The following is a 56,408-nucleotide window of genomic DNA, read 5'->3' as shown; positions in this document are numbered from 1 at the left end:
TGATGCTGGTGCACGTGCTGCCGGCGTCGGTGGCCGAGGGCGAGACGGCGGACTTCGCCGCCTTCGAGCGGGCGTGCGAGGACTACGCGCGGGGACTGCTGGAGGAGATGCGCCTGCACACCGGCCACGGCGGAGCGCTCCCGCGAATCGCCGTGCTGCACGGAGAGCCCGCGAGGGCCATCTGCGAGGCGGCCGAGGCGGAGGACGTGGACCTGGTCATCGTGGGGACGAGGACGCGCGGGACGCTCGCGCGCACGCTGCTGGGGAGCATGGCGGACGAGCTGCTGCGCACCTGCCCCAAGCCGGTGATGGTGGTGCCCGAGGCGGGCCGCAAGGTGCACATCGGCCAGGAGGACGAGGAACCGGAGGCTAGCCCCGGGCTCGCCGCCCTGAAGCCGAATGGAGTCCCGGGATGAGCGGTCCCCCCGCCTCCACGCCCCGGGAGGAGTCCTTTCGAGCCCCCCCTGCCCCACCCCAGCCGGCGAACACCCTCGTCCCGGGCCTGAGCGGGGCCGAGGCCGCGCGGCGTCTGGCCGGGCACGGGCGCAACGAAATCCAGCGTGAACAGACGCGCTCGCCGTGGGGGGTGCTGCTGGGACAGTTCCGCTCGCCGATGATTGCCCTGCTGCTCGGGGCGGGCGCGGTGTCGGCGCTGCTGGCGGAGTACGCGGACGCCGTGGCCATCGGCGCCATCGTGGTGCTCAACGCGCTCATCGGCTTCCTGCAGGAGTACAAGGCCGAGCAGGCGCTGCTGGCGCTGCGCTCGATGACGGCGCCACGGGCGCGGGTGATGCGGGACGGGTACGCGGTGCAACTGCCCTCGGCGGAGGTGGTGCCCGGGGACGTGCTGCTGCTGGAGGCGGGGGACGTGGTGGCCGCGGACGCGCGCCTGCTGGAGGCACACGCGCTGGCCACCAACGAGGCGGCGCTGACGGGCGAGAGCGTGCCAGTGGACAAGGCGGCGCGGGCGGTGGCGGCGGACGCGCCGTTGGCGCAGCGCTCGGACACGGTGTTCCTGGGCACGGCGGTGACGCGCGGCACGGGGATGGCCGAGGTGACGGCCACGGGCATGGGCACGGAGCTGGGGAAGATCGCCCACCTGCTGGCCTCGACGAGCGACACGGAGACGCCGCTGGAGCAGCGGCTGGCGAAGGTGACGCGGACGTTGCTGGTGGCGTGCCTGGCCATCGTGGTGCTGGTGGCGGCGCTGGGCCTGTGGCGCGGCAACGGGTGGATGACGGTGCTGCTCTCCTCCATCTCGCTGGCGGTGGCGGCGGTGCCCGAGGGCCTGCCGGCGGTGGTGACGATCGCCCTGGCGCTGGGGGTGCGGCGCATGGCGGCGAGACACGCGCTGGTGCGCCGGCTGCAGGCGGTGGAGACGCTGGGCTCGACGACGGTGGTGTGCACGGACAAGACGGGCACGCTCACCACGGGCACCATGGAGGTGCGCGAGGTGTGGGGCGACAACTCGCACGCCATCCTCTTCGCGTCGGCGGCGTGCTGTGACGCCTCGCTGGGGCCGGACGGGAAGGAGGGCACGGGAGACCCGACGGAGCTGGCGCTGCTGCGCGCGGCGCTGACGCGGGGTATACGCCGCGAGGAGCTCGAACGGGAGCGGCCGCGCGTGGCGGTGCGGCCCTTCGATTCGGAGACGAAGCGCATGTCCATCCTGCGCGCGGATGGAGTGCTCTACGTGAAGGGGGCGCTGGAGGTGTTGCTGCCGCGCTGCCGCTCGGCCACGGTGAGCGCGTCCCGGGCGGCCCATGAGCTGGCGAGCCGGGGCCTGCGCGTGCTGGCGATAGCGCGGGGCGAGGGGCCCGAGGAGGAGAACCTGGAGTTGTTGGGGCTGGTGGGCATGGCGGACCCGCCGAGGCCCGAGGCGGTGGAAGCGGTGGCGGCGGCGCGCGCGGCGGGGGTGCGCACGGTGATGATTACCGGGGACAGCGCGGAGACGGCCCAGGCCATCGGGCGCGAGCTGGGAATCATCCAGCCGGGGGAGGACGTGGCGGAGCGCATCCACGCGAGGGCGACGGCGGCGGACAAGCTGCGCATCGTCCGGAGCTGGAAGGAACGGGGCGAGGTGGTGGCGATGACGGGGGATGGGGTGAACGACGCGCCGGCGCTGAGAGAGGCGCACATCGGCATCGCCATGGGTCGCACGGGCACGGAGGTGACGCGCGAGGCGGCGGACCTGGTGCTCACGGACGACAACTTCGCCACCATCGTCACGGCCATCCGCGAGGGCCGTGCCATCTACGAGAACATCCGCAAGACGCTGGTGTACCTGCTGGTGGGCAACGTGGGCGAGCTGACGCTGATGCTCGCGGCCTCGCTGGTGGGGCTGCCGCTGCCGCTGGTGCCCTTGCAGTTGTTGTGGATCAACCTGGTGACGGACAGCCTGCCGGCATTGGCGCTGGTGATGGACCCGGCGCGAGCGGAGCTGCTGGCACGGCCGCCGAGAAAACCAGACGAGCCGATGTTGGGCCGGGCGCAGTGGCGCTACATCCTGATGGTGGGGACGTTGGAGGCGCTGCTGGTATTGGGCGTGTTCATCTGGGCGGACCCGGCGAGGGACCTGGAGCGGGCGAGGGCGCTGGCCTTCTGCACGCTCGTGTTCGCCGAGTTGCTGCGAGCCTTCGCGGCGCGCAGCACCACGCGGCTCTACTGGGAGGTGGGGCCGCTCACCAACAAGCCGCTGCTGGGCATCGTGGTCTTCTCGGTGGTGCTACAGGGGGTGCTCTACCTGCTGCCACCGGCGCGGGAGCTGTTCGGACTGGGGGGGATGCGCCCCTGGGAATGGGGGCTGACGTTCGCGCTGGGATTCCTGCCGGTGACAGTGCTGGAGATGTCGAAGCGGGTGAGGCGCAGGAAGGCATTGCACTCCCAGTGCGAGGCGTGTTGATTGCGCCGCCCAACGGGGGCCCTTTGGCGTCCGTGAGGAGACAACACAATGTCGAGCTTCATTCGTGGAACGATGCTGTCTGGCGTGGTCGCGGGACTGCTGCTGGCGCCGGCGGTGGGGGTGGCGCAGGGCGGCGGGTCCGTGAAGGTGGGCAAGGACGGCAGCGTGCAGGTGAGGGGGGGCAACGCCTCGGTGAACACGCAGAAGGACGGCAGCGTGCAGGTGAGGGGTGGCAACACCTCGGTGAACACGCAGGCGGAGGGGGCCGAGGAGCTGGGCGGTGCCGACGTGGAGGTGAATGACGAGGGCGCCACCATGAAGCAGCAGGCTGGCGCGGAGCTGGAGATTTCCGGCTCGGGCAGCCAGGAGTCGCACCGCTGCTCGCCGAAGACGGAGGTGAACATCCAGGGGAGCGATAACGAGGTCACGCTGACCGGGGAGTGCAAGAAGGTGAGCGTGAGCGGCTCCACGAACAAGGTGAAGGTGGAGGCGGCGGGGGCCATCGAGGTGATGGGCTCGGACAACCAGGTCACCTGGAAGCGGGAAGTGGGGGGCAAGAAGCCCAAGGTGACGCGCACCGGGCACAACAACAAGGTGACGCAGGCGCGCTGAGCGCGGTTGACGAAGAACGGCACCGGGCGCGACGAAAAACGTCAGTCCGGTGCCCAAATGCGTTGGGGGTTCCCCACACGTCGAGGGGCGCTCTCCTCTGAAGACGAGGCGCCCGGCCGTGGGGCGGGCAGGCGAGCATGGCCGTTGCACTGGGCCGCGCGCATGCCACTTCCATCCCGACACCGCTCCCGCCGTCTGCCGTTCCTGCTGCTCTCGGCGGCCATCGGATGCACCAGCTCCGCGCCAGAGCAGGACGTCTCGCCGAGCCTCGCCTCGCAGGCCTCGCGCGCACTGCCTCCCGGGCTCGTCCCTTCCCTCGTGAAAGACATCCAGGTGGGCACCAATACCCAGACGCCCCCCTGGGACAAGGGCTCCTGGCTGGAGATGGACGGAGTCCCCGAGCCCGTCAGCCTCGGCCCGGTGCTCTATTTCACGGCCATCGACGAGAGCACGGGCCAGGAGCCGTGGCGGACGGATGGAACGGCCGAGGGGACACGGCTCGTCCGGGAGCTCATCCCCGGCTACAACCAGGGCGACATCACCGGCCTGGCCACCGCGGGAGGCTCGCTGTTCATCAGTACGGAGGCCTCCAGCTCCGATGGAGCCCTCTGGAAGAGCGACGGCACCGCCGCGGGCACCGTCCGCTTCGGCTCTCGGGAGGATTGGACGAATCCCGGTCACCTCATCAGCTGCAATGGACAGCTGTTCTTCCAGGACCATGTGGGGGGGCCCAGCTTCTCGGGTCTTTGGAAGAGCGATGGGACACTCGAGGGCACCGTGAAGCTCTCCTCGCAGGAGTGGGTCTTCCCGTCGCTCCACACGTCGAGTTCCTTCACGTGTGCGGGCGGAACGCTGTTCTTCGTGACCTTCGGTCCATCCTGGGACAATGAGCTGTGGAAGAGCGATGGGACTCCCGAGGGCACGATGCGCCTCGCGACGCTCACGCCCCTGATGATTCCCCTAGGCGACGACCCCTTCCTGTCCGCCGCCGGCTCGCGCGTGTTCCTCGCCGCCGCAACTGGAATCTGGACGAGCGACGGCACCCCCGAGGGCACCACGCTTCTGCACGGTGAGGGCTCGGCGGAGCCCCTGTACTACGCCGGCCAGTTCACCACCGTGGGAGGGCGGCTCTACTTCACCGCCTTCGACGCCACGTTCCAGCACGGGTTGTGGACGAGCGACGGCACCGATGCGGGCACCCGGATGCTCCTGCCCATCTTCTGGGGCCCTCCGCCAGGACTCGTGAGCCTGGGAGACACGCTGCTCGCCTCGGTGGGAACCGAGGTCTACCGGAGCAACGGCACGCCCGAGAGCACCGCGCGCCTCGACGGCCTCTCCCTGCATCTGGCCTGGCGGGAGAGCGCCCGGTTGCCGGATGGCCGGTGGCTCATCTCCACATCGAACGACACGGGCGCGCCCTCGCTCTGGGTGACGGATGGGACGAGTGCCGGCACCACGCCGCTCCTGCCCGCCCAGGAGCAGGGCTTCCTGCGGATTCGAGGCCTGAAGCGGCACGGAGACTTCGTGCAGTTCTGGGCCGAGGACGGGCGCCATGGCATGGAGCCCTGGGTGACGGATGGGACGCCCGCGGGCACGCGGCTGCTGCGTGACATCCACCGCGCCGACTCCTCCAACCCCCGGGAGCTCGTGGACCTGGGAGGCACGCTCCTCTTCACCGCCCAGGACGCCGAGCATGACCGCGAGCTGTGGAAGAGCGACGGCACCGCCGAGGGCACCGTCCGCCTCACGGAGTTCTCCATCGCTGGGGTGGGGACCTCCCCGGAGCCCCTCGCGCTGACGCGAGTGGGAGAGCGGGTGTTCTTCTTCTGGGGGGGCCAGCTCTGGAAGACGGATGGCACCGCCGCTGGCACGCAGCGGGTCCACAGCGGCCTGGGCACCGTGTACACCGCCGGCACCCAGGGGACGGCCCTCTTCTTCAACGTCTTCAGCTCCACCCGGGGCTGGGAGCTGTGGACGAGCGATGGCACCACCGAGGGCACCCTGCTCCTGAAGGACATCTACCCCGGCTCGAGGAGCGCCAACCCCGGGAATCTGACGCGGCTGGGCAGCACGCTCTTCTTCTCCGCCGAGGATGGAGTGCATGGCACCGAGCTGTGGAAGACGGATGGCACGCCCGGGGGGACGGTGCTCGTCAAGGACATCCGGCCGGGCCCTCAGGGCAGTGCGTTGGGCGGATTCGTGAGCGTGGGAAGCACGCTGTACTTCTTCGCGAACGACGGCGTGCACGGCCAGGAGCTGTGGAAGAGCGACGGCACCGCCGAGGGCACCGTGCTCGTGGCGGACATCCACCCCGGCACCACCCATTACCCGAGGGGACTGGTGGCGCGGGACGGGACGGTGTTCTTCCTCGCCGATGACGGCGTGCACGGCCAGGAGCTGTGGAAGAGCGACGGCACGGCGGCGGGCACGCGGCTCGTGGCCGACATCGTCCCGGGCCCCGGCACGGCGTTTCCTCCGCACTACAGCTTCACCGAGGAGGCGGGTCCGCTGCATGTCATCCATGGGGCGCTCTACTTCACGGCGGATGACGGGATTCACGGGGCCGAGCTGTGGAAGAGCGACGGCACGGCGGCGGGCACGCACCTGCTGCGCGACATCACCCCCGGTGCGGCGGGCAGCTTCCTGTGGGACGCGCCGCTGGTCGCCATCGGGCCGCACGGCACCTTCGCCTTCCCGGCACCGGACGCCGCGGGAGGCCTGGAGCTGTGGCGGTCGGATGGGACCTCGGCGGGCACGAGGCCGCTGCATGACCTCGCCCCCGGAGCGCATGGCTCCTCGCCGGCGAGGCTCACCGTCTCCGGCCCGCGGCTCTTCTTCGTCGCCGACGAGGGCGAGCACGGCCGGGAGCTGTGGAGCGTGAAGCAGGCGGCCTTCCACCAACGGCCGTAGCTAGTGCACGGTATCGGCCGGGCTCGGGGTGACGTCCTCGGGCCTGGCCGGTTGCGCTGCGGAGCGGGCATGGGGCAGCCGGACGCGGAAGGTGGAGCCCACGCCGGGGCGGCTCTCCACCTCGATGCGGCCCCCATGGGCCTCCACGATGCGCCGGGCCACCGACAGTCCAAGCCCCACGCCCGGTGCCTTCTCCCGGGCCCGCCCCGTGCGCCGGAACGGAGTGAAGAGCATGCGCAGCTCCTCGCTGGAGATGCCGATGCCCCGGTCCACCACGCTCAGCACGGCCTCGTCGCTCTCGCGGCCGACGATGACGTCCACGCGGCTGCCACCCTGCGAGTACTTCAGCGCGTTGCTCACCAGGTTGTGCAGCACCTGCTCCACACGCGTGGCGTCACAACACAGGAGAACAGGCTCCTCGGGGAGATGGAGCCTCAAGTCATGCGAGGAGCCGCCGGCCTGATACAGCTCCACCACGGAGCTGGCGAGCTCGCGCGCATCACGCTCCTCGAGGCTCAGCTCGAATCTGCCGGCCTCGATGCGGGTGGCGTCGAGCAGGTCTCCCACCATCCGGTCCAGGCGGGCCACCTGGCGGCGCACGAGGGCCATGGTCTTCTGCATGCGCTCCTCGGGGATGGGCCGGCCGGAGGTGACGAGGGCGGCGGACATCTTCAGCGCGGAGAGGGGGTTGCGCAGGTCATGCGCCACACCGGCGAGGAAGGTGAGCTGCTCCTCCTGCTGACGGGCGAGGGAGTTGGCCATCTCGTTGAAGGTACGGGCCATGTCGCGCAGCTCGACGGGGCCGGCCACGGGGGCGCGGGTGCGCTTGCGGCCGGCGCCGAAGCGGCGCATGGCGCGGCTCATGTCGAGCAGGGGGCGGAAGACGAAGCGGCGCAACCACCACAGCAGCACGCCGCCGCCGAGCACCAGGAGCGCGGCCACGCAGATGCCGCCGATGTTGGCGAGCTGGTCCCACCGGTCGGCCTGGAGCTGGACGGTCCGGGCCTCGTTGACGTTGAAGGTGACGAGCTGATCCAACGCGGCGAGCGCGGCCTCCAGGGGAGGAACGAGCTCGCGAGCGGCCTGCTCGGTGGGGAGGTTCGCGACGCGCTCCCGGGCGAGCAGGTAGTTGGAGATGGTGCGCTCGGCCTCGTCGAGGAGCACCAGTTCCTGGGGCGACCAGGCGTTGGCGCGGGCCTCGGTGAGGTGGACCCGGAGATTGGACTCGATGGCGGCGAAGGAGCGGGGCGAGTCAGCGGGGATGTGCAGGAGCGAATCGGACAGACGGTAGAGGGAGAGCAGATCCACCTGGAGGGCCTCGGCCAGGCGGACGCCCTCCACGGCACTGCCCATGCTCGCGGTGGTGCGATGGAGGTAGGTGGTCAGGACGATGAGGGAGGCCGCGCCTGCCAGGGCGAGGGCCGCGAGCATGGCGATGGCCGCGGTCATGATGCGCCTGAGACTCATGACGCCTCCAGGCGGAGGAAGCGGCCGCGATGCGGGACGTAGCGGGGGCTGCGAGGGTCCACGCGATTCCTCCCGGAGAGACGGAGGGCCCGCGCCCTCCCCTCTCTGCAACACGAAGATGTGTCCGGAAGAAGCGGGAGCCCCATGCCCGGCAGGAGGGAAGCCGAGGGAGCGGGCGGACCCCTCCTGCGTGAGCCGGGAATCAGGCGCCGAAGCCGCCGAGGGCGGTGCGGCTGAAGCTGGCGGCGCCCTGGCTGACGCGGACGGCGGACTGGCTGAAGACCTGGAAGGCCTTGCGGATGTCCTGGGCGCTCTGGCCGGGAGTGAGGATCCACTTGTCCTCGATGCCCATCTCGCGGAAGACCTTGCGGAAGTCGGTGCTGCCGTCGTCGATGCCCATGCCGGCGACGATGTGGTTCTCGGCGCGGCGCAGGTCGTTCACGAGCGCGGCGACATCCCGGGGACGGGAGCTCTGCGAGTGGCAGTCGGCACCATCGGTGATGAGGAGGGTGACGGTGCGGGCGGAGACGCCGTTGCGGGTGAACTCCTGGGCCTTGGCGAGCACGGTGCCGAGCAGGACGACGGCCTGGTCATAGAGGGGCGTGCCCTTGTCGGGGTCGTAGTTCTTGGAGTGCATGCGGACGACGTCCTCGAGGGGCCGGAAGGGGTTGAGGACGAAGCCATTGAGGTAGCGGGTGTGGAAGAGGATGCCGTCCTTCTGTTGGGAGGAGAGGAGGGCATCGAGGACGAGGTTGTGGCCGTCGCAGACGGTGCGGGCGTGGCCGGCGTGCTGGATGGAGCCGGAGTCATCGGGCATGACGGTGACGAGGACGACCTCGGAGGCCTGGACGTCATCGACGCTGATGCCGAGGCCGGCCTGTATCTGAGCGCCGAGGTCCACGACGGTGAGGGCCTGAAGCGCCTGGGGGCTGAGAACGCCTTCGGCGTGAGCGGCCTGGAAGAGCTGAGAGACATTGGCGCTGGAGCTGTTGCCATTGTTGGACGAGGAACTCATCTGAGCCTCCGTGAAGACAGTGAGGAAATAGGAGTCCCACTCCCTCTCCCATCGGGAGAGGGTCGGGGTGAGGGTGCCGAGCAACCGTGTGCGGCCTACGAGATCCGGAGATCCGGCCACGAGGCGAGCGGATCCGTGGACTTCACGAGGTGCATGCCGGCATTGGCGAAGCGCTGGAGAGCGGCATCGGCCTGCGGAGTGAAGTCAGCGGCGAACCCGCCCTTGCCATCGGGGACGGTCACAGCGGACATACAATCCGTGAGCAGATACACCTTGCGAGCGAGCGCCGCGTCCTGGGCGAGGATCTCCCCGAGCAGGTCATCGATGGAGCTCTTGACGCAGTGGCTGGCGGCCTGGCCGGCGATGACGACGGCATCTGCGGTGAGGAGGGTCTTGAGGAACTGGGTATTGCGCTGGGCGAGGGGCTGGCCGTCGTGGCGGGAGAGGACCTCGGGGCGGAGGACGGAGTAGTTCTCGGTGAGGGGGTTACCGCCCTTGACCTCGGCCCAGGACTGGGCGCCGCGGGCGAAGGAGTGGAACAAGCGGGCCTCCTGGACGACCCCGGCGAGGGCATGACCATCGCCGCCGAGGAGGCAGTGAGGAGGCCAGAGGTAGAGGGTATACTTCCCGGCGCGCTCGAGCTCCTCGCAGTAGTACTTCACCTGCTTGAGGAGCCAGGGGTAGTTGCCGCCGCAGAGCCATTTGGCCATGGCGGGATTGGGGCGGACCTGGCCGCGTTCGATCTGCTCGCGGGTGATTTCGCGGTAGGCGGTGAGTGGCTGGTCATTCTGGTCGACCCAGAAGGACGGGAAGAAGATCTGGTAGGCGAAGTGGGTATCGAGCGTGGTGGTGACGTGGGTGAGGGCGCCGAGGTTCTTGTAGACGAACTCGGCGATGCGGCGGCTGTCGTCGATGGCGCCGCGGCCGGAGCGGCCGGCGACGTAGAGGGAGCCCTCGGGGAAGCAGAAGTCCTTCTGGACGTCGATGAGGAGCAGGTGGAGGTTGAACGAGTCCGTGGCGGAAGCGGAGAGGCCGTGAGCGCCGCGCCAGGTCTGGGCCTCGGCCTGGAGGGCCATGGCGTTGGGGCCGTAGGCGTAGGAGGCGGCGTTGGCGGACTTGTAGAACGACGGAAGCGGCAGCTCCTTCAGCTTCGACTGGGTCTTCATGGTGCAACCCTCCTGGGTGGAGCGGCTTACCGCGCCACCCTTCGTGTATCGACAACACCAACATAGTGTCCGAATTACACGTAGTCAAGCCAGGGTGGACCGAATCGAGGCTGGCCTACGGGTAAGGCGAGGTGTCAGGCCCTGCGCGAACCTGGGCGCTGAACGAAGAGAAGGGAGAGCGCCGGCCATGGCAGGCAGGAGGAGCCCGCCGGGCGCGACGTTCACGAACTTGTCCAACAGTTGGACAAGTTCGTGAAGAGCGAGCCCGGAGGGCGGGTCTCAGGAGCCGAGGCTGGAGCACTCGGCCACATGGGGCCTGGGAATCAGGTCATCCGCAGGGCGGTGATGTCCTGGCGGCGGACGACGGTGAGCCCGTTCCGCGTGAGGAACAGGCGGCTGTCGGCATCGACGAAGGGCTCGGTGTCGGGGAATTCGCGAACCACCTCGAGACGGCCCTGCCGCAACTCCACGCGGACGAGTCCCGAGTCGGTGGGAGCGAACAAGGCCTCGCCCGAGGCGCACCTGCCCCTTACCGAGCCGAGCCACGAGCCATCGCCCGCCTCGCCCTTCGCGCTGGCCTTCACGGTGCCATCCGCGCCCACCACGACACAGTGGTTCACCGTCCGGCCGCCGGTCTCCTCGGCGAGGAAGAGCCAGCAGTTCGCACCATCGAACACGGCCTCCGCGTCCACCAACCGGCCCGAGGGCCACGGCAGCGCCAGTCCATCCCGGAGTCCCGGGCGCTCGGCGTCGAAGACGAACGCGCCGCGCAGCGAGCCCGCACGGTGGAAGCCGAGCCCGAAGCGCGGCCCCACGAAGAGGCGTGTCTGCCCATCGAGCACCTCGCCCAGCCGCTCGGGAGCGAACGCCCCATCGCGCCACAACGCTCCCGCGTGCGCCCAGTAACGGTGGCGCGCATTCGCAGCGAAGGCCGGGCGCTGCTCGGGCGCATCCACGCCGAGCCGCTCGGGGCGCTGGCCCGGGGCGAGCACCGCGAACTCCCCGCCCTTCCCCACCAGCGTGACGGCGCCCTGCAACGCCCAGAGCAGCGAAGGATCCAACCCACCCTGGAGCACCGCCGAGCCATCCTCGCGCCGGTATGCCCCATTCGCGTAGAAGAGCCAGCGCAATGCCCCATCCTCGACGCTGGCGTGGAGGATGACGCCCTCGGTGGTGAAGAGGCGGGTGGCCACCACCTGGCCGCGCACGGTGGTGACGGGCGTGGTCGACAAGGCCGCGCTCGGGCGGCACGTGGGGCACGAGGCCCGCGCATGCTCCACACCACACGAGGCACAGACCGTGAAGCGCAGTGAATCCAGCAGCGGCAGCGGGAACGGCCCGCGGAGATCCTCGACGAACACCCGGTGCAGGCAGTGCAGCAGGTCATCCGGAAGCACACCGAAGGGCGTGGCCGGCTTGGGGTACTGGACGTCCGGGTGGAAGACGGTGATTCGCTGGAGGACGCGAGCGGTGGGCGTGGCCTTGGGCGTGGGAGGCTTCGGGCGGTGGATGCCGCCATGGGGCCCCACGCACAGCAGGCTCTGCATCAGCGCGACGGTGAAGGCATACCAGTCACTGTCCGGAGACGCCGGGCGCGAGGGCATCAGCCCCTGCGTCGAGCCGCCCAGGCGCAGCGGGTCCAGGAACTTCTCGGTGAAGACGGGGGAGAGATAGGACCCGAACTGGAAACTGTCCGCGTCGATGAGCCAGGCATCGTTGCCGGTGACGAGGATGTTGAGGTCGTTGAAGTCCCCCACCACCACGCCGCTGCCATGGAGCGCGGAGAGCGTGCGGTGCAGGCCGCGGAAGAGCTCGGCGACGCGGGAGGACGGCACACCGGCGCGGCGGAAGGCCGGGTCACCGAAGCGGCGCAGGGGCTCGGAGCCCTCGAGCTTGCGCATGGCGTAGCCGAGCAGCGTCGTGCCCTTCTTGTCGGTGGCGAGCGTCTCGGGAGACACCACCCGCGCGGGCAGCGGCTTCGGGAAGGCGGGCAGCTTGCGCTGGTGCTCGGCGATGCGGGCCCGTGCGGCGGCCTGCTCCTGGGGGAGGTTGTCGTAGTCGGGGTGCTCGGGAGGCTTGAAGAGCTTGAGGACGCGCCCGTCCCCGAGGTCGAAGACATCCGCCTCGCCGCCCTTGCCGAGCGCCTTCCTCGGGTCCAACCGGAGCCTCTTGCCCTCGAGATAGACGTCCATGGTGTCAGGCCCTCCCCTGCCGGCGGCGCAGGACGACGAGCGTGGTGTCATCGGAGAGCAGTCCGGGCACGCGCTCGAGTCTGCGGGCGGGAAAGTCGGCGCGGACGGACTCGCGGTTGAGCAGCGCGAGGCGCCGGCGCAGTGCGTCCGGGTTCGAGAAGTACCGGCCCTCACTCCAGAACTGGGAGAGTGGACCCACGGGCTCCTCGCGCTCGGGCACCCGGGCCTCGGCGAGGCCCGCGAGGTCCGACACCCCATCCGTGCCGAGCAGCAGCGAGTCCACCTCGGCGGTGGGCCGCAGGGTGTGGGCCTTCAAGGACACGGCGCCCGGCTTCAGCAGCCCATAGGCCAGGTACGGCGGCGCATTGTTGGGAAAGGGCCCGAGCCGGTGCACATCCCCATTGAGGGCCCAGAGCCCATCGCCCGCGGAGAAGACGAGCGTGTGCTCGGGGGTGACGACGGCGCCCACGACGGTGAAGAGGAGCGCCTCACCGATGGCCCGCTCGCCCAGTTCCCCGGAGATGGCCTGGAGGAAGCACAGCACGTCCGCGCCCAGGCGCTGGAGGAACTCGGGGGACTCGACGGGCACCTGCCTGCCCAGCAGCGAGAGCGCTCCCTCCACGACCCGCCGGGCGCCCAGTTGCGCCCCCAGCTCGCTCTGCGCGCCACTGCCGCACCCATCCGTGACGACGGCCGCCAGACCGTGCTCGCTCGCCCGGGCCCAGAAGGAGTCCTGGTTGTTGCGTCCGGCTCGGGCGTGCTCCCGGCCCTGCACGGTGGCGGCGGCGAGCTCGAAGGGCAGCGCGGACATGACTCTCCTCTCCCAGGTGGCCTGGGCAGACGTCGTGTTCTACCGACACCAAGTTAGTGTCTAAAGAACACGAAGTCAACCCGATGGCCCGGGTGGGGAGGAGGACTACAGCTCGAAGTTGAAGCCGGCCTTCTCCAGTTGCTTGTACTTCTTGTGGTCGAAGCGGTAGAGGCGCGCGGCGCGGTGGGAGACGTCCTGCTCCACCTCGTCGAGCTCCTCGAGCAGATCCATGGCAAGCAGCTTCTTGCGGAAGTTGCGCTTGTCGAGCTCGCGCTCGAGGATCTTCTCGTACATGCGCTGCAACTGGGTGAGGGTGAACTTGGGCGGCAGCAGCTCGAAGCCGATGGGCTGGTAGCGGACCTTGCCCTTCAACCGCTGGTGGGCCGTGGCGAGGATGTCCGCGTGGTCGAACGCCAGCTTGGGCACGTCATAGACCGAGAACCAGGCGGCCTCCCGGGCGTCGGTGGCGGCATGCACGCGGTGGTCCGACAGCTTCACCAGCGCGAAGTAGGTCACGCTCACCACCCGGCCCCGTGGGTCCCGCTCCGGGGCCCCGAAGGTGTAGAGCTGCTCCATCAGGTTGGGGCGGATACCGGCCTCTTCCTGGAGTTCGCGGCGCGCGGCGTCCTCGAGCGACTCCTCCATGCGGACGAAGCCACCCGGCAGCGCCCACCGGCCCTGGAAGGGCTCCACGCCGCGCTTGATGAGCAACACCTTCAGGTCCTCGTCGTCCAGGCCGAACACCACGCAGTCCACCGTCAACGACGGGCGCGGGTAGTCGTAGGTGTAGCTCACGGGGTTCCTTTCGTTCCGTTCGTGCCCACCGCATAGTGTTGAGTGAACACCACGTCAAGCGGTGGAAATCCGAGTGGATGCACGGGGCAGGAGGACGGGGCCGGGCACCCTCACCCCGGCCCTCTCCCGGGGGGAGAGGGAGTCTGGGGCGTGTGGGCACGGCGGAAGGCCTCGGGGCTCATCCCCCACCAACGCTTGAAGGCCCGGTGGAACGTGGCCGGCTCGCCATAGCCGAGCAGGAAGGACACTTCCGCGATGGACATCCTCCGCCGCAGGTAGTTCTCCGACAGCTCGCGCCTCACCGCCTCCAGGATGCCCGCGTAGCTCTGCCCCTCCTCGGCCAGCTTGCGCTGCAGCGTGCGCGGCGGCAGGTGCAGCGTCCTCGCCACCGCCTCGAAGGTGAAGTCCCCTCCCGACAGCGTGCGCCTCACCTGCTCGCGCACCCGCTCGGTGAGGCTCGCCGTCACCGGCAGCCGCGAGAGCTGCCGCTGCGCCTGTTTCTCGAACATGGTGTTGAGCAGCGCATCCGCGTGGACGAAGGGCAGCTCCGCGTCCGCGCGGGAGTACTCGATGTCGCTTTGCGGCGCGCCGAAGACGAGCGGACAGGCGAAGAGGGCCTCGTGCTCGCGGATGTCCGCGGGCGCGGCGTGGACGAAACGCACCTGGAGCGGCCGCACGTCCACCCCCGTGAAGTAGCGCATCCCCAGGGCCACCTGCACGAGCGCGACCTCGGCCATCTGCCGGTGCGCCGGCCGCCACGGCCCCACGGGGGTGAAGCGCATGCGCACTCCGCGCTCGGTGTCCTCCACCCCGAAGCGATCCCCGTCCCCCCAGACGCGCTGGTAGCGGCACCCGCGCACCATGGACTCCTTCAGCGTCGCGCTCGTGAGGATGACGAGCCCGGCCGCGTCATCCGGGTCCACCTCGCTCATGCGCGCCATGTGCAGGCCCAGGTTGTCGTCCCCCGTCACCTCCACCGCCCGCTCCAGGAGCGTATCGAGCACGGTGTAGGGGATGCGCAGCTCGGGGTCGTCCAGGTCCTCCAGGCGCAGGCCCACCTCACGGCAGAGCGCCTCGATGGGCACCTTGTGCTCGGCCGCGATGTCCAGCGCCTGCCGGACCAGCCGGGAAGAAAGGGCCGCAGGAGGAGAGGAGGACGCCATCGACAGCGGGGACGCTAGCGAGCGGTTGGCGCCCGGTGCAAGCCGTTCTGGCGCCAGCGGTCAGTGCAGGACGGCCATCCGGGTGGCACCTTCAGCCCATGAACGAGCCCACTTCCACCGCCCTCATCCCGCGCCTGCACCTCTTCGAGCTGCTCGATCAGGACTGGTACCCGCACACCTTGAGAGACCTGGGCACGGACTATCTCCACACCGTCAGCGAGAAGACGGGCGTCTTCGATGCCGCCACGGACGTGCTCGCCCGGGGCCTGCGCGCCTCGGAGAGCCAGGAGTTGCTGGACCTCGGCTCGGGAGGCAGCGGTCCCCTGCCCCGGCTGTGCCGCATGTTGGAGAAGGAGCAGGGACTGAAGCCGCGCGTGGTGCTCAGCGACCTGTACCCCACCGCCAACGCGGCCGAGCGGGCACGCGCCCATGGCGTCGACTACCTGGAGCGGCCCGTGGACGCCACGCGGGTGCCTCCGGAGCTGCGTGGCATGCGCACCCTCTTCAACGCCCTGCACCACTTCCGGCCCGAGCAGGCCCGTCAGGTGCTCGCGGACGCGCAGGAACGCAACGTCCCCTTCGCCGCCTTCGAAATCATGCAGCGCACGCCGGCCGGAATCCTCGGCATGCTGCCGGTGCCGCTGATGGTGTGGCTCTTCACCCCGCTCATCCGCCCGCTGACGCCGCTGCGCCTGCTGCTGACGTACGTGCTGCCAGTGGCGCCACTCGCCAGCCTCTGGGACGGTCTGGTGTCCGCCTTCCGGGCGCACCGCCCCGAGGAGCTGCGCGCCATGACGGCCTCCATCGCCCGCGAGGGCTACACCTGGGAGGTGGGCGAGTTGAAGCGGCCCGGCAAGCCCACCGTCACCTATGTGCTCGGTCTGCCCGCCGGCTCGCGCTCGGAGCGGTAGCCCGTCCTCCCTGGCCTTCCGTGTCAGGCCACGAGGCGCTGGAGTTGCCGCCAGTCCACCAACTGCACGGACTCCTCGGCCAGGTCGAACTCCAGCGAGCGGCGCAGGCCCATGATGTCGCCGCCCATCTGCAAGGGCACGTCGCGATCGAAATCCATGCGCAAGCGCTCGACGAAGAAGTCGTGCATGTGAGGCATCGGGTGATGGCCGCGCCACAGCCGGCGCATGTTGAGGGTGGCCTCGCTCACGCCGGCACCATAGACGCGCACGGACAACCGGTGCGGCACCGCCTGGGCGAAGGGGAAGGCCTTGAAACCGAAGCCCCACTCGGTGGTGGTGGCCGCTCCGGCGACGCCCGCGGGGCCCTCGTAGAGCAGCGCGCCCGTCTCCCCATTGGGCAGCGGCACCACGTTGCCACGCGCGTCCACGGTGAGCGCCGGCGCCCCCAGGTTGTACACCTTCACCTGCAGCTGGCCCTTGCCGAACAGGTGCCGGGGAATGGTGCGGGTGAACAGGGCGCTCATGTACCCGCGCAGGCCGGCGTTCGCCTCGCGCAGGGGCCCGGCCGGGAACTTGGACAGGTGGTCCTTGAAGTCCTGCAGCGTCTCCGAGTCCCAGCCCGTCCCGGCGAAGGGCGCCACCCGGTTCTCCAGCCGCACCAGGGAGAAGGGGCGCAAGGGAGGCAGGCGCTCGCCACACGCGGCCAGCTGGCGCAGGGCCACCGCGGGCTTGGGCGCCCCGGTGACGCGGGCCCACGCATTGCCCGTGCCCAGCGGCAGCACCCCAATGGCCGGCAGCGCCAGGCCCTGCAGGCGCAGCTCGTTGAGCAGCCCGGTGATGGTGCCGTCACCGCCTCCGGCCAGCAGCAGCTGGGGCGGGTTGGGGCGCAGCTGCTCGGAGATCCACGTCCGGGCCTCCTCCAGCGAGCGGGTGAGGGCCAGGCGGGCCCGGGGGAAGAAGCGCTGCACCATGCCGCCGACCCTCTCGGAGCCCCGGCGTGCGCGCAGATTGACCATCACGGCGATGTTCATGGCGGCGTCACTCTCCCCAAGCCATGTCATGGTTTTGTCATGGCGTCTCGACCTGGCGATCATCTTCCAGTGACGGACACATGAGGGGTTCTCCTCATCTCCCAGCCGGCGAGCACCACATGCTCCCAGGCTGTGGCCTGCCCGTGACAGGGGCAAGTCGGACGCCGCCCGCCGTCCAACCGCCAGCAAAAGGGGTGGGGTCCATTGTTGGGCCCTCCTCGCTGCCAAGATGGGATGACGCGGAGCGGCACGCAGAAGCCCCGGCCCGGCCCCCGGGAGAGCGGCCGAGGTGGCTCCAGACCGGAGGATGGACCGTCCATGATCGAGACGGGACAGGGGAAGCAGGGAGTCGCGAGCCCCGGGACCCCGCCTCGGGACACCGTGGTGGGTAGGGAGCCGGAGGCCCGCCCAAGGGCGCGGAATGACTGCGTTCTGGCGCACGGGGGATGGGTTGTGGGCGTGGCGTGACGGCTGGTATCTCGGCGGCGCGAGGACTGGCGGCCGGCGGAACGGGCCCTGCAATCGCGCTCGGACATCATGACCTTCCTCAAGAACTCGTACTCGATGGTGGTGCTCGCGCTCGTACTGGGTAGCGCGGCGGGAGCGGCCCCGCGCCGCGTGGTGGTCTCCAGTGGCGACTGCAAGGACGCGGAGCTCAGCGGCCAGGCCAGGGCGCTCTACGACCGGCTGGTGTCCCGCCCGGGAGAGAACGTCCTGGGAGCGGCGGACTTCGCCGAGCGGCTGTTCCCCCCACCCTCCGGCAGCTTCGAGGACATCAAGCGGCAGCTCGAGGCCGCGCAGGGCCAGTTCTACGAGGCGCGTCATGCCCGGGCGGCGCAGGGCATCGACGAGGTGCTCCGGCAGGTGACGCGCCTGCCGCCGGGCGAGGCCCGCTGGAAGCTGTACGTGGACACGCAGTTGCTGCTGGCGATGAACCAGCGTGCGCTGGGCAAGGTGAAGGAGAGCGACGACGCGTTCCGCAACGTGCTGCGGCTGGAGCCGGAGTACGCGTTGGATCCGGACTACTACACGCCGTCCACGCGGCAGGCCTTCGACAAGCTGCGTCGCGAGCTGGCGCGGGGCAGGAAGGTGAAGCTCTCGGTGAAGTCCAACCTGTCTCCCTCCGAGGTATTCCTGGATGGGCGGAGCGTGGGGCAGACGCCGCTGGTGCTGGAGGTGCCCGCGGGCACGTACGACCTGAGCGTGAAGAAGGGCGAGGCGCTCAGCTTCCCGCGCCAGTTGCCGGTGCAAGGCGCGGAGACGCCGGTGCTGGTGGACCTGGCGTATGAGGGGTCCATCTCGGCCAGTCCCTTCCCGTGCCTCGCGTCGGATGGGGATGGGGAGACGGAGCTGTCCCACGCCGTGCGCCTGGGAGGCACGCTGGGCGTGGAGGAGGTCATCGTGGTGAGGCTCGAGGGGGCGCACAACGGGCCGAAGTGGCTCGCCGCCACGGTGCTCAACGTGGAGGGGGGCCAGAAGCTGCGCGAGGGAGGCGTCAAGACGCAGGGGCTCGATGCGCCGTCCGAGTCGATCTCCGCGCTGGTGGACTTCGTCACCACGGGAAAGGATCAGCCGAGCCTCGTGGTCGCGACGCCCAACCACCAGCCGCCCTGGGAGCAGCCCCCGGCGATGCTCACCCCGGCGGTGACGGAGAAGTCTGGTGGCTCCGTGAAGCCGCTGCGCGTGCTGTCGTACGTGACGCTCGGCGTGGGCGTGGCGGCGCTGGCGGGCGCGGGCTACATGCGGCTCTCCCTGGAGCCCGAGTGGCAGGAGCTGACGAATCCGGCGAACGGGCACATGGTGGACGGGAAGATCAACGCCGAGGACACCCGGGGCGTGCAGTTGCTGCGCGACGTGGCGCGGAAGCACAACACCATGGTGGGACTGCTCGTCGGCTCGGGCGCGGCGGTGGTGACGGGCACCGTGCTCTTCTTCCTGTCGCCCAACGAGGCGCCTCCGCCCGTGTCGGTGGGGGTGACGGCGGGCCCGGATGGGGCGGGCGCCACGCTGTCGGGGACGTTCTAGTGACACAGGCACCCACACTCCAAGTGAAACCATTTCCTTGACCTGCTCTCCCGGCTATTCCAGTTTCCCGGGTTGAACCCCCAACGAGGAGAGTCGGGATGAAGAAGCTGACGCTGATCGCCGGAGTGCTGACGCTGGTGCTGGTGGGCTGTGGCCCGGTCGAGAGCGAGACGGCGGACCTGGGCGCGGAGCCCACGGGCACGGACACCGCCGCGCTGACCATGTACCCGGAGTGTTGCGCCGCCATCCCGAACTCCGGGTACACGGAGGCGTTCTGTGACTCGGTGGCGTACTCGCCGGGGCGCTGCAACCAGGTGTGGGGCGGCTCGGCGTGCCAGTGGAACAACACCAACTGCCCCGTGACGTGCTGCCAGCCCAAGAGCGGCAGCACCGTGTCCTGGAACTACTGCAACTCGTTCACGATGTCCGCCGACCGCTGCAACGCGGTCAACGGCGGCACCACCTGCAACTGGACCTGCTGAGCGCCACGGGCACTCCCGTTCCACGGGCTTGGGAGGCACAGCGCCTCTGGTACGTTCCCGCGCATGAACGTCCTCCTGGCCCTGCTGTTGGCCGCGAGCGCCTCGAGCGCTCCGGCCCCCCGCACCTTCCGCGTCGACTACTTCCACACCGGCAACGCCACCGAGGAGCGTTTCAGCCTCGATCGGCTCGTGGTGGAGCCCCTGCCCTGGCCCGGCCACCCCGCTCGCGGCGTGGATGAGACCAACCTCGGCAAGTACCTCTTCGAGGTGCGCGACCGCGCCACCAACCGGCTGCTGTACTCGCGCGGCTTCGCCTCCATCTACGGCGAGTGGGAGACGACTCCCGAGGCCCGCGAGATGAACCGCACCTTCCACGAGTCCCTGCGCTTCCCCTCCCCGGAGAAGCCCGTGCAGGTGATGCTCAAGAAGCGCGCGAAGGACAACTCCTTCCGCGAGCTGTGGAGCTTCACCGTCGACCCCCAGGACATGTTCGTCGACCCGTCCACGCCCGCCTCGCCCGGCCCGCTGTTGAAGCTGGTGGACAACGGCCCGTCCGCGGACAAGGTGGACTTCCTCATCCTCGGCGATGGCTACACCGAGAAGGAGCGCGCCAAGTTCGAGAAGGACGCGCGGCGCCTGGTGGACATCCTCTTCGGCTTCTCGCCCTTCAAGGAGCGCAAGCAGGACTTCAACGTGTGGGGCCTCATGCCCGCCTCCCGCGAGTCCGGCATCTCCCGGCCCTCCACCGGCATCCACCGCGACTCGCCCGTGGGCTCCACCTATGACGCCTTCGGCAGCGAGCGCTACGTCCTCACCTTCGAGAACCGCCGCTTCCGCGACATCGCCGCCTTCGCGCCCTACGAGTTCGTGGAAATCCTCGTCAACGGCAACACCTACGGCGGCGGAGGCATCTTCGGCCTCTACAGCACCGTGGCCGCCGACAGCCTCTGGGCCCCCTATGTCTTCGTCCACGAGTTCGGCCACCACTTCGCCGGGCTCGCGGACGAGTACTACACCTCGGAGTCGGCCTACGCCCCCGCCGAGGAGCGCGTGGAGCCGTGGGAGAAGAACGTCACCGCGCTCAACGACTCTGCCCGGCTCAAGTGGAAGCACCTGATGACGCCCGGCACGCCGCTGCCCACGCCCTGGCAGAAGGACGAGTACGAGAAGCACGCGCGCGAGGTGCAGCAGCAGCGCCGCCGCATCCGCGCCGAGCGCCGCCCCGAGTCGGAGATGGACGCGCTCTTCACCTCCCAGCGTGACTGGGAGGAGAAGTTCCTCGGCCAGCAGCAGTACGCCGGCAAGGTGGGGGCCTTCGAGGGCGCCATGTACGAGGCTCGCGGCTACTACCGGCCCCAGGCGGATTGCGTGATGTTCACCCGCGACCGCGTGCCCTTCTGCTCCGTCTGCCAGCACGCCCTCACCGAGGTCATCGACCTGTATGCGGGCCCTCGAAGTGGCAAGGCCCCGAAGACGGCGCCCTGAGCCTGGCCGCCCAGGTCCGCGAGCCGAGACCCCGGCGGGCAGGGCCTCCGTCCCCTGCCTGCTGCCGTCCGGGTTGTACGTCTCCAACCTGACAGGGAAAGGAGGCGGACACACCCATGGCCATGATGCAAAACATGGATACGACGGAGTCCTGGTCTGGTGAGGGCGTAGGGACGAGCGTGGAGTCGTTCCTCGCGCACATCAACCGCGAGGTTCCCGAGTACTCCCCAACGGAAGTGGCGGACGCGGTGATGAGCGCGCTGTGCGAGCGGCTCCCCGGTGGGCTGGTGCAGGAGCTCCGCGAGCAGTTCCCCGAGGGCTTGCGCAAGCTCTTCGAGCGCAGTTGGAAGGACCGGACTGCTCCCGCGCAGAAGTTCGAGAAGGACGACTTCTACCTGGACATCGCCGAGCGGTTGCAGGTCGAGCCCGAGAACGTCCGCCTCGTGCTCCATGTCTTCTTCGGCTCCCTGCATTCTCAAATCACCGAGAAGCTGGCGCAGAAGATCCGCGCCGAGATGCCGCCCAACATCGCCGGCACCTTCGACGCCGCCCGCCGCGACGCGGACCTGCCGCGCTAGGCGTTGAAACGGAAGCCCCGGAAGGCCCAGGCCCTCCGGGGTTTCCTCCTACCTGCCCTCGATGGCGAAGATGAGCGTCACCCGCGCCGTCACCGTCTGCTCCTCCGGCTGGATGGGCGTCGTCACGTCCGCCGCGCTTCCCGCTCGCGCCATCTCGAAGCGCGCCACCATGGGGAGTGGACGCGGAGGCTCGGACACCGTGCTCGCGTCCAGCACCGGCCCCAGCTTCACGCCCAGCGCCGCGGCCAGCACCTGCGCGGATTGCCTCGCCCGCTCCACCGCGTTGCGCAGCGCATCGCCCTGCACCACCTCCGGCTTGCTCAGGCCGAAGCGCACCGAGTCCACCCGGTTGGCCCCCGCCCCCAGCGCCGTGTCCAGCAGCGTCCCCACCCGCGACAGCTCGCGCACGTGCACTTCCACCTGGTTGCTCACCCGGTAGCCCCTCAGCTTCGGCGCCTCCTCCGGCCTCGGCTGCGGGTGGTACTCGGGGAACACCGAGTAGTTGCGCGTCTCGATCTGCTTGCGCGGAATCCCCGCCTGCACCAGCGCGGCGATGACCTTGTCCATCTTCCGCGCGTTCTCCTCCGCCGCCGCCTTCGCCGTGGGCGCCAGCGTCTCCATCGCCAGGTCGATGAAGGCCTCGTCCGGTGCCACCTTCACCTCGCCCATCCCCTCCACCCGGATGGTCCGATCCAAAGGACTCACGGCGGGCTGGGGCGCGGGTTGTGGAACGACGCGGGGCTGCGCTTGCGCTCCGAAGGTCAGGGCGCCGCTCATCAGCAGGACGACAAGCGGGGCAGTGCGCACAACCGACATCATGGCCTCCTCGTGAGGCGGGCTCCGCCTCAAGGTGTGTTCGTGGCAAGGGGGTGGCATCACCCCGGTGCAGCCGACATGGACTGGCTGCATGGAGAGTAGCGGGGAGGGCAGTGCGAATGCGTGGGAAACGGGCCGTGAAGCAGGCGCTCCTCGGGATCGCCGGCGTGGCGCTGATCCAGGGGACACGTTTCAACCCGTTTGCGAGACTTTGAGACACGGGCACCAGGAGCGCTATTCTCGTGCCCGCTTGCCCTGGCTCGCGTGGTTCGCGGCCCCGGCGCTGAGGAGCTCCATGCGGATACTGCTGTTCCTGGTCGCGCTGCTCTCGGGTGGCTACGCCGGTTACCTCTCCACCGTCGCCAAGACGTCCTATTCGTCGTTCTCGCCCGCCCAGCTCGATCAAATCGAGGCCGAGCAGACCCGCCAGCTCGACAGGACCTCGGGCGACGAGCGCGACAACCACCTCATCTCCCTCTCCATCATCCGCGACGAGCGCACCCGCCTCTTCCACATCCAGTTGGCCGGCGGCGCCGCGGCGCTCTCCCTCCTCTCCGCGCTCGTCCTCACGCTCGTGGGCAAGCGCGGCAAGAACTCGGGGCAGGAGGAGGATCCATACGGGTCTCCGGCCGAGTCCGGCGGCTCCCGGCAGATGGATCGCAACCGGGCCGCGGCCATCCTCGGCGTCCGCCCCGATGCGCCCCGCGCCGTCATCGAGGCCGCCCTCCAGGCCCAGCTCGCAGAGAAGGATCCCTCGCAGCTCGGCGGGCACGACCCCAGCCTCCGTCAGAAAATCCACCAGCAGCGCGAGGAGCTCCAGGCGGCCGCCAATGTGTTGTTGGGCCGACGCGAGCTCGCCTTCGACCCCGACGGGACCCAGGGCTGAGCCCCTCCCGGCGGTCGCAGCTGTCCAGCTTCCATCGAACCATGTGCCCCCCGGTCCGTTGCTCCGGGGGGACGCGCTGTCCATCCTCCCGACGGCCCCGCCGGATTCTTTCAACCACCCGGTGAGGCCCTGATGTTCGAGGGGGGAACCACACCGTGGCCCAAGACAGCCTCAGCCTGCGCGTCCAGCGCATCACGCCCGAAGCCGAAGGCATCTGCTCCTACGAGCTCGTCCCCGTGAATGGGGGCCCGCTGCCTCCCTTCGAGGCCGGCTCCCACCTGGATGTCCACGTCCCGGGCGGCTTCCTGCGCCAGTACTCGCTCTGCGGCGACCCCGCCGAAACGCACCGCTACCTCATCGCCGTGCAGCGCGATGCCAACGGACGCGGCGGCTCCCGGGCCATGCACGAGCGCGTCCACGAGGGCGACGTGCTCACCACCAGCCTCCCCCGCTGCGACTTCCCCCTGCTCCACGCCCGCGGCTACGTGCTCGTGGCCGGTGGCATCGGCATCACCCCGATGCTCTCCATGGCGCACCAGCTCCAGCGCCAGGGCGCGCCCTGGCACCTGCACTACTGCACGCGCTCGCCCGAGCGCACCGCCTTCCGCGCGCTGCTCGCCTCACCGGCCTTCGCCAGCCACGTCACCTTCCACCATGATGGGGGAGACCCGGCCCGGGGACTCGACGTGCAGGCCCTGCTCACCACGCGCACCGGAGGCACCCGCATCTACTGCTGCGGCCCCGCGCCCCTCATGCGCGCCGTGCGCGAGGCCACCGTGCTCCACGACTGGCCCCGCGAGAAGGTCCACTTCGAGGCCTTCTCCGCCGAGGCCACCGGCGCCATCAGCGAAACCGCCGACACCGAGTTCCAGGTCGTCATCCGCAGCACCGGCGCCACCTACCCCGTTCCTCCCGGGCAGACGGTGCTCAACGTGCTGCGCAAGAATGGACTGCGCGTCCAAAGCGACTGCGAGGCCGGCTCCTGTGGCTCCTGCCTCACCCGTGTGCTCGACGGTGACCCGGATCACCGCGACACCTTTCTGCCCGAGACCCAACGCGCCACGCGCTGCAACATGCTCGTCTGCGTGTCGCGCGCCCGCTCGCGCAAGCTCGTGCTGGACCTGTAGGCCCGGGGCGCCTCACGCCGCCTGGCCCGGCCCTCCAGTGCGTGCCTTCACCACCCAGTCCCGCACCTGCTCGCGCAGCTGCTGCGGGTCGAAGGGCTTGTCCACCCGCGCGTTCTGCACCGTCTCCATGAAGGCGCGCGCCGCGGGCGTGAAGGCACCGCCGGTGACGAACACCATCCGCCGCGCCACCGCCGGCGCGGACGTCACCAGGTCCGCGTGCAGCTCCATGCCCGTCAGGTCCGGCATCATCAGGTCGCAGAGCACCACGTCTACCTCCGTGCCCTTCGGCCCCTTGAGCAGTTCCAGCGCCTGACGCGAGCTCGTCACCACCTCGACGTCATGCTCACGCGCCAGCGTCCGGCGCAGTGCCGAGCTCACCATCACATCGTCATCGACAATCATTACCCGGCCGCGCACTCGCGCACCCTCCTGCTCTTGTTGCATCGGACGCACTCCCTGGAACTGCCCCACGGGCGCCGCCGCGGCCCGTAGTGTCACACGAACCACTGTCCCCTTGCCCGCCTCGCTCTCCACGGCGATCTCCCCCCCCATGGCCGTGATGAACCGATGACACAGGGCCAGCCCCAATCCCGTACCTACACCCACGGGCTTTGTGGTGAAAAAGGGGTCGAAGATGCGACCTATCACCTCCGGGGGAATCCCACACCCGGTGTCGCGCACCTCGGCGATCACCCGCTCGCCCTGCACCCGCGTCGCCAGGCGCACCTCGTGGGAAGCCGCCTGCCCCTCGGGCAGCGCCTGGGCGGAGTTGATGATGAGGTTGAGGAAGACCTGGGCCAGGCGGGACTCGTTGCCGTCCACCCACGCGGAGTCCCCGTACTCCTTCACCAGCCGGGCCCGGGGCGTCAGCTCGTTGCCGGCCAGCTTCGCCGCCGAGTCCAGCACCGCGTGCAGGTCCACCGGCCCGCGCAGCTCCTCGTCGCCCCGGGAGAACGTCTTGAGATCCTGGACGATGCGCCGCACCCGGTCCGCGCCATGCCGGGCCTCGTTCAGCGCCCGCTCCATGTCCTCCAGGCGCCGGCGGCCCGGGGCGTTCAACGGCACGTCCTTCTTGAGCGCCGCCGTCTCCGAGCTGACGTGGTCCAGGTTGGAGACGATATAGGCCAGCGGGTTGTTGATTTCGTGGCCCACGCCCGCGGCCAGCGTGCCCACCGCCGCCATCTTCCCCGCCTGCACCAGTTGTGACTGGGCCTGGCGCAGGGCGCGCAGGTTCTCGTCCAGCTCGCGGTTGGCCCGGGCCAGCTCGCGCGTGCGCTCGTCCACGCGCGCCTCCAGCCAGCGCTCGCGCCGTTTGAGCCGGCCCACCCGCAGCGCGTACCCACCCATGGCCAGTGCCCCCACGCCCAGCACGCACAGCGCGAAGAACCACGGCGTCTCGTGGAAGCGGGAAATGACGGTCAGCTCCACCACCGGGCCCGGCTCCGTCCACACCGCGTCCCGGTTGGCCGCCGTCACCATGAAGCGGTAGTCACCCGGCGGCAGGTTCGTGTACGAGGCGGAGCGCCGGTCCTCGGCGTCCACCCAGTCCTCGTCATGGCCCACCAGCCGGTAGCGCAGCGGCGGCCGCGTGGAGTCCCCCAGCGACAACGCGGTGAAGCGGAACTCCACGTCCCGCTGCCCCGGCTCCAGCATCAGCTTGCCGGCGATGGGCACCGGCCGGCCCTGCACCCGCACCTCCTCCAGGCGTGGCTGGGCCAGGGGCCGGTGCACCACCATCTTCGCCGGGTCCACCGACACCAGGCCCCGCAGCGTGGGGAACCACAGCTTCCCATCGCGCGCGCGCCAGCCCGAGGGGAACATGCCCCCGCTGCACTCGGCGCTGCGCATGCCGTCGCGCCGGTCGAAGAGCAGCGGCCGCACCGTGGTGCGCTGGCCGCCGGCCACCTCCTCCAGCTCGCGCCGCGACACGCGGGAGATGCCCCGGTTGCAGCTCATCCACAGGTAGCCCTGGGCGTCCTCGAGGACGCGGAAGACGGCGTCGTCCACCAGGCCCTGCGCGGTGGTGAAGCGGGTGAAGCGTCCGCCGCGCACCAGCGTGAGGCCCGTGCTCGAGCCCACCCACACACCGCCGCGAGGGTCCGCGTACACGTCCACCACCCGGTTGCCGGCCAGCCCCTCGGCCGTCGTGTAGCGGGTGAAGGTGCCGCCGGCCGGCAGCCGGTACAGGCCCCCGAAGGAGCCGAACCAGAGCGTGCCCTCGGCGTCCTCGGTGATGGAGACGACGGGCGCCTCCGGGCCGCCCTGCTCCGGGCCGAAGTGCGTGAAGGTGCCCTCGTGCAGCCGGCTCAGCCCCGCGAGCGTGCCGAACCACACGTCCCCGCGCGAGTCGGCGAAGAGGGAGAAGAGCAGCTCGTCCCGCAGGCCCTGCTCGCGGCCCACGCGGGTGAAGCTCCGGCCGTCGTAGCGGTAGGCGCCCGCGGAGGTGCCCACCCACAAATGGCCATCCTGGCCCTCGGCGAGCGCGCGCAGGTTGCCCGGGGGCAGGCCCTCCGCCGGGCCGAAGCGCGTGAGCACCCCATCCTTCAGGCGCGTCAGCCCGCCCGCGTGAGCGCCCACCCACAGCGCGCCCTGTCTGTCCTCCAGCACCACCGAGACGAGGTCATCCCCCAGGCCCTCGGGCTGGCCGAAGGGGACGAAGGGCGCGTCGCGCAGCCGGTTGAGGCCACCCGACGCCGTGCCCACCCAGAGCGCGCCCTCCCGGTCCTCCAGCAGCGAGAGCACGCCCGTGCCGGACAGGCCCTCGCGCGGCCCGAGCACCGTGAAGGAGCCTTCCGACAGGCGCGTCAGTCCCCCCTCCTGCGTGCCCACCCACAAGTTGCCGTCCCGGTCCTCGGCGAGCGCCCGCACCTTGTCGTCCGGCAGCCCGTCGCGCGTGGTGTGGAGCCGGGCACGCTCCCCCTGGAGGCGCACCAGGCCCGCCTCGGTGCCCACCCACAGCGAGCCGTCATGGCCCTCCAGCAGCGCGCGCACCGCGGCCCGATCCGCCGCTCCCGGCAGACGCACCGGCTCCGCGCGCTCCCCGGACAGACGCGCCAGTCCCCGCTCGGTGCCCACCCACAGGACGCCCGCGTGGTCCCTCAGCAGCGCCCGCACCTTCACCGAGGGCAACCCCTGCTCGGTGCCGTAGCGCCGCGGCTGCCCGTCGCGCAGGAGGAAGAGGCCGTCATGGGTGCCCACCCACATGCCGCCCTCCGTGGCGGGAGTGAGCGCGCCCACCTCCACCTCGGCCGGCCCCGGCATCAGCTCCACGCGGTGGAAGCGGCCCTCGCGGTAGGAGACGAGCCCCCTCGCCGTGCCCACCCACAGCGCGCCCGTCACATCCTCGGCGAGCGCTTCGATGTACTCGTCATGCAGCTCGGGGGTGTTGCGCTGGTCGTAGACGGTGAAGTGCAGGCCGTCGAAGCGGACCAGTCCCTCCCAGGTGGCCACCCACAGGTAGCCGTCGCGCGTCTGGGCGAGCGCGTAGACGGAGTTCTGCGGCAACCCCTCCACGTCCTTCCAGGCGTCATGGCTGTATTGGGTGACACGGCGCGCCGGGTCGAGCGCGAGCGAGGAGGTGCCCAGACCCATCACCATCGCCAGGGCCAGCATCCGCGGGCCATGCATGCCGTATCGCCACAACATTCCCGGTAACTTGTGCCATGCCAGACAGCCCCGGGGCAAACCCGCCCCCCCCGGACAGGTGCGGAAAGCGCCGAGGAGCCGGGTGAGGGGTTGCCCTGATGGGTCCTCGCGCTGGAGGGAGATGCGATAGGGTCGGCCCTCCACCGCGATGAACTCCCCGAGTCTCCGGGCCCCGCCCGACCCCCTCCCCGAGCCGCCTCCGCCCCCGCCTCCCTTCGAGGAGCCCCGCCGCCGGCGGCCCCGGGCGGACTGGCCGCGCCGGATGAGCCTCGTATCGGTGGTGGCACTGGTGGCCTTCGAGTTCACCGTGCGTGGGACGGATGCGCCCTGGCGTGAAGCCGTGGCCGCGGTCCTGGCCGGTGCGGTGGTGGCCACCTTCGGCGGAGAGTTGCTGCGCGACGCGTGGGCCTTCCGCCTGCGCCTGTGGCGCCACCGGTGGCCGGAGCTGCTCTTCGCCCTGCCAGCGGTGTTGTCACTCGGCGCGGCCGGGCCCCGGGGAGCGGCGACCCTGCTCTCCCTGCGCCTGCTCGCCCGGGAGCTGATCGACCTGGTGGCCTGGCGCCCGGCCCGGCCCTTCCTCCAGGCCCTGCTGCGCCGCCCACTGCCGCTGCTGTGCCTGTCCTTCCTGCTCACCATCGCCCTGGGCACGCTGGCGCTGATGTTCCCCGCGGCCACACGCGACGGGCTGGGAGCGCCCTTCATGGTGGCCCTCTTCACCGCCACCAGTGCCTCGTGCGTGACGGGGCTGTCCGTGGTGGACACGGGCAGCTACTTCAGCTCCTTCGGACACTGGGTGATTCTGGGCCTCATCCAGGTGGGGGGCCTCGGCATCATGACGCTCACCACCACGCTGGCCCTGGCCTTCCGCAGCCAGTTGTCGGCGCGCACCCGTGGCGCCATGCAGGAGATTCTCGAGGAGGAGACGGTCCAGGGCTTCCAGGGGCTGCTCTACTCCATGTCGCTCATCACCGTGACGCTGGAGGTGCTGGGCGCGCTGGCCCTCTACCCCTCCCTGGAACTGGCCCCGGACGGGCGGGTGCTGTCCACCTCCGAGCGCGCCTTCTCCGCGCTGTTCCACTCGGTGAGCGCCTTCTGCAACGCGGGCTTCGGCCTGTACCCGGACAACTTCGTGCGCTTCGCCGGCAACCCCGGCGTCAACCTCACCGTCATGGCGCTCATCACCCTGGGCGGCCTGGGCTTCCCCGTCGTCACCTCGCTGCTGGACTGGGAGCTGTGGCGCGAGCGGGGTCCGCGCCGGGGCTGGCGCTTCCTGCCGGTGCACACGCGCGTGGTGCTGCTCACCAGCGCGGCGCTCGTGGTGGGCGGGGCGATGGCGTGGCTGGTGCTGGAGTGGAACCACTCGCTGGCGGGGCTGCCCTGGGGCGAGCGGCTGTGGGCCAGCTTCTTCCAGAGCGTCTCGCTGCGCACGGCGGGCTTCAACTCGGTGGACCTGGCGAAGCTGGGCACGCCCATGCTGCTGCTGAGCCTGGTGCTGATGTTCATCGGCGGCTCGCCGGGCGGCACGGCGGGCGGCGTGAAGACGACGACGGTGGCGGTGCTGGCGTTCACCTTCCGCGCCCTGCTGCACAACCGCTCCGAGGTGGACATCATGGGCCGCAGCGTGCCTCCGGCCACGGTGTACCGGGCGTGCGCGGTGGCGCTCATCTCCTTCGGGTTGCTCTTCGTGCTGGCCTTCCTGCTGTTCGCCGCCGAGCCGCACCTGCCCTTCCGGGACGTGCTCTTCGAGGCGGTGAGCGCGTTCGGTACGGTGGGGGTGACGACGGGGGTGACGCCGCAATTGTCGAGCGTGGGCCGGCTGGTGGTGTGCGCGCTGATGTTCGTGGGGCGGTTGGGCCCCTTCACCCTGGCGCTCGCGGTGGGTCTGTCCAAGGCGCGGGCGAGTTACAGCTATCCCTCGACGAAGATCGTCGTGGGCTGAGGAGCGAGGATGCGCACGTACGTGGTGGTGGGCCTGGGACAGTTCGGCGAGCACGTGGCCCGGCGTCTCACCGAGGCGGGGGGCGAGGTGCTGGCGGTGGACCTGTCGCTGGAGCGGGTGGAGGCCATCAAGGACGTGGTGGTGCAGGCGGTGAGGGCGGACTGCACGTCGGAGGAGGCGATGAAGGCGCTCGGGGTGGGGAAGGCGGAGACGGCCGTCATCGCGCTGGGCGAGGAGGACTTCGAGGCGGCGGTGCTGGGGACATCGGTGCTCAAGGGGCTGGGGGTGAAGACGGTGGTGGCGCGCTCCTCGAACCGGCAGCGGGGGAAGATTCTGGCGCTCGCGGGGGCCACGCGGGTGGTGTACCCGGAGGCGGAGATGGGGGACCAGCTGGCGCGGCTGCTGCTGCACACGAGCATGCAGTCGAGCACGGAGCTGCCCAACGGTTATGCGCTGGCGGAGCTGCGGGTGCCCGAGCACGCGGCGGGCAAGAGCCTGCAGGAGTTGAGGCTGAGGCAGACGCACGGGCTCAACGTGGTGGCCATCCAGCACCGGGGCGTGGTGAACGAGCCGATTCCCGAGGCGATGCTCAGCGTGGGGGATGTGCTGCTGGTGGCCGGCCGAGGCGAGCGGGTGGCCGCGCTCGCGCGCCTGTGGGACCCGGGGCGGTAGTTACGGCTCTCGAAATGGGCGACTGCGCAAAGCGGATACCGCGTCGTCGAAGACCTTGGCGAGCACCGGCTCCGCCGGGCGGTGAGCCAGAAGAAGGTGGGCGTCCTCGGGCTGCCCCACGTCTTGCAACAAGACGGCGGCGCGCAGGGATCCATCGTGAAGGGCGAAGGCCTCCACCCGCCTCCGGGCGACTTCTCGCAGCTCGGCGCGGCTTTCCGGAGGGAGCAGGGGAAACAGGCGCTCCCGATGCCGGAGGAGCAGGATGAACAGGCGTTCGCAGTAGTAGGAGGCTTCTCGATTCACCGCCTCACCGAGCAGAGCATGAGCGGTGGAGATGAAGGCGAGGACGGCCGGGACGAATGGATCTGGCACCTCTTCTTCGAGCACCGTGAGAACCTCCGTCTTGTGATCCACGGGCACCGCGCTGTCCGAGGCCCAGGACTGAAGTTCACCTGGAGACTTCTCGAGAAGCACGAGCAGACCGCCGAGAGAGCTCATCTCCGAAAGAGCCAGCGTCTCCAGGCTCCGCCGGACAACGGGGAGCAACTCCGGGTGGCGTTTGTGCCAGAGGGCCCGAGCGATCGTGTTCACATCACCCAGGTCAGGCTTGCCAGAGGCCAGCCGCTCGAGTCTGCGAATCAGGCTCGCCCGCGCGCTCGATTCCTCGAGCTCGCCCAGCGCTCGGGTAATTGCCTCCGCGACGGAGTCTCCATCACGGTCTCCGCGAGCTTCTTCGCGCACGAGCTGTTGCTCCAAACGCTTGGCACTGGCGGCACCACCCAGTTCCGCCAGGCCGAGGACCGCGGCCTGTCGCACGAGCCCCTCGTCTTCTTCCAACATGGACTCCAGCAAGGCTCGAGCCTTTCGCGGGCCGGGTTGCCGGATCAGGGCGCGGGCCCGTGCCTCCTCGCCGAACCTGCACGCGGCGACCAACTCCTCCCTCCATTGCTTCACGTCCCACTCTCGCGTCATGGCTCGGCAACACCTTTCAACTAAGCCATCGGAAGAAAGTCCGTGCTGGGGTCTGTCCTCAGCGTGAGAGCAGAAGGGACCTCTCCGGGCACGGTCTCGCAGAACTTGTCCAACAGTTGGACAAGTTCGTGAAGAGCGCGCCCGGGAGGCGGGCTGAACTCGATGTCGTGACTTGCGTAGATGGTGCGGACAGACCCACCCCTGAAAGAACTTTGTTCCGCTGGCACAGCGAAGGGAAGTGCGCGCTGCTGCACAACCGCACGGGCCTCACGAAACGAACCAGGACCAGAACCGGATGGGCCGGGCATGCTCTTCCTCTGGCCGCGGCGGGCCACCCGGGAGGTGGAACTCCTGACGGAGGTAATCCGCCAGATCAACCCCATAGAAGATGATGTCCGTCTGGTGAACCGAGAACACCGGGTTGCCCGCCAGCTGTGGCTCGTCGGGAATCATCCGGTGGCCAAAGATGGGGATGAGCTTCGGAGCGGCGGCAATCCGCTCACTCGCCACCCGGAGCGCGTCATCGAGCGTCCGGGGCTTCGGCCCCCACTCCTCCTTCAACCAGATGCCGTTGTGCTGGACGTCGAACAGCAGACCCTGTCGCGGCCGGTCCAACCAGTCACGCAGTGCGGATTCCCCGCCGGAACGCCAGTCGGGGAAGTTCTTGCCCCGGGGCAGGGCCGTCTGGAGAAACGCCCGCAGATCCGGAGGAAACCGGAACCCGAAACGGGCCTCGGTGGCGGCCACCTCCGCATCCGTCAACCCGGGCTCGAACCCAATCCGATGGACCGGAGCATCGGGTGAGATCACACCCGAGCGATACGGGGAGCCACGAAGCTGCTCGACCAGTTCCCGCCAGACACTGTCATCCATCCAGATTCCCCTCCGATATCGAGTCCCTCGAATACCAACTCACCCGCGCTTCCACCGGTCCCGTGCGGCCCACAGCGCCTCGCACGCGGCCACAGCGCCCATCTGGAGATGGACGTCCACCACGCGCGACAACTGCGTCTGCCCCGGGTTGATCTCCACCGTGGGCCGCTGGCGCGCCACCGCCTCCACCACCGGCGCCGTGATGTACGGGAACAGGCTCGACGTCCCGATCGAGAACACCAGATCGAATCCCAGGGCGAACTCCCGCTCCATCACCGCCACCTTCTCCGGCGGCAGCAACTCCTCGAAGAGCACCACCTCGGGGCGCACCACCGAGCCGCACTGCGGACACGACGGACAGGGCGCCAGGTGCACGTAGTCCCTGACGCGCTCCGTGAACTCACACCGCGTACAGCGCAAGTCGTGCACGTCCCCGTGGATGTCGATGACATTCCTCGAGCCCGCCGCCTTGTGGAAGCCATCCACGTTCTGCGTGAGCACCCAGCAGCGATCGAAGCGGCCCTCCATCAGCGCCAGCACCTCGTGGGCCCGGTTGAACTTCGCCCCGCGGCAGGCACGCTCGATTTCGTGCAGGTGCTTCCACGTCAGCTCGGGCCGGCGCCGGAACATGCTCCCCGAGAGCGCCACCTCGATGGGCACTCCCCCCTCCGTCGTCTTCCCGTCGTAGAGCCCCCCAATCCCCCGGTACGTGGGGACGCCCGACTCCGCGGAGATTCCCGCTCCCGTGACGAACAGCACGCTCCGGGCCCGGGACAGGTGCTCGATGACTCGCTCGAGGGCTTTTTCCATGGTGGGGAACGTCGCAGGCCCGGAGATGCTTCCGCAAGCCACTGCTCCACGAGGGCAACCCGGGGCCCGTATACCCTCACCCCGTCCCTCTCCCGAGGGGAGAGGGGTGATTACTGCTCGACCCGGGAGAAGATGCGCCGCAACAGCGCCTCCCCCTCCGAGCGCGGAGGCGCCGCCGACACGAACGCCGGCAACCCATGGCTCTCGGAGCGGACCTTCTGCCCCGGACTCACCGCTCGCGGAAGTCCCAGGCCCACCGGGTCCTGCTCGATCATCGAATGCTGTCCGGTCTGGCGGAACATGGGGGCCCCTCCTCGAAGGAACGCCGCACCTGACGCAGTATCCCCCACGGGTCTGACATGTCCGGTCAGCTGACTTCCCACGTGGCTCAATCCCGGTTGACTTCGCAGTAGGCGAAGTTGAGGGCGTTGGTGTCTCGCGGAACCACCAGGTGCTGCACCTTGGACACGAAGCAGGCGCTGGAGTCCGGATCCACCGTGTAGTTGGGCCGGCGGCAGTCCAGGTTGCTCCCGTTCTTCGTCGCCGGGTCCACCAGGAAGTACCCGCCGCACCAGGGCGGCACCACCGTGTCCCCATCGCTCACCACCGAGGCGTAGTGCACCGGCCCCAGGAAGGTGGCCCCCGGCGTCTCGTCGTTGGAGCCATCCCCCTCGGGCGCCACCCCGTTGAGCTTGCGCAGGAAGGCACTGTTGGCGCAGTCCTCCGGGTTCACCCCCGCGCAGCCAGAGACGAGCCCGCAGTTGGTGATGCCGTTGTGCGGCGAGGACATCACCACCAGGTCATCCACCACCCGGTTGGCCAGGAAGCGCGCGTAGTAGCGCGCCGTCACCGTCCCCTGCGAGTGGGCCACCAGGTCCACCGCCGGGCACGTGCCATTCACGCACGGCACCTTCTTGTCGATGAAGGCCGCCAGGCACTTCGCGTAGCTCTCGTTGACGTAGCTGGCCGCGTACCCCGGCAGCACCGCGCAGTAGTCCCTGGCGCCGCAATCGCGCGCCGCGTCGAAGCGGAAGAGGTTGACCCCCTCCGTGTAGCCCCGGGCGCTCCAGCTGGACACCAGCGTGTCCCAACGCGTCGCGTCGTCATTGCGGCCGTGGACGAGGATGACCGGGTGCTTCGGCGTGACGGTGGAGCAGGACGTGGCGCACTGCGCCTTCGCCTCCACGGCCACGAGACACGACACACCGGCGGCAAATGCCAGGAAACCCTTCATGAAATCCCTCCCTCCGTGGAGGGAGAGACCCCGCGAAGGCTCGAATGAGCACCGGGAAAACGGGACACCCCTGCCAAGGCCGGCGTCCCCCCTGCCAGGGGAGCGCGCGGGGATTTCACCTACCGTTGCAGTCCCCTTCCGCCCGACCACAGCTTGCCAGCGGACACTTGAAAGGAGTCCGAGTCATGAAGTCCGTCATCCGTTTGGGGTTGTGCGCGGCGGCGCTGTGGGGCGGCGCGGCCCTGGCAGGAGATGAGTGGAATCAGCCGGCCTACGGCGGCTCCGGTGTGGACGACCAGGTGGTGTACGTGCCGGTCCAGGAGACCGGCTCCGACAAGGGCCTCTATGTGCTCCTGGGTGGCGGCACCGAGGGCTACACCGGTGATCTCGCCCCGGATCTGAACGCGGGCTTCGCGTACGGCGCCACCGTCGGCTTCAAGCCCACCCGGGGTCTGGGTATCGAGCTGGGCTACAACGGCGGTCTGACCGACATCGACACGTTCGGGCCGGGCGGCGCGGCGGACGGCGCGGACATCATCCGCAACGGCGGCCAGGCGGCCATCACCGTCGGCCTCGTCCCGACGAAGCTCCAGCCCTACCTCATGGGCGGCATCGGCATCGAGAACCACAACGTGCGTGGCATCTCCCCGCTCGCCGGCTACCAGGACGACACCAGCGGGTACGTGCCCGCCGGCCTGGGCCTGCGCTACAACATCGGCTCGCTGCTCACCGCTGACGCCCGCGTGAGCTACAACATCCCGTTCGACCAGGACTTCGCCCCGGCCAGCAACGACGTCTGGAACGGGCGCTACCAGGCGCTGCTGCAGCTCGGTGGTACCTACTAGGTGAACATCCCTGGGCCGGGAAGACTCCGGGGGCTCCCAGGCCCTCGAGTCTTCCCGTGCGTGTCTCCCGGCTCAGGGGTAGCGCGCCACGAAAGCGCCCAGCTTCGCCCCCGCCTCCCGCGTCGCCGGATCCAATGGCTTCGCTCCGGCCGCGGGCAACTGCACCACCAGCTCCAACAGCGCCGGCTTCATCTCGTCCCAGGCGGCGTGGGCCTCGGCCTCGCTCCCGAAGAAGCGGCTGTGCACCAGCCAGCCCGCCACCCCACACGTCACCGCGTAGAAGGAGCGCGAGGGCTCCTCCTCCAGCGTGAGGCGCAACCCCGCAGGGTGCTCCTCGTCCCGGACGATGGTGCCCCCTTCCGCCCCGCCCAGCCCCCGCGTGCGCCCCTCCTCCACCGGCCTCCAGCTCTGCTCGTCGCTCATCGCCTCACGTGCCTCCCGCACTCGGGCTCCACCCTCCTCCACCCGGGGCCTCCACGGCAACCGCTCCGCGGCCCGCCCGGATGCCCACCCGCGGCCAGCCAGCCCCTGGTGCGCTCGCATTTTCCTTTCATTAATCCCGTCTGATGACCCGCACGGAAGGTATGGATTTCCTCCGTCCATACCCGGAATAGCCAGGAAGACGCAGGGGAATCCACACGAGCAGGTGTCCGGAATGAATGCACTGCGCATTTGTCCGAGTGGCGCCTCCCAGGCCGCCTGCATGCCGGGCGTTCACCCGTCTTCCCCAGAGGAGTCCAACTTCCATGAATCGCATCACCATCGCCGTCCTGGTGCTGTCCGCCGCCGCCACCGCGTGTGGCACGAGCCGTAGCGCGACCGGGGGCGCGCGCGAGGGCAGTGGCACCGTCACGGGCATCATCACGCTGGCCGACGAGGTGAGCCCGAAGACGGGAGACTTCTGCTCGGGCCTGAACGTGCGGGTGACGCCCACGGGCGCGCCCGAGGACGTGCTGGGCAACGGCTCGGTGCGCACGAGCCGCAATCGCTGCAGCTACCAGGTCTCCAACCTGCCCAGCGGGGGCGAGTCGCTGGCGTTCTCCGTGAAGCTGCCGGCGGCCTGGCAGTGCGGCAACGGCGGCACGCCCACCGTCACCCCGGAGCCCCAGACGCTGCAGCTGCGGGACTACCAGACGGAGACGCGCGACTTCCGCGTGAGCTGCACGGCGCCGTCGGCCGGGACGTCCACGGCCACTCCGTGAGGTAACCACCGTCCTACCGGGCCCCGGTTCGCGCGGCGGGCCGGGGCCCGCTCGCTACAGGCGGGAGTCCTCGCCCAGGTGGCACTTCTTGTACTTCACGCCACTGCCGCACCAGCAGGGCTCGTTGCGCCCGGGACGGGGAACGTGCCGGGCGGGGAGCGGAGACAGCGGCAACGTGTCGAGGACCATGCTCCGGAACAGCTCGCTCAGCCGCCGGCGCGAATTCCGGGCCCGGTCCACCTTGTCGAGCTGCGCCGCGTCGAGCGTCCCGCCGAGCTCCTCGATGGCGTGCTGCAACTCGATGATGTTCTGGTTGGCGAAGAGGTCCTCCGTGTCGTCGTCCACCTCGTGGGCCGAGAGAACGCGCGAGAGGGGCTCGATGGCGCGCGGGTCCCCATAGACGGACAGGTTGATGGCCCCACCGGTGGGATCCTCCTCGAGCTGCGCGAGGAGGGCCGCGTAGATGCGCTCGTCCTGGACGCCGCAGCGGGACAGCACGGAGAGCAGTCCCAAACGCTCGTCCGCGGTCCGCGCATGGGCCAGGGCCTCCAGGGCGGCGGGAGCCACCGCGGACCCGAGCTCCTCCAGGGCGTAGAGGAGCGCGTCGTAGAGCACATCGCCCGGCTCGCAGTGCACGAGCCGCCGCACCATGGCCGAGATGGCCTCGGAGGTCTTCAGCCGTGCCAGCAGCCGCAGCGCGTGGATGGGCGCATGGCCCTCTCCCGGTGCCGTGACGTAGGACAGGGGCTCGTCGAGCAGCAGCTCCACCAGGGGCTCCACCGCCTCGGCGCCACGCGCGAGGATGTGGGCTTGCAGGGACTCGGGGAGCGTCTCCGTGTGCTCCAGGAGCTGACGCACCAGGGCCCGGGTATCGCCGTCACCCATGGGGCCAACCTCCGCGAAGGAAGCGGTGGGCCTCCTCCACGAGCAGGGGATCATTCGCCGCGGCGAGCTGCTCGGGCAGGGCGGAGAGCAACTGCCACGCATGCTCCCACCACTCGGCCAGTTCCCCGTCCTCCACCAGCCCGAGCCGGTGCAGGTACTCGCCCCACGGACGCAGCGCGAGCGCCGTGGCGGCGTGCACGTGCGGGTGAAGGGCGCGCTCCTCGCCCAGGCCGCGCACCCAGTGCTCCAGGTCGGTGAGCACGGGCAGGAGCAGGTGCATGGGGCGCCGCACCACGCCGCCATGTCCCAGGGGCCCGGGCAGCAGGTGGAAGAGCTCCGGGTAGAGCAACTGGGTGCGGCCCCACGGCCAGCCCTGCCGCACCCGGAGCTCCGTCTCGAAGGTCATCACCAGCGCGCGCTGCTCGTCGAAGAACGCCTCCGGTGACAGGCCGAGCAGCGTGTGCCCCTCGCGGCGCGCCCAGGGCTTCCGGCCGGTGCGCAGCTCCAGCGCCTGGGCCGCCCAGTGCGGAACCGCCCGGTCGAAGAGGGAGAGCTGCTCGTTCAACCGCTCCAGGGACAGACCGGGCTCCTCGCGCAGCCCCGCGTCCATGCAGGTGAGCACCGCGCGCGTCACGTAGTCCACGCGTGTCCACTCGGCGAGCGTCTCGTCCTCACGCACCCGGGGCCACGCCTCCAACAGGCCCGCGCGCGCCTCGTGGAGCCGGCCCCGGTAGAGACACCACTCGGCCAGACGCGCGACCAGGGCGGCATCCCCCGTCTGCCTCGCCAGCGACACGAGTGCCTCCTTCACGTCCCGCCCGGGCAACCGCAGCGCCAGCTCCACGCGCCAGGTGCGCACCGCCGACTCGGCTTCGTACACGCGAGGGGCCCGCTCCTTCCAGGCGTCCAGGAGTGCCTCGAACTCCGCGTACCGGCCCGCCTGATTCAGGGCCTCCTCGACGTGACTGCCCACCTCGAAGGCGTCCTCCTCGTCGAAGCCCGGATGGCCCGCCGCCTCGCGCGCCAGTGGCAGCTTCTCGTCCACGGAGGCCTCATGCAGGCGCTCGTAGAAGGTGAGCGGCAGCCCCTCCTGCCACGCCTCGTCTTCAGGCCGTTCGTTCCCCATACCCGGCCAGTGTAGACATGACCGGAAAAGTTGGCACGGGAATCTGACCTCGAATGTCAGATGCGGGCAAGCGTACGACCTGGCATCCCGCATCGTGGATGGTCAAGGACTCCCGGCGCATCTCGCGTTCGTGAACAGCCAGGGCCACAATCACCCGTCTCATGCCCGAGACGGAACTCCACGAGAAGCGCTCAGCGGAAGCGCGCGTCACCCAACAAGCGGAGTTCGCGTTTCAAGGCCACTGGACGCGAGTGCTCGTCCTGATGGCGCTTACCCTGACTGGCATTGGATGCGCCCACGCACAACGGCCCGAGCCCCGCATCCACGTCATTTCCGAAACTGCCGAGGGTGTCGGTACCTCATCCGGAAGTGGCGGTGCGGGTGGCCATGACTGCCAGAAGGAGCATGAAGAGTGCATCGACAGGTGCTGGAAGAACCGCTATCCGTGGCCACACAGCAAAGAGCAAGGGGGCTGGTATTACGAACGCTGCCTCACGACCTGCCGCGAAGAATTCAACGAGTGCACCGAGGAACAGGAGCAAGCGGCTCGCGAGCGAGAAGAAAGAGAAAAGAAGCTGAAGTTCCCTCGCATGGATGACGCGATTGACTGGCTCAGGAACCACAAGGCCGAGGTCGCGCTTGGCACGGTCGTCATCGTCGCGGGCGTTGCCTTCGTCCTGACGACGGGCGGTTCTGGCGCTCTGGTTCTCGCTCCTCTTGCCCTCTAATCCGGGTGCAACGATGAAATACAATCCGAATTTCGATGTCGACTCCGTGCTCGACGTCCTGCGCACCGTGGACGAGAAGTACCCGGAAGGCTCTCCTGAGGATGAAGCCCTCCGCATCGCCTCGGTGGCTCTGTTCTACGTCCGTGAAACCCAGAAGCTGGAGGATTACCGCGAGTTCTTTCGCGCGTTCTACACCCCTGCCATCGACTACATCGTCATCGCCCACACGTTCGCGACGCGGGAAGAGGCAGACACCTGGCTCATCAGTGGCGCCGCCCGTGACGGGGAGCTCGTCCGGATCGCTGGCGAGGGATTCCAGGTCATCCCCGAGCGAAAAGGCACGGGGTTCAGGTTCCTTCGGACTCCCCTGCCTGAAGAACTGATGAAGAAATATCCCCCGGACTCGGAGTAGGGACGAGCGGTCGCACGGGCTCAACCCGAGGACTCCGGCACCCTCACCCCGGCCCTCTCCCGGAGGGCGAGGGAGTGGTTCTACCGAGTGCCGCCATGAGCGCGGACATCTCTCCCGGTGTGAGCGTCTGGCTCGCCGCCCCCAGCGCCCTCGCCGCCCCCGGCATCCCGTCCACCACGCAACTCGTCCCCTCCTGCGCCACCGTCAACGCTCCCGTCTGGCGCATCGTCAGCAGCCCCCTCGCCCCGTCCTCCCCCATCCCCGTCAGCAACAGCCCCACCGCCCTCGAGCCGTAGAAACCCGCCACGCTCTCGAACAGCGCGTCCACCGACGGCACCGCCACGCCCCTCGACGTCTGCGTCTGCAGCTTGCCCCCTCGCACCACCAGGTCCCTGTCCGCCGGTGACACGTACACCACTCCCGGCTCCAGCCACTCCCCTCCCTGCGCCACCATCGTCCGGTGCCCCGTCCCTCCCAGCCACTTCGCGAAACCCGGCTCGAAACCCCGGACGATGTGCTGCGCCACCACCACCGGGAACGGCGCCGGTGACGGCAGCGCCTTCAACAACTCGAACACCAGCGGCGGCGCTCCCGTGGAGCCTCCAATCGCCAGCAGCGAGCACGGCCTCGGCTCGGGCGCCGCTACCCCCTGCGACGGCGGGGGCGTGACCACCGCCGGCGTCCGCAGCGACATCCTCCTCCGGCCCACCACCCGCGCATGCGCCATCACCCGCACCGTGCGCAGCAGCCGCTCCCGGAACTCCTTCACCGCATCCAGCCCTCCCACCGTGGGCTTGGCCAGCACATCCACCGCTCCCGCCCTCAGGGACTCGAACGTCCTGTCCCTCCCCGGCGTCTCCAGTTGCCCGCTGAGCACCACGATGGGACACGGCGCCGTGGCCATGATCTCCGTGATGGCCTCCACCCCGTCCATCCCTCCGGGCAGCACCAGGTCCATCAGCACCAACTGCGGACTCCAGCGCTGCACCGCCACCACCGCGTCGCGGCCATTGGCCACGTGCGGCAGCAGCTCGATGTCTGGCTCCCGGCGCAAAATCTGCTCGAGGAAGGCCACCACCGAACGCGAGTCCTCCACCAGCAACAGCTTCAACAGAGGCCTCCCCTGCCCGTCCGCTCCCGGGGCAGCTCCACCTTGAACACGCACGCGTCCACTCCACCCCACTCCCGCCGCCACCCCGAGGACATGACGGGAGAGGTTACCAGGATGCCGGGCGTCCGGGGCCCCCCGCCGCCCTCACTTCTTCCCGGAAGCCTTCCCCGCGCTCTTGCGCAACCGGGCCGTCACCTTCACCAGCGCGTCATGCGGGCACACGGTGCGGTGCGTCGCCTTCTCGTGGCCCCGCAGGGAGAACTCCACCAGCACCGGCGTCCCCGGCAGGCACTCGAGCCCCACCGACACGGGCGTCTCGCCCTGATCCTTCCCGTCCACCAGGATGGTGGCTCCGGAGGGCTCCGACTCGACCATCAGGATGGCCCCATCGAAGTCGGCGCGTTCCTCGCGCACCGCCGCATCCGGCGGCAACTCCTTGGGGGCCGTGACCCCCGCCGGGGGGCGCTCCGCGGGGCGCTCCTCCACCGGCTTCGAGCTGAAGGTGGGCTGGAGGGTGATCATCCGCGGCCCGGTGGTCATCTCACCCTGGAGCAGGGGGCGCACGAACAGCCCCACCGCCACCAGCGCGCACAGGGCCGAGGCCAGCTTCAGCCCCGCGGCCAGTCCCTCCAGCCGGGAGACCTGACCCGCCGGGGGCGCCGGGGGAGCCGCGGGCGCCACCGGACGCACGGGCCGCACCGGGGCCGCACCGGCACCTCCGCTTCCGGGCGTGGGGGATGTATTGCCACTCACGACGCCACCTCGCACGTATCAGCGCACTCAACCGACCACACGGATGACCTCACGCAACGTCGTGGTTCCGGCATTCACCTTCGCCAGGCCGGCGGCGAGCAGCGGCACCATGCCCTCGGACACCGCCATGTCCTGGATGCGCGAGGTGGGCACCTTGGTGTTGACGCACTCGCGGATGGCCGGCGTCAACTTCAGCACCTCGTAGAGCGCGGCGCGCCCCAGGTAGCCCGAGCCGCCACACCGCTCGCAGCCCACCGGCACGTAGAAGGGGCCCGTGGTGGGCAGGCCCGCCGCCTCCAGCCGCGCCAGCTCGTCGATCTCCGCCGGAGCGGCCATGCGGCAGTGCGGGCACAGCGCGCGCACCAGGCGCTGCGAGATGATGGCCACCGTCGCGGACGCGAGCAGGAAGGGCTCCACCCCCATCTCGATGAGCCGGTTGAAGGCGCCCGCGGACGAGCTCGCGTGCACCGTGGTGAGCAGCAGGTGGCCGCTGAGGCCGGCCTGGATGGCGGTGCGCGCCGTCTCCGCGTCGCGAATCTCTCCCACCATGATGACGTTGGGATCCTGGCGCAGCACGGACCGCAGGCCCTGCGCGAAGGTGAAGCCCTGCTCGGCGTTCACCTGCGTCTGGGAGAAGAGCGGCACGTCGTACTCCACCGGATCCTCGATGGTGGCGATGCGCGTCAGGTCTCCCCGCGTCTGCTTGATGTGGCCGAGCGAGGCATACAGCGTCGTCGTCTTGCCGGCGCCGGTGGCACCCGCCACGAAGATGATGCCCTGGGGCGCGTCCAGCAGGCGCTGGTAGGCGGAGAGGACCTCCGGCGCGAAGCCCAGCCGGGGCAGCTCCGGCAGCCGCACGGTGCTGCGGGCGATGCGCAGCGCCACGGACTCGCCGTGGTTGGTGGGCAGCAGCGACAGGCGGATGTCCGCGGGGCCCTCGGGCGTGCCGAAGGAGAAGTGGCCGTCCTGCGGCCGGTCCGAGCGGAAGAGCACCACCTTGGCCAGCACCTTGAGGCGGTTGATGAGGCGCGGGTGGTGCTCGCGCGGCATCATCATCACCTCCTCGAGCACGCCGTGGACGCGGAAGGCCAGGCGCGTGCCCGTCTCCAGCGGGTGCATGTGCACGTCGCTGGCGCCCACGCGCACGGCCCCATCCAGCAGCACGTCCACGAAGGCGATCATGTCCGGCTCGGGACGGGAGACGTAGCCGCGCAGCACGCCCTGCAGCTCCACGAGCATCTCGCGCACGGCGAACGCCGTGTCCGCGTCCACCACCGCCAGCGGCGAGAGCGACGGCCGGCGCCCGAGCACCTGGCGCGAGCGGCGGACGCGCGCATCCACGGCGGAGCCCACCGCCCCCAGCGCGAGGCACAACCCCACGCACCCCAGCACGGCGGGCGTGACGGCGAGGCCCAGGAAGCGGACACCGAGCCGCTGCGCGGCCCCCGCGTCCTGGACGGGATTCTGGTACAGCCACATGCCGATGCTCCCCAGGAGCACCAGCACGGCCAGCACCCAGGTGGCCTGGGCGGCTCTTCGAAGGGGCACACTCATTCGGAGCCCCACACGCTAACAGGCGCCTTCCGCCGCCTCAATGCGCAGACACCCCGCGTACGGGTAGGCTCGCCCTGGTGGAAATCCCCCACTCCGGCCACAACGCCGGAGATGAAGCTTGCGGGCCGCGCGGACTCCTCCAAGATGAGCCCCAGGGGGGGGCCACAATCATCGGACCGGGTGAGGTGTGTCCTCTCCTTCTCGCGCGGGAGCGTGCCTCCATGGTCCACCGACTCGCCGTCCTCCTCTGTGCGGTGCTCGTGCCCGGCCTGGCCGTGGCACAACCGTCCAACCCGCTGCCGGGCTTCGACCTGCAACGCCTGCAATTCGAGACGTCCGGGCTGGGCTCGCTGGTGGTGGGCACGGGCCGGACGCTGGACCCGGGCGTCGTCCGCCTCTCGGTGCAGGCGCACTACGAGCACCTGCCGCTCAACTTCTCGCGCGATTGGGCCCCGGGCCTCAACGTGGTGGGCCTGGTGGAGAGCAAGTTCTCCGGGCACGTCACCGCCGCCGTCGGCGTGTTGCCCTGGCTCCAGCTCGGAGCGCAGCTGCCCTACATCATCGCCCAGAGTGGGCAGCCCTTCCTGCGGACGCCCGCCCCCAATGGCCAGGGCCTGGACGAGCCCTGGGTGTCCGTGCGCGTGGCGCCCCTGCAGATGAAGCACGGGGCCCCGCTGAACCTCGCCGTGGAGCTCGCGGCCGCGCTGCCCGTGGGCCAGCCGGAGATTCTCGGCAGGGACGTGTACGCGGTGAACCCCAAGCTGCAGATGGGCGTGCAGTCCGACGGCGCCCAGTTCGGCCTCGAGCTGGGCGCGCTGCTGCGTCCCCGGTATGACCTGTCGCCCCTGTCAGGGCGCGAGCAGGACGTGGTGGGCAGCGAGCTGCGCGTGGGCGCCACCATCACCTCGCGCGGGATGAACAGCACCGCCACCCGGCCCGAGGTGAGCCTGCTGCTCAACCTGCCGGTGCAGGGCGGCAAACCCAGCGCCGAGGTGCTGGTGGGCGTGCGCAAGCACACCATGACGGGGTTGGACCTGTACTTCCTGGGGGGCCCGGGCGTGGGCTTCGCCGTGGACGTGCCCGCCGTCCGGCTGGTGGCGGGCGCCTCCTTCGCCACCGGCGAGGCGGACTGACCCCGCACCTCGGGAGCGCCGCGCCCTCACCCGAGGAGGATGGCTCTACGGAATATTCCGGGGTTACAGTGCTCGCCGGATGCACCGCCCCTGGAGAAGGAAGACCCGCCGATGAGCCGTCACTCCCCGCGCACCTGGATGCTCGCGAGCGCCCTCGTGGGCTCGCTGGGCCTGTCCTGCACGCCTCCGGAAGAGCCCTTCCCCAACCAGGACGAGCTCGAGGTGCTCCAGAGCCTGCACACCCCCTCGCCCCTGCCGCCGAGGGACCCCACCAACAAGTACGGGGACAACCCGGCGGCGGCCGCGCTGGGCCACCGGCTCTTCAACGACCCGGGCCTGTCCAGCTGCGGCACCGTCTCCTGCAAGAGCTGCCACGACGGCGAGGGCCGCTCGGTGGAAACGGCCGTGGCCGAGGGCTGTGACGGCAAGCTCACCGGACGCAACCCCCCCACGGTGTTGAACGCGGGCTACAACACCTGGTTCATGTGGGACGGGCGCGCGGACCGGCTGTGGAACCAGGCCCTGCTGCCGCTGCTCAACCCCGTGGAGATGAACTCCAACGCCAGCCTCCTGCGCGCCCGGCTGTCCGCGGAGTACGCGGAGGAGTACCGCGCCCTCTTCGGCAAGCTGCCCTCGGAGGAGACCGACGACAACCAGTTGCTGGCGCACTTCGGCAAGGCCATCGCCGCGTACGAGCGCACCCTCAACCGCCACGACGCCCCGTTCGACCAGGACGTCCGCCGCTTCCTGGAGGCGGTGGAGGCCGGCAGGGCGGAGGAGGACCCGGCATACCTGGGACTGAAGACCTTCGTGCGCAAGGCCCAGTGCAGCGCGTGCCACAAGGGCCCCATGCTGAGCGACGACCAGTTCCACAACATCGGTGTGAAGGACCTGAGCGACGGCCAGCGCGGCGTGGCGGTGGCGGCCAGCGCGATGCTCGAGTGGACCTTCAACTCGGCGGGGCCGTACAGCGACGCACCTGGCGGCATGGAGTCCTCGCGCCTGCTGAGGCTGCGCAATGACCTGCGCGAGAAGGCCTCCGAGCTGGAGGGCGCCTACAAGACCCCCACGCTGCGCAACGTGACGCTCACGGCGCCGTACATGCACACCGGCGAGGTGAAGACGCTCGAGGACGTCATCGACCTGTACGACAAGGGCGGCGAGACGGTGGGCAACTACGCGGGCACGGTCTCCATCACCATCAAGAAGCTGGACCTCACCGCCGAGGAGAAGAAGGCCCTGCTGAAGCTGCTCGAGTCGATGACGGGCGCGGCGAAGTAGCCTTTCTCCCTGGTGGAATTTCCCCTCTCCCCTCGGGAGAGGGACGGGGTGAGGGTGCCGGGTGAACCCTTCGACCTTACCCATTTTTCTGAGGCCCGAGGGCGCAGGCCCGGGCGGTGAGTGAGAAGGGCGAGCGTTCACGGCGAGAGCAGTCCTCAACACCGCAAGTGCGCAGATGGACTCGGGCTCCGTCAATCTCCGCACCAGTTGGGTTTGGCGATGGCGCACCTACCAGGATGGTCGCCGGAGACCCCGGAACTGCAGCCTGCAAAGAAAACGGCGCTCGCCCATCGATGAAGGAGAGCGCCGCAGAGGGCGGCAGGTTGAGTCAGGCGTGGAGTAACAAAGCCTCAGTCGGCCGGCGCCAGCATCGCCGCCAGCATCTCAAGGTAGGCGGCGAGTTCCCCAACAGCATCCTTCGAAAGCCCCGCGAAGGCTTGTGGTGCGGTGGATGAGAAGGACACAAGCGCGACGGGATTGGGGCTGTAGGGGACCTTGATGGCGATATCGGCGATGGTTTGAACCTCCATCAAGGTGTGGTCGCTGAGGCGCTTCGCATCTCGCTCAGTCAGCCCGAACTCGGCCTGAAAGATGCCTCGAAATCCGTCCTTGTGCTTGACCTTAGAGCGGTCGATCGTGAAGGACTGCAACTGCTTGGGGTTATGCCAAGCCTCCTTGATGTTCTTCGAACTGTCGGTGCGCCACCGGACTCGCGTCTTCACAGAATAATCGTGAGGCGCTTCGCGCTGGTAACGGACCAGTGGCACGAGGTCAGGCTCACCGTCTTGCCGGTCGGGCATGAAAACGGTGATCCGAAGGCAGGGGATCGAACTCAGAGGGCCTTCACCCTCTGCGATGCGCTTGAGGAGAAAGTGGCATCGTTTCCGAACCTTTCTCGACTCAAGGTAGGCGATTGCACGAATTTCCCAAAAAACGAAGGCGACGTAGAGAGCTACGCCTCCGGAAAAAATCCATTTTTCAGGCGTATTTGCGTCGTGCAACCCTAGGACGCTTAGCCCTACGCCGACAATTAGCGGGATGAAAAGGCGAGCAAGCTCATCTTGCGGAGGTAGGCGCACGCCTAGTGGAGTCTACCCGAACGTCCGCCTGCTCGTTAAGCGCTTTACGCTCGATGCGTTCCCATGCAGGGTTGGTCCACATCGGAACCTCTAAAGTCATGGTCGCCAGGGCGCGAGCTGGCATGCAAATGCGCGCTTTCTTGAGGTTTTTGATTCTCAGCCTGTATTTCCTGAGTTTCATGTTTTTATTTGATGCCAGCATGCCATCTCCTGTCGAGATCTCTACAGCTGACTCTAACAGAAGATAAGGGCGGAATGCGCGCTCGGCACAAAGAGACGTTGAAAATGCTCGCTTGCTCTGGTAGGACAGTCGCCCTTTTTTCGTCAGTAGACGTTCAGTAGCTATTTGGCGTTAAAGGTGCGTTGATGTGTGCCAATGCGCACATCTGGTGTCAATGTGGTGGTGCGGCGGAGTGGGGACTGTCCTGCCACATGCCCACGGGTTCTCCTGAGGGGCCAGACGAGGGGAGTGTTGCCTGTAACGTCCGTACACCCAGCGCCATGTAGGGGTTCGAGAAGGACTGGAGGTTCGGATCAGTTCTGGAACGTGAGCCGTAAGCACGCAGCCCACCAAGTCCTTGGTCGCTTAGTCGCCGGAGTGGAGCATCTGCTACGGTGAACCGGAGAGGTTCACCACCCTGGCACTACCACCGCCCCTTCCGCTCCTCGTCCTTGTCGCTCTGTCCCTCGGAACGCCCCCTGCAGCCCAGACCCAACCCCCGGCCCGCGAGCGCCAGGAGCGGCAAGTGGTCGTCCCTGGCCCCGGTGAGCCCGTGCCAGAGGTGCGGGTGGCGGCCAACATCCTCACCATCGTCCGCTTCGGGACCTCCATCGAAAGGGCCTCTGTGGAGGTGGAGGGGCGTACGACGCGCTTCAAGCTGGTAGACCCGGGGGAGTATACTCTTGCGCTTGAGCCCTCCGTCGAGATGGCCCCCGAAGAACGCCTCATCGTACGGGTGCGCTACAAGGACGTTGGTTCCCCGGCGTATGCCACCTTCGCCCTCGTCTCCCACCCCACGTTGGTAGACAAGGAGGTGACGGTGGTGCGCCGCCCGCGCACCGTCGAGGCGTTGGAGTCAGCGCTGGCGGAGAAGGAAGCGGAACTCGCGGCGCTCCGAGCCTTGAGTGGGCCCGCTGGGCTCGTGTTTTCCGGTCGGCTCGACCCGGACGGGGTGCAGGCCCGGCGCATCGCCATGGCACCCGCGGGCGCGCAGAGTGGACTGAGAGTGGCGGGCGGAGCGGGGTATCGCGCCTGCTGCTGGGCTCTCGCCGTCGTCCGTGTGCGCAACCTCCCAAAACAAAGCCCCTGGATGCCAGGTGTGGCGCGGCTCACCCGCGCAGACGGTACCGCCGTGAAGGTGCTCTCCGTGGACATGGACAAGGCGCAACTCGCGCCGGGCGAAGAGGGTCTCGTCACGGTGGAAACGGAGACGCCGTTCTGGAAGGCGGGCGAGGTCTTCCGCCTCGAGTTGTTGGACAAGGGCGGCGTCCGGCGTCTCCCCATCCTCGAAGTGGCTCTTTAGGAGGCAGGCCCCATGACGACGGAAGCCCTGCACCCGGACCACCTCAAACCCGGCGACATGGTGGGGCCTTGGCTCATCGTCGCGGTGCTGGGCCGTGGTGGCTCCTCCCGCGTCTTCAAGGTGGAGCGCGATGGTCAGCCGTTTTCCATGAAAATGGGGCTGCTCCCCCTCAACCAATCCACGGAGGAGCTCACCGAAGCGCAGTACGTGGAGGAAACGAGCGCCTACCGGCGCCTGGCGCGAGAGGCCTCCGCGCTCTTCACCTATTCATCCCACCCCAATTTACTGAGGGTGTACGCGGTGGACTTCTGGCCCAACCCCACCCGGGGCTACCCCTTCCTCGTCACCGACTTCGTGGATGGGGACGACTGGCACCGGTGGCGGTGGCGGAAGCCGCTTCACGCCGTTGGGCTGACGGACACCTTCTCCAGCGTGGTGCGCACCGTGGGAGTGCTGCACGCACGCGGCGTGTACCACCGGGACTTGAAGGCGGAGAACATTATCATCCGCCGCAAGGACGGCAGACCCTTCCTCATCGACTTCGGCACCGCGCGCCTCCCCGGGGCCCTCACCCAGACACTGGGACTACCCGAGGGTGTCCTGCACTTGGTTCCACCCGAGCTCCTGGCCTACACGCGCACCGAGGCGTGGAAGCGGGGCGAGCCCTTCCAGGGCGGGGTGGCCGCGGATCTGTACGCACTGGGGGTGCTGCTCTACCAGGGCCTGACGGACCTCCACCCGTTCAACCCCGAGCTGCCAGACAAGGAATTGCTGGCCGCCATCGCCAGCGTCCCTCCAGCCGCCCCCCACGTCCTCAATCCCTTGGCACCGCGCGCCCTCAGCGACATCACCCTGAAGCTGCTGGAGAAACGGCCTGAGGACCGGTACCCGGATACCGACGCTGTACTTCATGCTCTGGAGACGGCCGTCGAGAAGGTGAGGACGTCCCCCGCCTGGAAGATGCCTCTCTTCGTCTTCGAGGAGGGCTTGTCGGAACCAGCGCCCGGTGAAGTAGAGGTACCGCCAGTTCCTCAGCAGGAACCGGCGCGCGAGGCCGTTGAGGAGGCACCGCCACCCGAGGAGGAAGAGCACCAGGTTGAGGCGGCTCAGGGGGTGCCTACTGCACCTGGCGGTTCGCGGCCAGCAAGGTGGCCCCAGGTCGTCGCAGGCTTGGCCGTGCTGGGTCTTGCCTTGTGGCTGTTGCACTCCACACTCGGGCCCCCACCCGAGGCGCTGCCGCCTGGGTCTAGCCCTGAGAAAGGAACCCCCGCCGTGTCCACTCGCTCCGCCCCCTCGAGTTTCCTCGCTGCTTACCTGTGCGCCGCCGCCGGCATTGGCTGCCCCGCCGCCCAGGTGAAGCCTCCGGAGTCCACCGACTGCCCCAGGGAGGCGGCCAAGGCCATGTTCGAGGAGTTGAAAGTTCGGACGGGCAGCCCTCTTCAGGCCGTCGTGGACGTCAACCAACCCGGCGACATGAGCGAGGTAGGCGTCTACCAGGATGGACCTGTCATCGGCCGCCTCGTGGAGGGCGATGGAAACCTGCCCGAGGGGACGTTGCTACATGGCCGTCTCTGGACAGGCCCCGGCATCTACGATGTCGCCGCGGATGTGAAGCGCCCGGCCGTCATGGGCCGCTACACGTTGGCCGAGTTGCCGGATGGACGGAAGTACCCCGTGTGCATCGCGCTGGGCGACAAGTACGGGCGCGTGCCCAAGCATGAAGGCTCCAAGGAAGGGGCCGCCGTGCTGAACCGGGAGTTGCCGGTGAGCGCCGTCTGGCGCTGGCCGTGAGCGTCTTGGCCCTCCGTAGCCGCCTGAATTGAGCGCCGAGGCGGCTCCTCGCCTTCTGGAGTTCGCTTGAGCAAGCCGACTACAAGTCCACGAACACGCAGTCCTTCACCACGACATTCATCATTAGACCCTCGACGCGGCCGCGGATACCGACAGGAGTGCCTTGGGAGAGGGACGCCGCCTTCTGGGCGTGGGCTTCGCTGAAGGAGCACTGCACAACGGGAATCTCGAGTTGTTGGCCGGTGCCGACGGTCACAAAAATCTTGCCGAGGATGTCCCGCTTCACATCCCGGACATAGCCAGCCGTCTGGATGATGCGGCCTTTGAAGTTTGAGTCCGCCCGGATCTCGTTGTCCTTGTACTCCGCGAGGAGATCGCGGAGGTGCAGCATTTTCACGGGCTCCGCCGACTTGGTGCTCGCCTGGGTAGGTGACGAGCTGCTGTCACCCCTTCTCTTCGACACCGCGCCCACGCAGTTACCAATGACGCAGAGTCCGAAGAGGCCCCCGAGGATGAGCGCCAGCTTCCTCCCCGTGGAGGCGACTCGAGGAGGCGGAGCTCCGCATTTCGGGCACGCCGCCGCGTTGGATGCCACCTCGTTACCGCACTGCTTGCACTTCACCAGCGCCATTCGCGCTCTCCTGGGATGGGTGTTGTCGTCACTCGCACGTCGCTAGAGACACGACGCTAGCGACGTGGCCCGCCCGTTGTAGGCGCTCCTACGGTCTGCCGCAAGATGGTGGGCACCCGCACACGCCGACCCGAGCGGGCGGAGCAGTACGAGAGCCCCTCCTACCGCGACCTACAGGCGCGGCTGGCGGCGGCCGTACGGCGTTTGCGTGAGGAGAAAGGCTGGACGCAGGAGGAAGCCGCGCACCGGTGTCAGATGACTACGCGCCTCCTCCAGAGAGTGGAGGGCGAGGACGTGAATCTGACCCTGACCACGCTCGCACGCCTCTGCGAGGGCCTCGGCGTGGACGTGGCGCAGCTCTTCCAGTCGCGCAAGTGAGGCCCTATGGGCCGCCGTCCATGGTGGCCCGGAGCAGAGCCCCGATGCCCTCGAGCAGCCGGTAGTAGAGGTATACCGGCACCGGCCCGAACGCCTTGAAGTTGGAGGCGATGCGCTCCACCTGCGCTCGCGGCCCGTGTACCAGCAGCGCGAGAAAGCCGTAGGCGAGGTGGACGAGCTGCACCATGCGCTTGAGCCCCGTCCACGTGAGGGCCCGCACATCCTCCAAGTCGAAGCCCTGCTTGGTGAAGCGGTTGGCCTCCTCAATCCCCCACCTGTCCAGGTAGATGTCCGCCACGCGCCGTGCGTCGTCGCTCGTCTTCACCTCCAACGTGGTGAGGATGGCGAGCGGCTCCTGCCCCAACGCGCCACCGCTGACGGTGACGAGGGAGTAGGGCTTTGCGCCTGGTTTGCCCGTTTGTTTGCAGGAGGAAGGGTGCTCCTGCTGAAGGTGCACGTTGCTCACCCACCCCACCTGGAGGAGCCAGTTCCGCTTCTTCTTCGTGCCACGAGGCCGGTGGAAGTACAGGCGCGGCGTGCCCTCCACCAAGCCCTTCACATTCGTCTTCCCCTCGGGAGTGAAGAGGGTGCGGCTGTTGCCCTCAACGCGCAGCCGCACGGCGAAGTCCACGCCCATTTCCTCCATCTTCCTGAAGAAGGTGCCACCATCGAAGCCGCTGTCGAAGGCCCAGAAAGCGTCGTCCGGTACGTGCTTCCGCACCGTCGCGATGGCGTCGAACACCGTGGCATTCTGACTCTTGAACTCGGGCGACTCCTTCGAGAAGAGCCGGGCCAGCAGCGGCAGACGCCGCCCACGCACACCCACGGCCTCGAGGGAGATGATGTCGTAACCCTCCCCCACCTCCTTCGTGGAGCCATCAAGGACTCGGGCCAGGTACGGCATTTTCCTCGCGCGTGGCTTGGTGATGTCGGTGATGTCCACGGCGATGGTGGGCCGCGGGTAGCGCTCGTCCCGGAGGATGGGGGCGACGAGCCGCAGGTAGTCCTGCTCCACCGTCGCGTCGTCATAGCGCCCGTTGCCGAGGTTGCGCGAGAGGCGCTTCTCCGTGTGGATGAGGCGGCTCGGCTCCTTCAAGGCCCTGCCGATTTGGGAGAGGAGGACGCTCCTCTTCTCCACCAGCCCGAAGAGGGCCTCGCGCAGAAAGCGGCGGTTCGGCTTGTGCAGCCGCCCGCCCACCTTCTCCACGTAAGCGTCGAAACGCTCTCTGAGCGACTTCTCGCGAGGCACACCTCTCCCGACGCTGGACTCACGCGCCGGAGGTGCCTACGTTTCCTGTGTCCCCTGACAAGGACAGGAGCGTGGCCCACAGCCCGTTCCAGCAGTTGAGGGCGGCAGGGCTGTTGGCGCAGCTCCACCTCCCGGATTGAGGGCTGGGCCTTGGCGGGCTCAGCCCTTTCTCTTTTCCCGTCTCCTTCGGCTTCACCTCCTCGGGTGTTGGGCCCGCGGGCCCATGTTTGCCGTGCGGCAAACTCTCGTGGCTTGCAGCTCAGCGCGCTTCGTCCCAACCCCACTCATTCGGTAATGCCGCGCGAGCTGTCCCAAAAGATGGGGTCGCCGTGCTCAACGTCAATGGCGGGTAGTGATCAGCGCGCGATGCTGAAGCCGTGTGGCCGACACCACGCACGCGGTTTCCTCGAGCAACTGCACGACGCTGCGCATTGACGCTCGAAACGCGAGCATTGAGGCTCTTTGCGCGTAGGGGCGCGGGCGCAGCAGGAGAAGCGTTCGGGCCTCGCAGCGGCACGCAGAGTGCCGGGGGCGCACGAAGCTGGAGAGAAACGGAAGGAGGAGCAAGCTCACCACGGTTGCTGGAGAGCTTGCCTGAGAATGCCTCGCCCTTGCCGCAAGAAATGACACTCGAACATCAAGTCAATCACTTACATTTCGGTGCTAACAGTCATGCTACAAGGTTGAAGAGGCAGCCCAAGGCGCCCCGGCGAGGAAGGAAACGTCCCCAGGGCGCGCCCGGCCGAGGGGGCGCGGCTCAAAAAAATGGGTAAGGTCGAAGTGAACCCGGGTTGAACCCCCTGCGCACAGTGAGGGCCACGGGTTGAAGGACGGGCTCGGCAACCCTCACCCTGACCCTCTCCCGAGGGGAGAGGGGATGGCTTCGCCCACTTCCCTGAAAGGGATTGGCACCCGGGCGGAGGGCCGTCTTGGCTCAGCGGCCGGTGGGCGCGGGGGCGGGCTGCGCGGGCGGAGCCGGCTGCGCGGCGGGGGCCGGGGCCGGCTTCACGTCCGTGTTCTGACCCGCGACGATGAACCACTTGCCGCCAGACAGCTTCAGCACGTAGCGCATACGGGTGCGCAGCACGCCCGGCTCGGTGGCCTGCACTCCCGGGGGCAGCCCCGTGTACTTCGTCACCACGTGCTCGGCGTCCACCATCGCCACCGCGGGGGTGACGAAGACGAGCTTCTTCACCGTCACCTCCGAATGGCTGTCCTTGAAGAGGGTCGCGAAAACGTGGGCGTGCCGCTTCTCGATCTCCTCACGGCCGCTGAAGGCCGTGCCCACGATGTTGATGAACTCGGCGTCCGGAGCGAAGTCCTTGCTCCACGCGGCCGCGTCGTGACGGTTCCAGGCCTCGTTCTGCTCGGCCACGAGCTTGCGCAGGCTCGCCTCGTCGCGGGACTGGCCCCGGCCCTGCTGGGCCTGGACGGAAGAGGCGAGACAGAACGACAGGACCACGGCCATGACGGCCGAGCTTCGCGCGAAGGTGTTCATACGGGGCTCCCCTGGGATGAAATGAGGCGGGGCACGTTAGCAGTGCCCCTCGCGCGTACGAGACATTCCCATCCCCTGAGAACACGAGCCCCTCACGCCGAGGACGGAGGCGGCACGGCGGGGCTGGCGGACCGGGGCGGCTGGATGAGCGGCCAGGCGCGCTTGAGGGTAACGGCGGCGGAGGCGGCGAGCGCGGCCTTCACGCAGTCCCCGGGGACGAAAACGAGCGAGCCCCACGCGGCCTTGGCCAGCGGCAGCTTCGCGGCCACGGCGAGCCAGGGGATGCCCACGGCATAGAGGACGCAGATGCCGCCGAGCACGTTGATGGCGAAGGCGAGCGGCACGGACAGCCGCGACCAGGCGCGCTCGGTGAGCCAGCCGATGAGGAAGGCGGCGGGCAGGAAGCCCACGAAGAAGCCTCCGGTGGGCCCCACGTACACGCCGAGCCCGCCGTTCCCTCCGGCGAGCAGGGGCAGCCCCGCGGCCACGAGCAGGTGGAAGAGGAGCAGGGACAGGAAGCCCTTGCGCGCCCCGAGGATGGAGCCGGCGAGCATCACCCCGAGCGTCTGCGCGGTGATGGGCACGGGGATGAAGGGCAGCGTCAGCGGAGGCAGCAACCCGAGCGCGGCCATGAGGGCGGCGAACAGGGCGACGTGGACGAGATCTCGGGTCTTCACGAGGGTTCCTCGGGGTCGAAGCAGCGCGCGTCGATGGCGTCGGCGAGCGTATCGGCGGTGCGGAGGGTCTTCACGAGCAGCGGGACGAGCACCGCGACGGGATTCCCGTCGAGGCCACGCACGCGCTGGGCCTCTTGAATCTCCCGCAGCCACGTGGCGAGCAGGGGGATGAAGCGCAGGGTGAGGGAGAGCAGCAGGCCCAGCCGCGCGGGGTTGAGCCCGAAGCGGGCCAGGGGACGCAGCGCCCGCTCCAGCGCATCGAGCATGTCCGAGGCCCGCGTCGTCAGGGACACGAGCGTGGCGAGCAGCACCAGGACGGCGAGCCGCAACACGGCCCCCAGCGCGGACTCCCAGCCAGACACCAGGGCATGCAGGGCGAAGAGCGGGACGAGCACGAAGGCGGAGAGGCGGAGGACGGGCGCCACCTCTCGCGGACGCAGCCGTGCGAGCACGTAGAGGCCGAGCGTGGCCACGAGCGCACCGGAGAGCACGGGCAGCGAGGGGAAGAGCAGCAGCCCGGTGCCGGCGGCGAGCAGGGCCAGCATCTTGGCGCCCGCGGGGACAGCATGGACGGGCGAGACGCGGTGGAGATAGAGGCCGAGGCTCACGCCATCATCCGGACGTAGGCGTCGAGAGCGACGGAAGGGACGTCATCGACGACCACGCGGCCCGCGTCGAAGACGAGCACACGGTCGAAGTCGCGCAGCAGGTCCAGGTCGTGGGAGACGACGATGGCCGTCTGGGGCAGCTCGTGGATGGCCTGGGCGAGGCGGCGCTTGTTGCGGAGATCCAACAGCGTGGTGGGCTCGTCGAAGACGATGTAGCGCGGCTCCATGACGAGCACGGAGGAGAGCGCGAGCAATTGCTTCTGGCCGCCGCTGAGCAGATGGGCCGGGTGGTGACGGAAGTCCTCCAGGCCATAGCGGCGCAGGACGGCGGTGACACGCGTGGAGATGTCGGCCGGCGGCAGCTTGAGGTTCTTCAGCCCGAAGGCGAGATCCTCCTCGACGGTGGGGAGGACGATCTGATGGTCGGGGTTCTGGAAGACGAAGCCCACCTTGCGGCGGATGGCGCGGGCGTCCTTCCGGGTGTCGAGCCCCTCCACGAGCACCTGGCCCCGCTCGGGGACGAGGAGACCATTGAGCAGACGCGCGAAGGTGCTCTTTCCGGAACCATTGCCGCCCACCACGGCGATGCGGCGCTCGGAGAGGGTGAGGTCGAGCCCCTCGAGGACGGGGCGCTCACCGAAGTGGTGGCTGACGGCTTGGAGTCGAATCATTCGCGACCGCTGCGGGCGGGCGAATGTAGCGCCTTTCTGGCTCCGTGCACGTCCCCTCTCCCCCTCGGCCTCTCCGTGCAACCCCGTCACACGCAGAGAGACCCGGGCCACCCTGTAGACCCTCACCCCAGCCCTCTCCCAGAGGGAGAGGGAGCGGCGGGGAGCTTCAGTGCAGGTGGGAGGGCTCGGGCTCGTGTTGCGTCAGACCGGCACGAGGCTCCGGGGCATGCTCGCCGGTGGTGGCCGGCAGGCTGGCCGTATGGATGGGCGGGAGCTTGTTGGCGTGCAGGCCCGTGATGAGGCGCACGTCCCTCCGCTTGGTGAGGTAGGTGTAGGCCCATTCGAGCATCACCGCCACCTTGTTGCGGAAGCCCACGAGGAAGGTGATGTGGATGCCGAGCCACATCGCCCAGGCGGGTTTCCCGCTCAAGCGGACCTTGTCGTAGAGCACGCCGATCGCCGAGCCGCGGCCGATGACGGCGAAGGAGCCCTTGTCGTGGTAGCGGAACGGCTCCAGCGGACGGCCGGCGATCCGGTGGAGGATGTTCTTCGCCACGTGCCGGCCCATCTGCATGGCCGCCGGGGCGATGCCCGGCACCGGCTTGCCGTCCTGCACCAACGAGGCGAGGTCTCCAATCACGAAGACGTCCTCATGGCCGGGGATGTTCAGCGTGGGCTCCACCTTCACCCGGCCCGCCTTGTCGAGCGGCACGCCCAGCGTCCGGGCCACCGGGGACGCGGCCACTCCGGCGCC

51 protein-coding genes (2 of these 51 only partly in view) are annotated in these 56,408 nt (G+C 69.2%); 22 read left to right on the top strand and 29 right to left on the bottom strand.

The genetic code is table 11. From position 1 onward, the window contains the following. From BO221_RS37965 to BO221_RS37950, 4 genes are all read left to right on the top strand, one after another. A protein-coding gene (locus BO221_RS37965) for a universal stress protein (RefSeq protein WP_073565752.1) crosses the window boundary here: on the top strand, nt 1-416 show its 3' portion. Its footprint begins 94 nt before the window's first position; the window shows 416 of its 510 coding nt (coding positions 95-510); its start codon lies beyond the left edge, outside the window; its stop codon occupies nt 414-416. Further along, nucleotides 413-2,902, top strand: a complete 2,490-nt coding sequence (locus tag BO221_RS37960) for a cation-translocating P-type ATPase (protein WP_073565751.1) — start codon at nt 413-415, stop codon at nt 2,900-2,902. Before BO221_RS37965 ends, BO221_RS37960 begins: the two co-directional genes overlap by 4 nt. Before the next feature lie 48 nt (nt 2,903-2,950). Beyond that, nucleotides 2,951-3,514, top strand: coding sequence for a DUF3060 domain-containing protein (locus tag BO221_RS37955; RefSeq protein ID WP_073565750.1), 564 nt, complete (start codon nt 2,951-2,953; stop codon nt 3,512-3,514). 162 nt (nt 3,515-3,676) lie between these two features. Next, nucleotides 3,677-6,424, top strand: coding sequence for an ELWxxDGT repeat protein (locus tag BO221_RS37950; RefSeq protein ID WP_073565749.1), 2,748 nt, complete (start codon nt 3,677-3,679; stop codon nt 6,422-6,424). Here the strand turns inward: BO221_RS37950 and BO221_RS37945 are convergent, their stop codons facing one another. The 7 genes from BO221_RS37945 to BO221_RS37915 all read right to left on the bottom strand — a co-directional run bounded on the left by BO221_RS37945 (nt 6,425) and on the right by BO221_RS37915 (nt 15,033). Next, entirely contained in the window at nt 6,425-7,891 is a 1,467-nt protein-coding gene (locus tag BO221_RS37945; protein ID WP_073565748.1) for a HAMP domain-containing sensor histidine kinase, read from the bottom strand. 202 nt (nt 7,892-8,093) lie between these two features. Then, on the bottom strand, nt 8,094-8,906 hold the full coding sequence (locus BO221_RS37940) for a hypothetical protein (RefSeq protein WP_073565747.1): 813 nt from the start codon (nt 8,904-8,906) through the stop codon (nt 8,094-8,096). A gap of 95 nt (nt 8,907-9,001) precedes the next feature. Beyond that, nucleotides 9,002-10,072 carry a nicotinamidase gene (locus BO221_RS37935; RefSeq protein ID WP_073565746.1) on the bottom strand — a complete coding sequence of 357 codons (1,071 nt, stop codon included), beginning with the start codon at nt 10,070-10,072 and terminating at the stop codon, nt 9,002-9,004. 323 nt (nt 10,073-10,395) lie between these two features. Further along, nucleotides 10,396-12,264, bottom strand: a complete 1,869-nt coding sequence (locus BO221_RS37930) for a hypothetical protein (RefSeq protein WP_198956267.1) — start codon at nt 12,262-12,264, stop codon at nt 10,396-10,398. A gap of 4 nt (nt 12,265-12,268) precedes the next feature. Beyond that, on the bottom strand, nt 12,269-13,075 hold the full coding sequence (locus tag BO221_RS37925) for a protein phosphatase 2C domain-containing protein (RefSeq protein WP_073565744.1): 807 nt from the start codon (nt 13,073-13,075) through the stop codon (nt 12,269-12,271). A gap of 105 nt (nt 13,076-13,180) precedes the next feature. Further along, nucleotides 13,181-13,870: an NUDIX domain-containing protein gene (locus tag BO221_RS37920; protein ID WP_073565743.1), complete on the bottom strand. Its 690-nt coding sequence runs from the start codon at nt 13,868-13,870 to the stop codon at nt 13,181-13,183. A gap of 110 nt (nt 13,871-13,980) precedes the next feature. Further along, nucleotides 13,981-15,033 (bottom strand): AraC family transcriptional regulator, encoded by a 1,053-nt coding sequence (locus BO221_RS37915; RefSeq protein ID WP_073565742.1) that lies wholly within the window; start codon nt 15,031-15,033, stop codon nt 13,981-13,983. A gap of 98 nt (nt 15,034-15,131) precedes the next feature. Between BO221_RS37915 and BO221_RS37910 the strand changes: the two genes are divergently transcribed. Beyond that, entirely contained in the window at nt 15,132-15,944 is an 813-nt protein-coding gene (locus BO221_RS37910; RefSeq protein WP_073565741.1) for a hypothetical protein, read from the top strand. Nucleotides 15,945-15,967: 23 nt separating this feature from the next. Here BO221_RS37910 and BO221_RS37905 read toward each other — a convergent pair whose 3' ends face one another. After that, nucleotides 15,968-16,975: a diacylglycerol kinase family protein gene (locus BO221_RS37905; protein WP_073565740.1), complete on the bottom strand. Its 1,008-nt coding sequence runs from the start codon at nt 16,973-16,975 to the stop codon at nt 15,968-15,970. Nucleotides 16,976-17,512: 537 nt separating this feature from the next. Here BO221_RS37905 and BO221_RS37900 point away from each other — a divergent pair. The 4 genes from BO221_RS37900 to BO221_RS37885 all read left to right on the top strand — a co-directional run bounded on the left by BO221_RS37900 (nt 17,513) and on the right by BO221_RS37885 (nt 21,545). After that, the gene (locus BO221_RS37900; protein ID WP_073565739.1) at nt 17,513-19,000 is read left to right on the top strand and encodes a PEGA domain-containing protein; all 1,488 of its coding nucleotides are present in this window, start codon (nt 17,513-17,515) and stop codon (nt 18,998-19,000) included. 98 nt (nt 19,001-19,098) lie between these two features. Further along, the gene (locus BO221_RS37895) at nt 19,099-19,482 is read left to right on the top strand and encodes a hypothetical protein (RefSeq protein WP_073565738.1); all 384 of its coding nucleotides are present in this window, start codon (nt 19,099-19,101) and stop codon (nt 19,480-19,482) included. A 63-nt stretch (nt 19,483-19,545) separates the two neighbouring features. Continuing rightward, nucleotides 19,546-20,967: an IgA Peptidase M64 gene (locus BO221_RS37890; RefSeq protein ID WP_073565737.1), complete on the top strand. Its 1,422-nt coding sequence runs from the start codon at nt 19,546-19,548 to the stop codon at nt 20,965-20,967. 116 nt (nt 20,968-21,083) lie between these two features. Then, on the top strand, nt 21,084-21,545 hold the full coding sequence (locus tag BO221_RS37885) for a DUF2267 domain-containing protein (protein WP_083682018.1): 462 nt from the start codon (nt 21,084-21,086) through the stop codon (nt 21,543-21,545). A 48-nt stretch (nt 21,546-21,593) separates the two neighbouring features. Here BO221_RS37885 and BO221_RS37880 read toward each other — a convergent pair whose 3' ends face one another. Continuing rightward, complete coding sequence (locus BO221_RS37880) at nt 21,594-22,364, bottom strand: SIMPL domain-containing protein (RefSeq protein WP_233166439.1); 771 nt, start codon at nt 22,362-22,364, stop codon at nt 21,594-21,596. Between the two features lie 292 nt (nt 22,365-22,656). Between BO221_RS37880 and BO221_RS37875 the strand changes: the two genes are divergently transcribed. After that, entirely contained in the window at nt 22,657-23,247 is a 591-nt protein-coding gene (locus tag BO221_RS37875; RefSeq protein ID WP_143195921.1) for a hypothetical protein, read from the top strand. Between the two features lie 155 nt (nt 23,248-23,402). Continuing rightward, entirely contained in the window at nt 23,403-24,374 is a 972-nt protein-coding gene (locus tag BO221_RS37870) for a PDR/VanB family oxidoreductase (RefSeq protein WP_073565735.1), read from the top strand. A gap of 12 nt (nt 24,375-24,386) precedes the next feature. Here BO221_RS37870 and BO221_RS37865 read toward each other — a convergent pair whose 3' ends face one another. Beyond that, the gene (locus tag BO221_RS37865; RefSeq protein WP_233166438.1) at nt 24,387-28,001 is read right to left on the bottom strand and encodes a two-component regulator propeller domain-containing protein; all 3,615 of its coding nucleotides are present in this window, start codon (nt 27,999-28,001) and stop codon (nt 24,387-24,389) included. Nucleotides 28,002-28,281: 280 nt separating this feature from the next. On the opposite strand from BO221_RS37865, the gene BO221_RS37860 reads away from it, so the two are divergent. Together BO221_RS37860 and BO221_RS37855 are read left to right on the top strand one after the other, a co-directional pair. Beyond that, a complete protein-coding gene (locus tag BO221_RS37860) occupies nt 28,282-29,958 on the top strand; it encodes a TrkH family potassium uptake protein (RefSeq protein WP_143195920.1) in 1,677 nt (558 codons plus the stop codon). Between the two features lie 9 nt (nt 29,959-29,967). After that, the gene (locus BO221_RS37855; RefSeq protein ID WP_073565733.1) at nt 29,968-30,630 is read left to right on the top strand and encodes a TrkA family potassium uptake protein; all 663 of its coding nucleotides are present in this window, start codon (nt 29,968-29,970) and stop codon (nt 30,628-30,630) included. On the opposite strand, the gene BO221_RS37850 is transcribed toward BO221_RS37855, so the two are convergent. The 5 genes from BO221_RS37850 to BO221_RS37830 form a co-directional block, all read right to left on the bottom strand. Next, the gene (locus BO221_RS37850; protein ID WP_073565732.1) at nt 30,631-31,602 is read right to left on the bottom strand and encodes a hypothetical protein; all 972 of its coding nucleotides are present in this window, start codon (nt 31,600-31,602) and stop codon (nt 30,631-30,633) included. It abuts the gene before it with no gap. 267 nt (nt 31,603-31,869) lie between these two features. Next, nucleotides 31,870-32,475, bottom strand: coding sequence for an SMI1/KNR4 family protein (locus tag BO221_RS37845; protein ID WP_073565731.1), 606 nt, complete (start codon nt 32,473-32,475; stop codon nt 31,870-31,872). Nucleotides 32,476-32,514: 39 nt separating this feature from the next. Then, the gene (locus BO221_RS37840; protein ID WP_073565730.1) at nt 32,515-33,285 is read right to left on the bottom strand and encodes an NAD-dependent protein deacylase; all 771 of its coding nucleotides are present in this window, start codon (nt 33,283-33,285) and stop codon (nt 32,515-32,517) included. A 110-nt stretch (nt 33,286-33,395) separates the two neighbouring features. Further along, a complete protein-coding gene (locus BO221_RS37835; RefSeq protein WP_073565729.1) occupies nt 33,396-33,587 on the bottom strand; it encodes a hypothetical protein in 192 nt (63 codons plus the stop codon). Nucleotides 33,588-33,673: 86 nt separating this feature from the next. Then, nucleotides 33,674-34,519: an alpha/beta fold hydrolase gene (locus BO221_RS37830; RefSeq protein WP_073565728.1), complete on the bottom strand. Its 846-nt coding sequence runs from the start codon at nt 34,517-34,519 to the stop codon at nt 33,674-33,676. Between the two features lie 185 nt (nt 34,520-34,704). Between BO221_RS37830 and BO221_RS37825 the strand changes: the two genes are divergently transcribed. Next, nucleotides 34,705-35,364: an outer membrane beta-barrel protein gene (locus BO221_RS37825; protein ID WP_073565727.1), complete on the top strand. Its 660-nt coding sequence runs from the start codon at nt 34,705-34,707 to the stop codon at nt 35,362-35,364. Between the two features lie 72 nt (nt 35,365-35,436). On the opposite strand, the gene BO221_RS37820 is transcribed toward BO221_RS37825, so the two are convergent. Further along, entirely contained in the window at nt 35,437-35,808 is a 372-nt protein-coding gene (locus tag BO221_RS37820; RefSeq protein WP_233166437.1) for a hypothetical protein, read from the bottom strand. A 302-nt stretch (nt 35,809-36,110) separates the two neighbouring features. Between BO221_RS37820 and BO221_RS37815 the strand changes: the two genes are divergently transcribed. After that, nucleotides 36,111-36,566 (top strand): hypothetical protein, encoded by a 456-nt coding sequence (locus BO221_RS37815; RefSeq protein WP_073565726.1) that lies wholly within the window; start codon nt 36,111-36,113, stop codon nt 36,564-36,566. 54 nt (nt 36,567-36,620) lie between these two features. Here BO221_RS37815 and BO221_RS56670 read toward each other — a convergent pair whose 3' ends face one another. Together BO221_RS56670 and BO221_RS37805 are read right to left on the bottom strand one after the other, a co-directional pair. Beyond that, nucleotides 36,621-37,451 (bottom strand): SEC-C metal-binding domain-containing protein, encoded by an 831-nt coding sequence (locus tag BO221_RS56670; protein WP_073565725.1) that lies wholly within the window; start codon nt 37,449-37,451, stop codon nt 36,621-36,623. After that, a complete protein-coding gene (locus BO221_RS37805) occupies nt 37,444-38,577 on the bottom strand; it encodes a hypothetical protein (protein WP_073565724.1) in 1,134 nt (377 codons plus the stop codon). The genes BO221_RS56670 and BO221_RS37805 overlap by 8 nt, the downstream gene beginning before the upstream one ends. 161 nt (nt 38,578-38,738) lie before the next feature. Here BO221_RS37805 and BO221_RS37800 point away from each other — a divergent pair, with 161 nt between their 5' ends. Beyond that, on the top strand, nt 38,739-39,305 hold the full coding sequence (locus tag BO221_RS37800; RefSeq protein ID WP_073565723.1) for a hypothetical protein: 567 nt from the start codon (nt 38,739-38,741) through the stop codon (nt 39,303-39,305). Nucleotides 39,306-39,351: 46 nt separating this feature from the next. Next, on the top strand, nt 39,352-39,717 hold the full coding sequence (locus tag BO221_RS37795) for a hypothetical protein (RefSeq protein ID WP_369865931.1): 366 nt from the start codon (nt 39,352-39,354) through the stop codon (nt 39,715-39,717). A gap of 43 nt (nt 39,718-39,760) precedes the next feature. Here the strand turns inward: BO221_RS37795 and BO221_RS37790 are convergent, their stop codons facing one another. The 3 genes from BO221_RS37790 to BO221_RS37780 all read right to left on the bottom strand — a co-directional run bounded on the left by BO221_RS37790 (nt 39,761) and on the right by BO221_RS37780 (nt 43,135). After that, on the bottom strand, nt 39,761-40,828 hold the full coding sequence (locus BO221_RS37790) for a chemotaxis protein CheB (protein ID WP_158079985.1): 1,068 nt from the start codon (nt 40,826-40,828) through the stop codon (nt 39,761-39,763). Nucleotides 40,829-40,972: 144 nt separating this feature from the next. Continuing rightward, nucleotides 40,973-41,581, bottom strand: a complete 609-nt coding sequence (locus BO221_RS37785) for a PEGA domain-containing protein (protein ID WP_143195919.1) — start codon at nt 41,579-41,581, stop codon at nt 40,973-40,975. Nucleotides 41,582-41,608: 27 nt separating this feature from the next. After that, nucleotides 41,609-43,135 (bottom strand): GspE/PulE family protein, encoded by a 1,527-nt coding sequence (locus BO221_RS37780; RefSeq protein WP_073565719.1) that lies wholly within the window; start codon nt 43,133-43,135, stop codon nt 41,609-41,611. A 221-nt stretch (nt 43,136-43,356) separates the two neighbouring features. On the opposite strand from BO221_RS37780, the gene BO221_RS37775 reads away from it, so the two are divergent. Both BO221_RS37775 and BO221_RS37770 read left to right on the top strand, forming a co-directional pair. Then, the gene (locus BO221_RS37775) at nt 43,357-44,268 is read left to right on the top strand and encodes a flagellar motor protein MotB (protein WP_073565718.1); all 912 of its coding nucleotides are present in this window, start codon (nt 43,357-43,359) and stop codon (nt 44,266-44,268) included. A gap of 111 nt (nt 44,269-44,379) precedes the next feature. Then, nucleotides 44,380-45,549, top strand: coding sequence for a cytochrome-c peroxidase (locus BO221_RS37770; protein ID WP_073565717.1), 1,170 nt, complete (start codon nt 44,380-44,382; stop codon nt 45,547-45,549). A gap of 350 nt (nt 45,550-45,899) precedes the next feature. Here BO221_RS37770 and BO221_RS54280 read toward each other — a convergent pair whose 3' ends face one another. Beyond that, nucleotides 45,900-46,550: a hypothetical protein gene (locus BO221_RS54280; RefSeq protein ID WP_143195918.1), complete on the bottom strand. Its 651-nt coding sequence runs from the start codon at nt 46,548-46,550 to the stop codon at nt 45,900-45,902. Between the two features lie 683 nt (nt 46,551-47,233). Between BO221_RS54280 and BO221_RS37760 the strand changes: the two genes are divergently transcribed. Together BO221_RS37760 and BO221_RS37755 are read left to right on the top strand one after the other, a co-directional pair. Further along, nucleotides 47,234-48,151 (top strand): DUF2381 family protein, encoded by a 918-nt coding sequence (locus tag BO221_RS37760; protein ID WP_369865935.1) that lies wholly within the window; start codon nt 47,234-47,236, stop codon nt 48,149-48,151. Nucleotides 48,152-48,163: 12 nt separating this feature from the next. Beyond that, complete coding sequence (locus BO221_RS37755) at nt 48,164-49,942, top strand: serine/threonine-protein kinase (RefSeq protein WP_073565714.1); 1,779 nt, start codon at nt 48,164-48,166, stop codon at nt 49,940-49,942. A 79-nt stretch (nt 49,943-50,021) separates the two neighbouring features. Here the strand turns inward: BO221_RS37755 and BO221_RS37750 are convergent, their stop codons facing one another. Then, entirely contained in the window at nt 50,022-50,573 is a 552-nt protein-coding gene (locus BO221_RS37750) for a zinc-ribbon domain-containing protein (protein ID WP_073565713.1), read from the bottom strand. A gap of 105 nt (nt 50,574-50,678) precedes the next feature. Between BO221_RS37750 and BO221_RS37745 the strand changes: the two genes are divergently transcribed. Further along, nucleotides 50,679-50,951 (top strand): helix-turn-helix domain-containing protein, encoded by a 273-nt coding sequence (locus BO221_RS37745; protein WP_083682012.1) that lies wholly within the window; start codon nt 50,679-50,681, stop codon nt 50,949-50,951. 4 nt (nt 50,952-50,955) lie between these two features. On the opposite strand, the gene BO221_RS37740 is transcribed toward BO221_RS37745, so the two are convergent. The 6 genes from BO221_RS37740 to BO221_RS37715 all read right to left on the bottom strand — a co-directional run. Then, the gene (locus tag BO221_RS37740; RefSeq protein WP_073565712.1) at nt 50,956-52,200 is read right to left on the bottom strand and encodes a transposase; all 1,245 of its coding nucleotides are present in this window, start codon (nt 52,198-52,200) and stop codon (nt 50,956-50,958) included. A 934-nt stretch (nt 52,201-53,134) separates the two neighbouring features. Continuing rightward, nucleotides 53,135-53,698 carry an SgcJ/EcaC family oxidoreductase gene (locus BO221_RS37735; RefSeq protein WP_073565711.1) on the bottom strand — a complete coding sequence of 188 codons (564 nt, stop codon included), beginning with the start codon at nt 53,696-53,698 and terminating at the stop codon, nt 53,135-53,137. 92 nt (nt 53,699-53,790) lie between these two features. Then, nucleotides 53,791-54,375: a biotin transporter BioY gene (locus BO221_RS37730; RefSeq protein WP_073565710.1), complete on the bottom strand. Its 585-nt coding sequence runs from the start codon at nt 54,373-54,375 to the stop codon at nt 53,791-53,793. Further along, nucleotides 54,372-54,983: an energy-coupling factor transporter transmembrane protein EcfT gene (locus BO221_RS37725; protein ID WP_073565709.1), complete on the bottom strand. Its 612-nt coding sequence runs from the start codon at nt 54,981-54,983 to the stop codon at nt 54,372-54,374. The genes BO221_RS37730 and BO221_RS37725 overlap by 4 nt, the downstream gene beginning before the upstream one ends. Further along, nucleotides 54,980-55,654 (bottom strand): energy-coupling factor ABC transporter ATP-binding protein, encoded by a 675-nt coding sequence (locus tag BO221_RS37720; RefSeq protein WP_073565708.1) that lies wholly within the window; start codon nt 55,652-55,654, stop codon nt 54,980-54,982. Before BO221_RS37720 ends, BO221_RS37725 begins: the two co-directional genes overlap by 4 nt. A gap of 166 nt (nt 55,655-55,820) precedes the next feature. Next, nucleotides 55,821-56,408, bottom strand: partial view of an NAD(P)/FAD-dependent oxidoreductase gene (locus BO221_RS37715; RefSeq protein ID WP_083682011.1) — the end only. It continues 777 nt past the right edge of the window; 588 of the gene's 1,365 nt are visible here — the last part of the coding sequence; its start codon lies beyond the right edge, outside the window — the gene reads right to left on this strand; its stop codon occupies nt 55,821-55,823.

The sequence above is a fragment of the Archangium sp. Cb G35 genome, assembly GCF_001896145.1.
In the GTDB taxonomy this organism is placed as follows: Bacteria; Myxococcota; Myxococcia; order Myxococcales; family Myxococcaceae; genus Archangium; species Archangium violaceum.
This window is presented reverse-complemented; position numbering and strand designations above follow the sequence as displayed.

Bases quoted from the DNA above. Each gene is read 5' to 3' on its own strand.
- BO221_RS37960 (WP_073565751.1), top strand. From the start codon at position 413: ATGAGCGGTCCCCCCGCCTCCACGCCCCGGGAGGAGTCCTTTCGAGCC.
- BO221_RS37955 (WP_073565750.1), top strand. From the start codon at position 2,951: ATGTCGAGCTTCATTCGTGGAACGATGCTGTCTGGCGTGGTCGCGGGA.
- BO221_RS37950 (WP_073565749.1), top strand. From the start codon at position 3,677: ATGCCACTTCCATCCCGACACCGCTCCCGCCGTCTGCCGTTCCTGCTG.
- BO221_RS37945 (WP_073565748.1), bottom strand. From the start codon at position 7,891: ATGAGTCTCAGGCGCATCATGACCGCGGCCATCGCCATGCTCGCGGCC.
- BO221_RS37940 (WP_073565747.1), bottom strand. From the start codon at position 8,906: ATGAGTTCCTCGTCCAACAATGGCAACAGCTCCAGCGCCAATGTCTCT.
- BO221_RS37935 (WP_073565746.1), bottom strand. From the start codon at position 10,072: ATGAAGACCCAGTCGAAGCTGAAGGAGCTGCCGCTTCCGTCGTTCTAC.
- BO221_RS37930 (WP_198956267.1), bottom strand. From the start codon at position 12,264: ATGGACGTCTATCTCGAGGGCAAGAGGCTCCGGTTGGACCCGAGGAAG.
- BO221_RS37925 (WP_073565744.1), bottom strand. From the start codon at position 13,075: ATGTCCGCGCTGCCCTTCGAGCTCGCCGCCGCCACCGTGCAGGGCCGG.
- BO221_RS37915 (WP_073565742.1), bottom strand. From the start codon at position 15,033: ATGGCGTCCTCCTCTCCTCCTGCGGCCCTTTCTTCCCGGCTGGTCCGG.
- BO221_RS37910 (WP_073565741.1), top strand. From the start codon at position 15,132: ATGAACGAGCCCACTTCCACCGCCCTCATCCCGCGCCTGCACCTCTTC.
- BO221_RS37905 (WP_073565740.1), bottom strand. From the start codon at position 16,975: ATGAACATCGCCGTGATGGTCAATCTGCGCGCACGCCGGGGCTCCGAG.
- BO221_RS37900 (WP_073565739.1), top strand. From the start codon at position 17,513: ATGACCTTCCTCAAGAACTCGTACTCGATGGTGGTGCTCGCGCTCGTA.
- BO221_RS37895 (WP_073565738.1), top strand. From the start codon at position 19,099: ATGAAGAAGCTGACGCTGATCGCCGGAGTGCTGACGCTGGTGCTGGTG.
- BO221_RS37890 (WP_073565737.1), top strand. From the start codon at position 19,546: ATGAACGTCCTCCTGGCCCTGCTGTTGGCCGCGAGCGCCTCGAGCGCT.
- BO221_RS37885 (WP_083682018.1), top strand. From the start codon at position 21,084: ATGGCCATGATGCAAAACATGGATACGACGGAGTCCTGGTCTGGTGAG.
- BO221_RS37880 (WP_233166439.1), bottom strand. From the start codon at position 22,364: ATGATGTCGGTTGTGCGCACTGCCCCGCTTGTCGTCCTGCTGATGAGC.
- BO221_RS37875 (WP_143195921.1), top strand. From the start codon at position 22,657: ATGCGGATACTGCTGTTCCTGGTCGCGCTGCTCTCGGGTGGCTACGCC.
- BO221_RS37865 (WP_233166438.1), bottom strand. From the start codon at position 28,001: ATGCATGGCCCGCGGATGCTGGCCCTGGCGATGGTGATGGGTCTGGGC.
- BO221_RS37860 (WP_143195920.1), top strand. From the start codon at position 28,282: ATGAGCCTCGTATCGGTGGTGGCACTGGTGGCCTTCGAGTTCACCGTG.
- BO221_RS37855 (WP_073565733.1), top strand. From the start codon at position 29,968: ATGCGCACGTACGTGGTGGTGGGCCTGGGACAGTTCGGCGAGCACGTG.
- BO221_RS37850 (WP_073565732.1), bottom strand. From the start codon at position 31,602: ATGACGCGAGAGTGGGACGTGAAGCAATGGAGGGAGGAGTTGGTCGCC.
- BO221_RS37845 (WP_073565731.1), bottom strand. From the start codon at position 32,475: ATGGATGACAGTGTCTGGCGGGAACTGGTCGAGCAGCTTCGTGGCTCC.
- BO221_RS37840 (WP_073565730.1), bottom strand. From the start codon at position 33,285: ATGGAAAAAGCCCTCGAGCGAGTCATCGAGCACCTGTCCCGGGCCCGG.
- BO221_RS37835 (WP_073565729.1), bottom strand. From the start codon at position 33,587: ATGTTCCGCCAGACCGGACAGCATTCGATGATCGAGCAGGACCCGGTG.
- BO221_RS37830 (WP_073565728.1), bottom strand. From the start codon at position 34,519: ATGAAGGGTTTCCTGGCATTTGCCGCCGGTGTGTCGTGTCTCGTGGCC.
- BO221_RS37825 (WP_073565727.1), top strand. From the start codon at position 34,705: ATGAAGTCCGTCATCCGTTTGGGGTTGTGCGCGGCGGCGCTGTGGGGC.
- BO221_RS37815 (WP_073565726.1), top strand. From the start codon at position 36,111: ATGAATCGCATCACCATCGCCGTCCTGGTGCTGTCCGCCGCCGCCACC.
- BO221_RS56670 (WP_073565725.1), bottom strand. From the start codon at position 37,451: ATGGGTGACGGCGATACCCGGGCCCTGGTGCGTCAGCTCCTGGAGCAC.
- BO221_RS37805 (WP_073565724.1), bottom strand. From the start codon at position 38,577: ATGGGGAACGAACGGCCTGAAGACGAGGCGTGGCAGGAGGGGCTGCCG.
- BO221_RS37800 (WP_073565723.1), top strand. From the start codon at position 38,739: ATGCCCGAGACGGAACTCCACGAGAAGCGCTCAGCGGAAGCGCGCGTC.
- BO221_RS37780 (WP_073565719.1), bottom strand. From the start codon at position 43,135: ATGAGTGTGCCCCTTCGAAGAGCCGCCCAGGCCACCTGGGTGCTGGCC.
- BO221_RS37775 (WP_073565718.1), top strand. From the start codon at position 43,357: ATGGTCCACCGACTCGCCGTCCTCCTCTGTGCGGTGCTCGTGCCCGGC.
- BO221_RS37770 (WP_073565717.1), top strand. From the start codon at position 44,380: ATGAGCCGTCACTCCCCGCGCACCTGGATGCTCGCGAGCGCCCTCGTG.
- BO221_RS37755 (WP_073565714.1), top strand. From the start codon at position 48,164: ATGACGACGGAAGCCCTGCACCCGGACCACCTCAAACCCGGCGACATG.
- BO221_RS37750 (WP_073565713.1), bottom strand. From the start codon at position 50,573: ATGGCGCTGGTGAAGTGCAAGCAGTGCGGTAACGAGGTGGCATCCAAC.
- BO221_RS37745 (WP_083682012.1), top strand. From the start codon at position 50,679: ATGGTGGGCACCCGCACACGCCGACCCGAGCGGGCGGAGCAGTACGAG.
- BO221_RS37735 (WP_073565711.1), bottom strand. From the start codon at position 53,698: ATGAACACCTTCGCGCGAAGCTCGGCCGTCATGGCCGTGGTCCTGTCG.
- BO221_RS37720 (WP_073565708.1), bottom strand. From the start codon at position 55,654: ATGATTCGACTCCAAGCCGTCAGCCACCACTTCGGTGAGCGCCCCGTC.